This is a genomic window from Mycobacterium sp. 1465703.0 (assembly GCF_001672975.1).
Lineage (GTDB): Bacteria > Actinomycetota > Actinomycetes > Mycobacteriales > Mycobacteriaceae > Mycobacterium.
Window position 1 is genome coordinate 1 of sequence record NZ_LZKU01000207.1, and the last position, 56,707, is coordinate 56,707.

A 56,707-nucleotide genomic window follows, 5' to 3' on the forward strand; every position below is an offset into this window, starting at 1 on the left:
AAGCGGGCGATGCAAGAGCTCCCGCAGGCGCTGAAGTCAACGCCCAAGATCATCAACCAGACCATCGACGCGGCGGGGGCAAAGCATCCGGCGGGGGCGGCGGGCCACCATCTTCCAGTGCCATAGGCAGGAACATGTGATGCGTGAAGCCAGCCTGGTAGGCGCCCGCGCCGCCGACGTGTACGCCGCCGCGCTCGCCGCTGGAAACCGGTGTCCCGTCCGGCAGCGTCACCGCGGTGTGGCCACCGTTCCAGCCGATGACCAAGGCGTTGGGGGCGGTTCCATACTGAAAGCCGCGCGCCAGCAATGCACCCTCTTCATTTCCGGTGTTGAATCGATCTCCGAAAACGGGCCGTTCGGTCGCCGCATTCGCAATCCACGAGGCAAGTCCCGAACAATCCGTCCCCGCGGGTGAATCCCCACCCGGAATATAGGGCGTGCCGGAGACCTGACTGATCAACGACATCAATGTTGCAATAACGACCATGGCCAGCGAGGCTAGCAATAAGATTTAACGCGAACCAAAATTTGTGGCGCAGGTCATTCGCTGATCAGACAATGACGTACGCCGCACACCGAGCAAACTTGTCGTACACCGGCATATTTTTCGGCCGCCAGTTTCGGAGCAAAGTACGCGCGCTTCAGGATGCCGGTTCTGCAGCCACCCGCGGTCGATGCTCCCACGGTTGCCGGCTAATTCCTGGCGCGGCCTCGTTCGCTTCGCGCAGTCTCACGGTCGACGTCGGCTTGCTCGCGCTTTGCCTGGGCCCGCACACGATTGGCCCGTTCGTCTAAGCGCCGCAATCGCTCCCGTTCTCGCTCGGCGGCCGTGCCCTCGCGTTCGTCCGCGCGCTGCTCTCGTTCGTCTGCCACCCGCTCGCGGTCGTCCGCGATTCGCTCGCGCTGATCGGCGACCCGATCTCTCCTGCCGGCCTGGAATTCGCGTCTGTTGAGGTCGGCCTCGCGCTGGGCGAGAGCTTCTTCGCGCTCATCGAGCCCGTGAGCCCGGCGTTCCAACTCCGCGGGCGGCACGACACCATTCTCGGCGGCCACCAACTCACCCTAACGCTGAGTGGCCCACCCTTCGACCCCCCACGCGCGACGGGCTCCCGCCACAAGGCGGTCCTTCCTCAGAGGGGAGTCCATATTCCGTTGTTCCAGAGCCCCCAATTACCGGCGCCGGTCGGGTTCCACATCAGCTGCGCGCCGGGTGCCCACGGCGGTTGCGGTGGCTGCGGCGGCGCCCATGCCGGCGGCGGACCCCAGGGCCCCCACCCCGCTGGCGCGTTCGGTCCTCCCGGACCTGGCCAGTCGTGGCAGCGATGCCAGTCCCAGTCCAAGACGCTGGGCCAGGCCGGGTTCCATGGATCGCCTGGGCACCAGTGCCCGGTGGGTGCCGGGGCGGGGGCGGCCCGGACAACGGTGCCGCCGGCCAGACCCGAAACGGACAGCGCCAGCCCACTCCCCACCAGCACACTCAGGAACCGCCGCGTCCACGGCCCCGCACGCCCTACAGTCGCCATCTCCTAAGAATTTCCCGCAGCGGGGATCCGGGCAAGTGGCAATTCGGGTTCGTCCCGGGTTCTGGAACGTCTGACGGCGGATGCGCGGAGCGCCGTCAGCAGCAATCGCGACCGCGCCAAGCTTTGACCCCTTCGGCAATGGCGAGGCCCGCGATCACCAGTCCGACCGCCGGATCCAGCCACCAGCCTCCCGGCCAGACTGCGAGCACGCTAAGCGTTGCCAACGCTGCGGCGGCCTGAGCTGCGCACAGGTAATTCTGTTTGCCCTCTCCGGCTGTTGCTGGTGATTGAAGCCGTCGCCCCAGTCTCTGCTTGGCCCAACCCAACAGCGGCATGAGCACCAGTGCCAGCGCGGTCAAGGCGATGCCGATGACCGAAGTCTCGGGGCGCGCTTCGGTGAGCAGATTGTGAACCGATTGCGCGGCGATGTACGGAGCGATGAGCCAAAACGAAACTGCGATACCGCGTTGCGCTTGCCGCTCGGCCGTCTCCGACATCATTCGCGAACCCGTAAACCGCCACACGACAACCAAACTCGCCACTCCCTCGACCGCGCTGCCGAGTGCCCAGCCGATCAAAGAGATTGAGCCCGTTGCGAATCCCTGCCAGAGGCCAAGCGCACCCTCGGCGCACATCCATAGCAGGCTGGCCCAGGCGAGCCAGCATGTCCAGGTCGCGGCGTGCACCCATTCGGTGACGTGCTCGCGGGTGTCGATCGGGCGCCACATCGACTGTGCCGCAGCAATCGCAACCCTGCGCGCACGTGCCACTCACGAAGCAAGGATAAGACGCCCGCGCTGCAGCGGCCCAGATGCAAGCAGAACCCTGCGACGTCGCCGGGGGTCACACTCCGAACTTGGCCCGCGCCTCGTCCGTCACCGGAGTGAACAGGTTGACCAGATTTCCGTCCGGATCGCGGAACAACAGCGCGCGGTTCCCCCACGGCATCGTCGTCGGCTTGGTCACCACTTCGGCTAGGTGCTCGCGCAGCCGTTCGTATTCGGAGTCGACGTCCTCAACGATGAACTCCAGGATGGCGCTTCGGTTGGCCGCGGGTTCGGCGGATCCTTCGGCGAATAGCGGGACGGTCTTGTCGCTGCCGATGGCCAACGTGCCGATCGGTGTCGGGACCTCGGCGAACAGCTCATTCCCCCAGATCGCGGAGGCTCCGGTGACCATCTCGTAGAAATCGACGAGCCGCCTGACGTCGGCGGTGATGATTCGGGTCGAGATGAATTTCATGCGATCTCCCTGCAGGCACAGCGGTGCCGTCAATGTGCGTTGTCTGAGCACGGAATGCTAAACGCCGCCACTGACAACCCCCACGCTCTCGATTATCGGGCTTTAAGGGTTCTCCTGGCCTGCCGGGCGATACCCGGCACCGTGTTCGCCAGGTCTGGCCGAGCCTTGGCGAAAGCACGGATCGCGCGGTAGAACGACCAAAGTTGGCGTGGCGTAGGGACTTTCGGTATCCATGCCACTCCCAGTGAATCCCGTTGATCGGGTCGTCGAAGAACACCGCGTAGTAGCCGGGCCAGTACTGCGGGTAATCCTGCGGCTCATCGGTAACCGGGATAGCTCGCCCGATCAAGAATTCGCGATGGAATCTATCGACCTCGGCTCTGCTGCGCGCCCATAACGCAATGTGGTTGATGCCGACCGCCTGGTCGGTGTGCGTCAGCTTTCCGCCGGTGCGGGCGGGCTGGATGCCGATGTAACTGTGCGGGTTGGCATTACGCGTCATGTAATACGTCGACTGGTACTCCATGTTGAGCGACGAGAAGCTGCTGTAGCCGAGCCAGCCGAACAACGCGTCGTAGAACTCGATCGAATCGTCGTAGTCCAACACCGCGAACTCGACATGACACACACCCCGCCACCGCATCGCGCCTCCTCAGATCTCCTTCACAATGCAGGACCTGAAGGGCGCAGAGCTAGGTCGGCTTAGGCCTTGGCGTTGAAGCGGAGTTCGACCACGTCACCGTCGAACGTCAGTGGCCCGGTGCGTCGTCTCCACGGGTGTCTCATCAGCGACGGCTTTCCGGCGCTCGAAGAGCAAGGGGTAGATCACACCACCGATAAGCCCCCCGACCAGCGGCGCCACCCAGAACACCCATAGCTGGCCGGGTGCGCCCGCCCCGTTGAAGAACGCGACGCCGGTGGACCGGGCCGGGTTGACCGAGGTGTTGCTGATCGGGATGGAGATGAGGTGAATGAGCGTGAGCGACAGACCGATGGCCAACGGGCCGAATCCCCGCGGGGCCCGAATATCGGTCGCTCCGAGCACCACCATGAGAAAGAACGCCGTCAGCAACACCTCGGCCGCGATGACGGCTCCCAGCGAATAGTGGCTGGGCGAGTGGGCGCCGTATCCGTTCGCGGCCATGTGCCCGACGGGTGAGAATCCGGGTTTTCCCTTCGCGATGAGCAGCAACGCTGCGCCTGCTAGTAGGGCACCCACCACCTGGGAGATCCAGTACACCGGGAGATCCCTCCAGGGCAGTCGGCCGCCCACCGCGGCGCCCAGACTGATCGCAGGGTTGAAATGCCCGCCCGAGATGTGGCCGACCGCATACGCCATGGTGACGACGGTGAGGCCGAAGGCCAGTGCCACTCCGAGGAAGCCGATGCCCAATTGGTAGGTGCCGTTGCCATCCTCGGCTTGGGCGATCTGTTTGGCCGCAAAGATGGCGCTGCCACAGCCACCGAACACCAACCAGAATGTGCCGAACAGCTCGGCTGCGGATTTCGAAACCAGCGACGACGATGTCATGTGCCGTCCTCCCTTAGAAGATGCCTTCGCGGGTAGTTGCCGCCTGTGGGCACCTCAAACATCTACCGATCGGCCGACTACCGCATACTTCGCGGGCCTAGACGTTGAAGCGGAACTCGACCGGATCACCGACTGTCACACCTCAACCTGAGCTACCGGGGGACGTCGAAGTAGTCGCGCCAGGCGGTGATCTGGTCGTCCGTCACCTCGAAGGCACCCATGCAGCGCGCGGCGACTTTGTTCCCGTCGTAGATGAAGTGATCGATGCGCTCGGTCAAGACCACATTGCCGTTGACTGCGATGTTCAAAAGCTCCAACTCAGCCGAGTCCATGCGCTGCACGTAGCCTTTAACAGCCTCGCGAATCTCGTCGTGCCCGCGATGCACACCCAGCGCCACGTTGTCCCAGACGCCGTCGGGATGGAAGTGGCTGACGATTTCGTCGACATCGAGGCCGTGCCACGCATTCAACTCAGCACGCACTACGTCTTCGGGGGTCACCGCACCTCCAACCACTGGCGAAGATAAACCGCAGTTCAGAGTACGTAGCGTTGTCGACTTGCGCCCGACTTTGAACGAAGTGGCGCAGGAGACTAAGCCTTCTTCTGCTGACTAGACGTTGAACCGGAACTCGACCACGTCGCCATCGGCTTGATGACCAGAAAGCGTACTCACTGAGCAGGCGTCAGACGCATGACCGGAATCTTGCGCGCGTCGCCACTTCGCTTGTCGTGCAAAGCGAACACCCGCGCCAGGCGATCGACTGCAAGACCATACAACCGGTCGCGGTCGGCGTCGTCGGTGACTTCTTTCGCCGTAAAGGAGCCCCCACGAGGTCCGATGTGCAACTCGCATGTCGGATTGGCTCGCAGGTTGTGGTACCAAGCCGGATTACGTGTGCTTCCGTAATTCGACGCGATGAGGACGACGTCGTCGCCATCAGTGAAATACCCAAGAGGAACGTCGCGGCGCTCGCCGCTTTTTGCACCCAGCGAAGTCAACACCACCATCGGTATCGCCGGGTTGAGCTTGAGGCGGCCGCCAGAAGCCTGGATCAATCGTGCTTCAAGGGGGGCCGCTACCCTTTTCCAGACCGCCAGACCCGTTTTGCTTGCGAATATGGGTCCACCCATCCACCACCAGATTCGCCGCCGCCAGGGCCCACGTGACTGCAGATCGGCGCGCCGGATTCCGTTGATGCAGTCCCGCTGACTCATCGGACGATGATAAAGCTCTCGGCCAGCCGCGGTCCGCCGATCAGGCCGTGCGCTCCTACTATTTGGTCCTTGACGCTTGCCCGTGTCGGAATTCCACCACGTCGCCATCGGCCATCACGTAGTCCTTGCCCTCCATGCGCACCTTGCCGGACGCCTTGGCCGCCGCCATGGAGCCGGCGGCGATCAGGTCGTCGTAGGAGACGATCTCGGCCTTGATGAATCCCTTTTCGAAATCGGTGTGAATCACCCCGGCGGCCTTCGGTGCGGTGTCGCCCTGGTGAATCACCCACGCGCGCGCCTCTTTTGGGCCCGCCGTCAGGTAGGTCTGCAACTTGAGCGTGTGAAAACCCGCCCGCGCCAACGCATCCAGTCCACGCTCGGTTTGGCCGATGGACTCCAGCAGCTCGGCGGCCGATTCGTCGTCCAACTCCTGCAGTTCGGCCTCGATCTTCGCGTCCAGAAACACCGCGTCGGCAGGTGCCACCATGGCGCTCAACTCGGCCTTGCGGGCATCGTCGGTCAGCACGGATTCATCGGCGTTGAACACGTACAGAAACGGCTTGGTGGTCATCAGATTCAGCTCGCGCAGCGGTGACACGTCGATACCGGCCGCGAAGAGCGTCTTGCCCGAGTCCAGCACGGCCTGCGCGGCGACGGCCGCCCCGTGCACGGGCTTGCGGTCCTTGTTGTTACGAGCTTCCTTCTCCAGCCGCGGGATGGCCTTCTCCAATGTCTGCATGTCGGCGAGGATCAGCTCGGTCTCGATCACCTCGATGTCGGAGCTCGGGTCGACCTTGCCGTCGACGTGCACGACGTCGTCGTCGGTGAACACCCGCACCACCTGGCAGATCGCGTCACACTCGCGGATGTTGGCCAGGAACTTATTGCCCAGCCCGGCACCCTCGGAGGCGCCCTTCACGATTCCGGCGATGTCGACGAATGTCACCGGCGCCGGCACGATCTTCTCGGAATCGAACATCTCGGCCAGCTTGTCCAGCCGGGGATCGGGCAGCGGGACGACGCCCTCGTTGGGCTCGATCGTCGCGAACGGATAGTTGGCCGCCACCACGTTGTTCCGGGTCAGCGCGTTGAACAAAGTCGACTTGCCGACATTGGGCAAACCCACTATTCCCAGGCTCAGGCTCACAGGGAACCAAGTCTAGGGGTCTGGGTACCGCCCGGCGCCGCCGACCGTAAGTCGGGCGAATAGCGCACCCGACAATGGCACGCCCAGGATCCCTACGAGGTATTTACGGGCCTTTCGGCCCATTCCCGGTACGGTCTACATGTGTCAGCACAGCGGGCAAGTGCGACGGTGGACAGTGCTCACCGTTCGATCCACCCAAACATCCCAGGCGTCCCGTGGTACGCGGCCCTACTTCTCGCTGTGACCGCGACCGCCATCGGCTACGGAATTGACGCAGGTCACAAGGAACTGACCCACGTCTTCGCCGGCTTCTATATCGCCGGTTGCGTGGCGGCGGTGCTGGCCGTGCGCCAGGACGGCATCTTCACCGCGATCATCCAGCCGCCACTGATTCTTTTCGCCGCGGTCCCGGGCGCCTACTGGCTGTTCCATGACGCCAAGATCGGCCGCCTCAAAGACCTGCTGATCAACTGCGGCTATCCGCTGATCGAACGCTTCCCGCTGATGCTGGGCACCGCGGGCGCCGTGCTGGCGATCGGACTGGCCCGCTGGTATTTCGGAAACGCTTACAAGCCAAGCACAACGGCGAGAACGTCGGATGACGCCGCCAACGGGGGCGACGTCAAGTCCTTCTTCAACGGCATCGTCGCCAAAGCGCAGTCGGTGCTGGGGTCCGACGCCGACGTCGACGACACCGACGACGCGTCGGTTTCCCGCCGCGCCCGCACGTCGGGCTCCTCGTCGCGCACCCGCCGCACCACGCGCACTACTCGCTCGTCCACACGCTCGAGCCGGAGCCGCTCCCGCCATTCACGCGAACCACTGGGCGATGGGTCTGAAGCGGTCGAGCGGCCCGAACGTCCCCGGCGGAGTACCCGCCGCAGCAGCGCGTTGGATCGCGATTATGACGCCGCCGAGCCGCCCCGGCGGTCGCGGCGCCGGCCGCGGCCGGAGACCGACGCCGATCTGCGCGGCCAATCGGCCCGGGAAGGGCGTCGCGAACCTCGCACCCGGCGCAATCCCTATGAGCGGCCCACACCACGGAGCAGCCGTTTCGACGCCTTCGAGTCTTACGGTGACAGGTATGACCCGGCCAGCGGCCCGGATTCGCCAGGCCGCTACGGGAGCCGCTATGAAGGCCGCGAGCCCTACGAGCCGACGTATGAACCGAGGCGCCGCCGGCCCCCGTCAAGCGGCAACAGCAGCACCCATCACCCCATCTCGCAGGTCCGCTACCGCGGCTCCGGCCCTGTGGACCCGCCGAACGAGCCGCACACCGAGCGGCGGAGCCGCTCGCGGACACCCGGGCGATCGCACGGACGGCCGCCGGTGGAATCGTGGGAGTACGACGGCTAGCGGCGATCGCGAGCGCGGCTCGGCCGGGCGCCGCGGGTCGCCGCGAGCGGCCTGAGACGCTCAGCGACTCAGCGAACTGACCGGATTTCCCGCGGCAAGGCGAACACCAGGGTCTCCTGCGCTGTGGTGACCGGTTGCACCACGTCATAACCGCATTCGGCGAGGCGCGCCAGCACGCCTTCCACCAGGACCTCGGGGACCGACGCCCCCGAGGTGACGCCCACCGTGGTGACGCCTTCCAACCACGCCGGATCGATGTCGTCGGCCCAGTCGACCAGGTGGGCGGCGGCGGCCCCGCCGCCCAATGCCACTTCCACCAGCCGTACCGAATTCGAGGAGTTACGGGAGCCGACGACAATCACCAGCTCACATTCCGGTGCCATCGCCTTGACCGCGACCTGCCGGTTCTGGGTCGCGTAGCAAATGTCGTCGCTGGGCGGATCCTGCAACTTGGGGAACCGCTGACGTAGCCGCTCGACGATTTCCATGGTCTCGTCGACTGACAGCGTGGTCTGCGAGAGCCACACCACCTTGTTCTCGTCCCGGACCGTCACGTTATCCACGGCGGCGACCCCGTCGACCAGCTGCACATGGTCGGGCGCCTCCCCTGCAGTGCCGACGACCTCCTCGTGGCCCTCGTGACCGATGAGCAGGATGTCGTAGTCGTTGCGCGCGAAGCGCCTGGCCTCGTTGTGCACCTTGGTCACCAGCGGGCACGTGGCGTCGATGGTGTGCAGGTCACGGTCGGCGGCCGCCGCGTGCACCGTTGGTGCGACGCCGTGCGCAGAGAACACCACGATGGCCCCTTCGGGGACCTCGTCGGTCTCCTCAACGAACACCGCACCGGCCTTCTCCAGAGTTGTGACGACGTGCCGGTTGTGCACGATCTCATGGCGCACGTACACCGGCGGTCCGTGCTTTTCCAGAGCGCGCTCCACGGTCTCCACGGCCCGGTCGACGCCCGCGCAGTAGCCACGCGGTTCGGCCAGGAGCACTCGCTTACGGGCTGAGTCGCTGGCTACCGATCGCGCTGGTCCTCCCACAAGGCCGGGAATCCCCATGTCGATAGTCGGCGGCATGACGTCCAGGGTACTTACTGCCGACACGGGGTTGCCAGCTCGCGCGGCTGGGCTTGGAGTTAGCCGTCGCTTAAGGCAATCTTGGACCCATGGGCACTGCACCGTATGGAGTTCGGCTGCTGGTCGGCGCGGCAACAGTCGCTGTCGAGGAGACCATCAGGCTGCCGAAAACCATCCTGATGTACCCGATGACACTGGCCAGCCAGGCGGCGCACATCGTGATGCGCTTTCAGCAGAACCTCGCCGAACTGGCGATTAAGGGCGACAGCACCCTCGAATCGATTTTCCCGCCCAAGGACGAGAAGCCGGAGTGGGCGACCTTCGACGAGGACCTGGATGACGCGATCGAGGGAGCTTACACCGCGCTGCAAGACGGCGGGGAGGGCGACCGCAGGGCAGAGGGCCGATTCGCGCTCTACTCGGTGGCCGACGCGCACGAAGACGCCAGTGCCCTGACCAAGCCCACCCGGCAGTCGACGAAGCCGACGGCCAACGCCTCGGTTCCGCAACCGGCGGTGGTCACCGATCTTGACTACTCCACGCTGACGCTGGCCCAGCTGCGGGCCCGTCTGCAGTCGCTGAGTGTGGACGACCTCGAAGCCCTGCTGGCCTACGAGCAGGCCACCAAGGGCCGGGCACCGTTCCAAACACTGCTCGCCAACAGGATCACCCGCGCGAACGCGAAGTGACCCCAGCCGTTACTTCCGAACCGAACTCCGCCGAGAACCCGTTTCCGGTGCGCGCGGTGGCCATCCGGGTCGCGGGCTGGATCGACAAGCTGGGCACCGTCTGGGTGGAGGGCCAGCTTGCCCAGATCTCGATGCGGCAGGACTCCAAAACCGTGTTCATGGTGCTGCGTGACCCGGCCGCCGACATGTCGCTGACCGTGACGTGCCCGCGCGATTTGGTGCTGAACGCGCCGGTGAAGCTGGCCGAGGGCACCCAGGTGGTGGTCCGCGGTAAGCCGTCCTTCTACACCGGTCGGGGCACATTCTCGTTGCGGCTCAGCGAAATTCGCGCAGTCGGGGTGGGCGAGCTGTTGGCCCGCATCGACCGGCTGCGCAGGCTGCTGGATGCCGAAGGGCTTTTCGACCCTCGGCTCAAGCGACCAATACCCTTCTTGCCCAATATGATCGGGTTGATCACCGGCCGGGCCAGTGCCGCTGAACGCGATGTGACCACCGTGGCGGCGGCGCGCTGGCCCGGGGTGCGCTTCGCGGTGCGCAACACCGCGGTCCAGGGCCCAACCGCGGTCGCGCAGATCGTCGAGGCGCTACGGGAGCTCGATCACGACGCCGAGGTCGACGTCATCGTGCTCGCCCGCGGCGGCGGCAGCGTGGAGGACCTGCTGCCGTTTTCCGACGAGACGCTGTGCCGCGCTATCGCGGCCTGCCGCACTCCGGTGATCAGCGCGGTCGGCCACGAACCCGACAACCCGCTGTGCGATCTGGTCGCCGATCTGCGGGCCGCCACTCCCACCGACGCCGCGAAGAAGGTGGTGCCCGACACCGCCGCCGAACAGCGGCTGATCGACGACCTGCGCCGGCGAAGCGCGCAGGCATTGCGCAACTGGGTCTCTCGCGAACAACGGGCGCTGACCCAGATACGCAGCCGACCGGTGTTGGCCGAACCGCTGGCGGCATTGACGATGCGCGCCGAGGAGGTCCACCGGGCCCGGTCGGCGATTCGCCGGGACATCACCCGGCTGGCCGCCACCGAGACCGAGCGCATTGGCCACCTGAGCGCGCGGCTGGCGACGTTGGGGCCGGCGGCCACCCTGGCCCGCGGCTATGCCATCGTGCAAACCACTGTGCAAGCCATCGGGGCGACGACAAGTCAGGTGCTCCGTTCGGTCGACGACGCCCCAGCGGGTACGCGGTTGCGGGTGCGGGTGGCCGACGGCGCCGTGGCCGCGGTGAGCGAGGGACGGACCGATGGCAGCTAAAAACGAAAGCAGCGGCGGCTCCGGTACCCCAGAAGAGGACGAATCTATTACACCTATTAGTCGTCTCGGCTATGAGGCTTGCCGCGACGAGCTGATCGAGGTCGTCCGGGTTTTAGAGCAGGGCGGTTTGGACCTCGATGACTCGCTGAAGCTATGGGAAAGAGGCGAACAACTGGCTAAACGCTGTGAAGAGCATTTAGCTGGCGCTCGCAAGAGAATCGAGGATGCACTCGCCGCGGGTGACGCTGAGGACGCCTGAATGCGGCGTGCCGGGGCGCTGGATTGATAGTTTTTTGGCGAACTGGAACACGTTTCAGTTCTTCTCGGCTATGCTGGCCGGACTATGGGTGATCCATCACTGACGGCCGAACTCGGCCGCGTCCTGGTCACCGGGGGCTCTGGTTTCGTCGGCGCCAACCTGGTCACCACCTTGCTCGACCGCGGATATCAGGTCCGCTCCTTCGACCGTGCGCCCTCGCCGCTGCCGCCACATCCGCAGTTGCAGGTGCTGCAGGGCGACATCACCGACACGGCCGTGTGCGCCCAGGCGGTCGACGGCATCGACACCGTCTTCCACACCGCAGCGATCATCGACCTGATGGGCGGAGCGTCGGCGACCGAGGAGTATCGGCGACGCAGCTTCGGTGTCAACGTCGGGGGGACCGAGAACTTGGTGCACGCCGGACAGGCGGCCGGAGTGCAGCGTTTCGTGTACACCTCGTCCAACAGTGTCGTGATGGGCGGCCAGAACATCGCCGGCGGCGACGAAACACTGCCCTATACCGACCGGTTCAACGACCTGTACACCGAGACCAAGGTGATCGCCGAGCGATTCGTCCTCGGCCAGAACGGGTCGCCAAATGGAGGGGCCGGCCTGCTGACTTGTGCGATCCGGCCCAGCGGCATCTGGGGCCGAGGCGATCAAACGATGTTCCGCAAGCTGTTCGAGAGCGTCATCGCCGGTCACGTCAAGGTGCTGATCGGCCGCAAATCAGCCCGGTTGGATAACTCCTACGTGGACAACCTGATTCACGGTTTCATCCTGGCGGCCGAGCACCTGACGCCCGGCGGTAGCGCACCGGGCCAGGCGTACTTCATCAACGACGGCGAGCCGATCAACATGTTCGAGTTCGCCAGGCCGGTGGTCGAGGCGTGCGGCGAAAAATGGCCCCGGGCAAGGGTGAACGGCCCCATCGTGCGCGCGGCGATGACCGGGTGGCAGCGGCTGCATTTCCGGTTCGGGATACCGGCGCCACTGCTCGAACCGCTCGCCGTCGAGCGGCTGTACCTGGACAACTTCTTTTCGATCGCAAAAGCCTCTCGCGACCTGGGCTACCAACCCCTGTTCACTACCGAACAGGCGTTGTCGGAATGCTTGTCGTACTACGTCGAGATGTTCAACCAGATGAAGCGACAAGCGCTGGCGGACAAGGCATCCGCTGCACCCGCCAGCGGTAGAGCGGGCTAGCGGAAACTCACCATTTCGCTGCCCCAGGCGGCGCGGATGTTGGCGTCGATATCGTGTGCGACGGTGTCATTGCGACCGATGATCAGGCACGCACGGTCGTCTTCCGCATACGGCGTCCACTCCGGCTCGCCCGCAGGCCCGGCCGGCTTGCCGTGTGCGGCGAAGTTGGTCCACCGGGCGCGCAGCCTCTTCGAGACCGTCTTGGCGGTTTTGCTGCCGCCCAGCTTCAGGGTGGGGTCCTTGGGTGCGCCGAGATTGCCCCAGACGAACGGCAATTCGGTGGCGTGCGCGGCCCCGACCATCAGCAGCTTCAGCAGCGGGGTGGCGTAATCGAACCGGTACAGATAGACCGGCGCCACCCGGCTGTGCCCCTCAGCGACCCACACCGACGGCATCCGGAAGCCGACATCGGTCGCGATGCTCAAACTCCTTGCCTTGCTTCGTAATCGCGAATACGCCGAGCCGATCTCCGCTTCGGTGGGCAACTGCAGATCGGGTTGTTCGGCGGCAATCTGGTCGAACATCGATGTGATCGCGCGCGGAGTAATCGGCATTAGCGGCGACCTCATCAGCCTGAACAGCGCCGCCTCGTGTTTGTTGGTGCCGATGATCAGCGGGACCGGATGTGAGCGGCCTTCTTGGGCCACCTTGACCGGGTAGTCGCGCAGTACGTCGCCGTCGACGATCGGGACGAACGCCAGCGTTCCCGGGTTACGCACCGGCACTTCGTCGAAAACCTGTTGCGACGCAGCCAGAATGGCCGCCATCGGCACATCGACCAGCCGCTGCGACTCCGACGCGGCGATGCCCAGCCTGTCCAGGAAGGCTTCGGCCACCCGGCCGGCCCGCTCGCGGTCGTACACCGAGGTGGCCGGCGAACTTTGTGCGATCGCCCGCGCGAACAGGCCCTCGGCCGCCGGACTGGCCAGCAGCGACGTCACCATCCCGGCCCCGGCGGACTCGCCGAACAGCGTGACCCGTTGCGGGTCGCCACCGAAGGCCGCGATGTTGTCGCGCACCCACTCAAGCGCGGCCAGCGCGTCGCGCAGCCCGACGTTCGAGTCGAAGTGCCGCCCCGCGGTGTCGAACGACGACAGGTCGAGAAACCCGAGCACGCCGAGCCGATAGTTGACGGTCACCACGACGACGTCGCCGTGGCTGACCAGTCTGTGGCCGTCATATAGCGTCTGGCTGCTCGATCCCAGCACATAGGCGCCGCCGTGCAGCCAGACCATCACCGGTTTGGCGTCACCGGGTTGGGTATCGGCCGATGCCCAGACATTGAGCCGCAGGCAGTCCTCGCCCTGCGGAGCGCCCAAATCCAATGGCATGTTGGGAAATACGGGCTGCGGGCAAGCCGGCCCGAAAGCAGTGGCGTCGGCGACCTCGGTGTACCGCGCGGGCGGTTGCGGCGCCCGGAAACGCAACTCGCCCACGGGCGCTGCCGCGTACCGAATACCTTTCCACGCCTTGACTCGGTCCTGTTCGAGGCCGCGGACCGGTCCGTAGCTGGTTTCGACCACAAGATCGTCGATTGCCATGCGCGTACAAAATCTCCTGAAACGAACTTAGAAAAGGCGTTGGGTAAGGAACTCGACTACCCGCTTGCGGGCTTCGTAAGCGGGGTGGCCGTCGACTTCGCGGACTTCGTCGGTGAGCACCGAGTGCGCCAGTTTGCCGAAGCCGTGTTCATTGCCGGGGCCCGAGTCGATGTCGATGACCTCGAAGGCGTCGCCGAGGCGCTGCTTGAGCGTCACGAACCGCTCGGCGGGCGCCGTTTTGTCCTCGCTGAACCGCAGCCCCATGGCGCACAAGCCGTCGTTGGCGCACCGATCGGCCACGGTGGCCAGTTCGGATTCGCTCAACCCGGGATCGCGGCGCCGCGCGGCGCCCAGCGGGAACGGGACCGACGGCTGCGAAAGCACCGGCGCCAGCACGCTGTCGTCGACCGCGGCGGCCAGCGCGAATCCGCCGGTGAAACACTGGCCGATCACGCCGACCCCCTTGCCCGGCGTCGATGCGTTGAGATCACGGGCCAGCGCACGCAGGAACAGCGACACCGGTCGCTGTTTGTTCAGCGCGAGCGCAGCGAATTCCCGTGCCACACACGCGCGCCCGATGCTACTGGCGATGTAACCGGCCGTCTTGGCCTTGCCCGGCTCGCCGAACAGCGACGGCATGGCGACGGTGAAGCCGTTGTCCACCAGGTGATTACCCAAGGCCAGCACGCCGGGGTGGATTCCGGGAATCTCGGGGATCAGCACCACTCCGGGGCCGCTGCCCTTGCGGTAGACGTCATGGGTGTATCCGCCACCGCTGAACGGTGCGGCCGACCATCCGGATAGATCAGCCTCTGGTGCAGTCACGTTGGGAGGATTCCTTTGCTTGCGCGGGCGAGCTAGCGGCTCGGCAAAGGCGGTTGCGTTTGCGTCGCCGACGCCAGCGTACGGAACTGATCGGTGTTTCCGGCGCCGGTTATCGCAATTTGGGTGGAGCCGCCCGCGCTGCTCAGGCGGGTCGTCCATATCGGCTCGGCGTCGGCGCCGCTCTGCCCGGAACCCTGGTAGACCACCCAACTGGTGCCGCCCACGTCGACCGTTCCGGTCGGGTAGGCCGACGGATGGATCGAACCGATGAGTTTGTCCTCGTCGGCGTTGGTCTGGGTCAGGCTCAGATACAGCCCGGTCGGACTGATGTAGCCGACGGTCGAGGTGGGCGCGTTGTGCCGTTGACCGCTCGCCGGGTCGGTGCGGCCGCCCTGGATGCCGGCGCGGTGGCCGGAGTTGGCCTGCCAACCGGCGGGGAGCTGTGGTTGGCGGATGGGAAAGCCGAGCGCGGACGCGTCCGCACGCAGCGCCGCCCCGGCGTCATAGGACGGGACGGCGCCCTGGTGGCTGCCGAGTTGAAACGAACACATACCCAGCATGCCCGCCAGCACAATGCACCCGATCACCAGCGGGATCAGGGACCAGAACATGTCCCGGCCGTCCTGCAACAACCGGGGTTTTGCGGGCGTGGGAGCCGGTCCAGCCTGGGCCGACGGGTTGCCGTCCGGCTTCCCGTCAAGCTGGGCATTCAGGGGTGGCTCCTCCGTCATCCCCCAAGTATCCCAGTTCCAGCGGACCGATCCGCTTCTGGGAGAATCACCACCATGACAGTTGAGGGCGACCGCTCGACCGCCGCCACCGGCCGGGCCCCCGCGCAGGGGCGACCGCGCGGTGAGGCACCAGATCGCAACCTGGCTTTGGAACTGGTACGCGTCACCGAGGCCGGTGCCATGGCCGCAGGTCGCTGGGTCGGCCGGGGCGACAAAGAAGGCGGCGACGGCGCGGCCGTCGATGCGATGCGTGAGCTGGTCAACACGGTGTCGATGCGTGGCGTGGTCGTCATCGGCGAAGGCGAAAAAGACCACGCGCCGATGCTCTACAACGGCGAAGAGGTCGGCAACGGCGACGGCGCGGAGTGCGACTTCGCCGTCGACCCGATCGACGGCACCACGCTGATGAGCAAGGGCATGCCCAACGCCATTTCGGTGCTGGCGGTGGCCGACCGCGGCGCGATGTTCGATCCGTCGGCGGTGTTCTACATGAACAAGATCGCCGTCGGGCCCGAGGCCGCGCATGTGCTCGACATCACCGCACCGATCGCCGAGAACATCAAGGCCGTCGCCAAGGTCAAGGCGTTGTCGGTGCGCGACATGACCGTGTGCATCCTGGACCGGCCGCGTCACGCGCAGCTGATCGAGGACGTCCGCGCAACCGGCGCCCGCATCCGGCTGATCACCGACGGCGACGTGGCCGGCGCCATCTCAGCCTGCCGGCCGCACTCGGGTACCGACATGCTGGCCGGGATCGGCGGCACGCCGGAAGGCATCATCGCCGCCGCCGCGATCCGATGTATGGGCGGCGCGATCCAGGCGCAACTGGCTCCCACGAACGATGACGAACGCCAGAAAGCCGTCGACGCCGGCTACGACCTCGATCAGATATTGACCACCGAGGACCTCGTGTCCGGTGAGAACGTCTTCTTCTGCGCCACCGGGGTCACCAACGGTGACCTGCTCAAGGGCGTGCAGTACTACCCCGGTGGCTGCACCACCCAGTCGATCGTCATGCGGTCGAAGTCGGGCACCGTCCGGATGATCGAGGCCTACCACCGGCTTTCGAAACTCAACGAATACTCCGCCATCGACTTCACCGGCGATAGCTCCGCCGCCTATCCCCTGCCCTGACCGACCGATCGAAGAACGAGGAAGCCACTCCATGGCCTTTAACAGCCCTGAAGACGCCGACACCGAGTACCGCATCGAACACGACACCATGGGCGAGGTCCGCGTACCCGCAAAAGCGTTGTGGCGCGCGCAAACTCAGCGCGCGGTCGAAAACTTCCCGATCTCGGGCCGCGGCCTGGAACGCACCCAGATCCGCGCGTTGGGCTTGCTGAAGGGCGCCTGCGCGCAGGTCAATAAGGATCTCGGATTGCTGGCGCCGGAGAAGGCCGACGCGATCATCGCCGCGGCCGCTGAGATCGCCGACGGCCAGCACGACGACCAGTTCCCCATCGACGTCTTCCAAACCGGTTCGGGAACCAGCTCGAACATGAACACCAACGAGGTGATCGCCAGCATCGCCGCCGCCAACGGTGTGACGGTGCACCCCAACGACGACGTCAACATGTCGCAGTCGTCGAACGACACCTTCCCCACCGCAACCCATATCGCGGCCACCGAAGCCGCCGTGCGCCACCTCATCCCGGCGCTCGAAGTGCTGCACGACGCCCTGGCCGGCAAGGCCCGCGAGTGGCACACCGTGGTCAAGTCGGGCCGCACCCACCTGATGGACGCCGTCCCGGTGACGCTCGGCCAGGAATTCAGCGGATACGCCCGGCAGATCGAGGCGGGCGTCGAGCGGGTGCGCGCGACGCTTCCCCGGCTCGGTGAACTGGCGATCGGCGGCACCGCGGTCGGTACCGGCTTGAACGCTCCCGACGGATTCGGCGCCAAGGTGGTCGAAACGTTGGTCGCTTCCACTGGCCTGAGCGAATTACGCACCGCGGCAAACTCGTTCGAAGCGCAGGCGGCGCGCGACGGGCTGGTGGAGGCTTCCGGTGCGCTGCGTACCATCGCGGTATCGCTGACCAAGATCGCCAATGATGTTCGCTGGATGGGGTCAGGACCGCTGACCGGCCTGGCCGAGATCCAGCTGCCCGACCTGCAGCCGGGCAGCTCGATCATGCCGGGCAAGGTGAATCCCGTTCTGCCCGAAGCCGTTACCCAAGTCGCCGCCCAGGTGATCGGTAACGATGCGGCGGTCGCGTGGGGCGGCGGCAACGGCGCCTTCGAGCTCAACGTCTACATCCCGATGATGGCCCGCAACATCCTCGAGTCGTTCAAGCTGCTGACCAATGTGTCGAGGCTGTTCGCCGAGCGCTGCATCACCGGGCTGGCGGCCAACGTCGAGCACCTGCGCGAACTGGCCGAATCGTCGCCGTCCATTGTGACGCCGCTGAACTCGGCGATCGGCTACGAGGAGGCCGCCGCGGTGGCCAAGCAGGCGCTCAAGGAGCGCAAGACAATTCGCCAGACGGTGATCGACCGCGGCCTGATCGGCGACAAATTGTCGATCGAGGAGCTCGACCGGCGTCTCGATGTGCTGGCGATGGCGAAGGTCAAGCCCGAAGACTGAGCCGCCCATCAGGGGGTGACGGCAGATGGTCGATGAGAGTAAGGGTGGTTTTCCATGACGGTTCCTCCCGGCGGTCCCTACGGCCAGGGGCCTTACGGAAGCAATCCCTATGGGCAGGACCCGAATTGGGGCGGCCAACCGCCGGCCGGCGGTCCGGGCCCGTATCCGCAGGGCGGTCCCGGCCCTTACCCGCAGGGCGGTCCCGGCCCTTACCCGCAGGGCGGTGGCGGGCCCTACCCGCCGGGCGGCCAGTACCCCTACCCGCCGCCGGGCGGCCAATACCCCTACCCGCCCGGTGCTCCTTACCCGGGCCAGCAGTATTACCAACCGGGACAGCAGTTTCCGCCCGGCGGCCCGGGCGGCCCCTACCCGCCGGGCCCGCCGCCGGGTGGATCCGGCTCGAAGCTGCCGTGGTTGATCGTCGCCGGTTTGGCCATCCTGGCGGTGATCGCGCTGGTCGCCACCCTGCTGGTGATGCGCGGCGGCCATGGCAACAAGCCGGCCACCGCACCGTCGACAACGAGCACCTCGGTCTCGCAGCCGAAAAACTCCGCGCAGAACGCGACCGATTGCACCCCGAACGTGTCCGGCGGTGAGATGCCCCGGACCGACTCGATCTCGGCCGGCAAGCTCTCGTTCCCGGCCAGCGCGGCGCCGGGTGGGTGGACGGTGTTCTCCGACGACCAGGGCCCGAACCTGATCGGCGGCCTGGGGGTCGCCCAGGACGTGCCCGGGGCCAATCAGTGGATGATGACGGCCGAGGTCGCCGTCACCAATTTCGTTCCCAGCATGGACCTTACGGCGCAAGCCACCAAGTTGATGCAGTGCATCGTGAACGGCCCCGGCTACGCGAACGCACAGCCCACGCTCGGACCGACCAAGTCGTCGTCGATCACCGTCGACGGCACTAAGGCCGCAAGGGTGGACGCCGACGTCACGATCGCCGATACTAGCCGCAACGTCAAGGGCGACTCGGTGACCATCATTGCCGTCGACACCAAGCCGGTCACCGTCTTCATCGGCAGCACGCCCATCGGTGATGCCGCTTCGGCGGGCTTGGTGGCCAAGATCATTGATGCGCTGAAGGTCTCGAAATCCTGAGCTGACCCGGGTGGGCTAACTGGGCGGCCCTGTCGGTGCCGAGACATGGGTGGCCTCGGATCGCCCGCGCAAGACCGTGGAATAGCACTCGGCCCACTGCCGGCGTTCGGCCTGACCCGCCGCACCGATGGCACCCGCCGAACACAGGATCCGCCGGTCGGATGTCTTGGCCAGGTCGGCCAACCGCGCGGCTTCGTTGACGGCGTCGCCGATCACGGTGTATTCATAGCGGTTTTCCGCACCGATGTTGCCGGCGAACACTGGACCCGCTGACACGCCGATGCCGAAATCGACTGGCAGCCGCTGTAATTGGGAGCCGAGCTGGCGAGCGGTCGCCAGCGCCGAGGATGCCGGTTCGTCGGTGGCCAACGGCACTCCGAAGATGGCCAGTGCGGCGTCACCGGCGAATTTGTTGATCAGCCCGTGGTGTTCGTCGACTGCGTTGACGACGATCCGGAAGAAGTCGTTGAGCACCTCGGCGACCTCCTGCGGAGGCCGGCTCTCCGCGAGCTGGGTGGAGCCCACCAGGTCGATGAAAAGCACCGCCGCTTCCACCACGTCTCCCGACAGCGACGCCCCCTCGCTGATGGCGCGCTGCGCCACGTCGGCCCCGACATGGCGCCCGAACAGGTCGCGCAACCGGTCGCGCTCGGCCAGTCCGGTCACCATGCTGTTGAATCCTGTTTGCAAGCGCCCGATTTGGGAGCGCTCGTAGGCGCCGACATAGGTGTCCATCCGGCCGTGTTCGACTTCGGCCATCGCATCGACGACCTCGCCGATCGGGTCCGAGATGGACCGCGAGGTCAAGATCATGGTCGGCATTCCCAGCACCAGCGCCGCCAGCGACACCACCAGAATCGGCACATCCAGCGACGCGGACTTCTCGATGAGCCAACCGTAGGAGCGCAGAACGACCAGGGTCGCGATCACGGCGATAGGGAATGCGCTGCACAGGAACCACAGCAGAACCAGTCGCGCGTAGACGCTGGGCACCGCAAGCCGCGGCTCGGCGCCCAGCGTGGCGGCCCGCATGATGGGCCGCAGAGTGCGCTGCGCGAGCAGCATCCCGGTTCCGGCGGCGGCGGATCCGCCCAGCAGCACACCGAGCACGATGGGCAGCAGAAGTTGTGGCCCGCCACTGAGATTCAGCAGGATGAAGATCCCGCCGCTGCACGCCCAGGCCGTCACCAGGATCGCCGACTGACGCCCGGCCAGCTTCATCACGGCTTCGCGCTGCGCCGGTGTGGGTTCATCACCCGCGACATACCAGCGCAATGTCGGGGCCAGGCTTACCGCGCCGGCCACCCCGACACTGACAAGGGCGACCATGACCAGCAGCACCACCGGTACGGTGTTCTGCCGTGCGAAGTCGGCGTTGGCACCGACCGAAGTGTGCCCCCGCAGCGGAATCAGGATGGCGGCCGCTTCGATCACCGCCAACACATAAGACATGCTCAGATCGAACCCGTATTGGAACATCCACCGCCGAGACGATTTCGGCTGCCGCGTGACGGGCCGCTGCGCCGTCCCGCGCCGGTGCGTCGGCAGCCGATCCCGAAGCCAGCTCACGGTGATCACCCTAGGAAGGTATCCGCGCGTGGTCCGAAATGTGTGCTACGCACCGTTGTTCGGCCCACCGGAGTTCTGCCCGGGAATGTCGGTGATCGGGAAATTGGGCATCGGTTTCGGCGACGGTGTGTTGGGCAGCGTCGGGATGTCGCCGGGCGGAATGTCGTGCAGGCCGTTGACCGGTGGGCCGTTCTCCCGGCTGCCGTAGCTGCTGCCCGGGGCCCGTGACCCCAGTAGGTCGCTGACCGTAACCAACCGGTACCCGTTGGCCTTGAGCACCGGGATGAACTGGTACACCAGATCGACGGTGCTCGAGTACGTGTTGTGGAACAACACCACCGAGCCCGGCTTGATGTAGGTCATCAGCATGTAGCGTGTCGCCGCCGTGTTCGAGTCGTTCGCCCAGTCGAAAGGGATGACGTCCCAGAGGATTTCGGCCAACCCGTATTGCCCGGCGGTCTGGCGCACCACTGGGTCGGACAAACCGCCCGCGGGGCGGTACAGGTTCGGAGTGCGTCCGGTTGCGGCGGTGATCGCGTCATTGGCTTTGGCGAACTGGGCGGCGATGTCTTCGCGCGGGATCGTGGTCATGTTGGGGTGTTCCCAGGTGTGGCTGCCTATTTCCATTCCCGCATCGGCAATGCGCTTGGCACCCGCCGGGTTGGCCGCCACCTTGTTGCCGATCAGGAAGAAGGTGGCCTTGGCGTCGTTCTCCTTCAAGATTTGCAGCAGCCGCTCGTCGAACGGTCCCGGCCCGTCGTCGAAGGTCAACGCGACGCACTTGATCACCGAGCAGCTGAGGTCGTCGGCACGTGTCACATGGCCCGTGAGTCCGCCGACCACCAGCACCGCGACCGCCGCCGCCACGCCGACCACCGTGCGCCAGTAGCGCCAGGCCTGGGTGTCGGGTCGTTTCGGCACCGTCGAAGTTTACCGAAGGCAGGCCCGCCCGGGATCGAGCGCGCTGGTCAGGCGCCCTCAGTGCGGGCCGGCGATCTCCTCCAGCATCTCGGTGACCAGGGCGGCGATCGGCGATCGCTCGCTGCGCAGCAAGGTGATGTGGGCGAACAGCGGATGACCCTTGAGCTTCTCGATCACTGCCGCGACCCCGTCGTGGCGGCCCACCCGCAGGTTGTCGCGCTGGGCGATGTCGTGCGTCAGCACCACTCGCGATCCGGCGCCCAGCCTGGACAGCACGGTCAGCAGCACGTTGCGCTCCAGCGACTGCGCTTCATCGACGATGACGAACGAGTCGTGCAGTGAGCGGCCGCGGATGTGGGTCAGGGGCAGCACTTCGAGCATGCCCCGGGAAAGCACTTCCTCCAGCACCGCCGGGCTGGCCAGACCCTCGAGCGTGTCGAACACCGCCTGCGCCCACGGGCCCATCTTTTCGCTCTCGCTGCCGGGCAGGTACCCCAGCTCCTGGCCCCCCACCGCGTAGAGCGGCCGGAAGACCACCACCTTGCGTTGGGTGCGCCGCTCCAGCACCGCCTCCAGCCCGGCGCACAACGCGAGTGCCGACTTACCGGTACCGGCCTTGCCGCCCAGCGACACGATGCCCACCGACTCGTCGAGCAGCAGGTCGAGCGCTACCCGTTGTTCGGCGGAACGCCCGCGCAGTCCGAACACCTCGCGGTCGCCGCGCACCAGTTGGACGCGCTTGTCCGCGTTGACCCGTCCCAGTGCATGAGAGCTGCCGCCAAGCAGCCGAACACCGGTGTGGCAGGGCAGATCTCGCGCTTCCACCAGATCGATCTCGCCGTCGGCGAACAGCGCGTCGATGTCCTCGGCGGCAGTCTCGATTTCGCGCATCCCCGACCAGCCGGAGGCCACCACGTCCTGCGCGTGGTACTCATCGGCGGCCAGCCCTACCGCGGCGGCCTTGACGCGCAGCGGAATGTCCTTGCTGACCAACGTAACTCGCTTGCCCTCGGCGGCGAGGTTGGCGGCACAACTCAGGATCCGGGAGTCATTGTTGTCGCTGCGGAAGCCCGCGGGCAGCACCGCGGGGTCCGTGTGGTTGAGCTCGACGTGCAGCGAACCACCCTGTGTTCCAACGGGAATGGGCTGATCCAGCCGTCCGTGTATGAGCCGAAGATCGTCGAACAGCCGCAACGCCTGGCGCGCGAACCATCCCAACTCATGGTGGTGGCGTTTGGCCTCCAGTTCGCTGATCACCACCAGCGGAACAACCACCTCGTGTTCGGCGAACCGGCTGCAGGCCCAGGGGTCGGACAGCAGCACGGAAGTGTCGATCACGTAGGTCCGGATTTCGGTCACTAGCGCTCCTCGAGCGGGATGAGCCCGCGCGGACCCGCACAGGCATGTCGACGGGAACCGCAGCACCAGGACCGGGGCCGGCCCTTCCGTTGTGGTGACGGGAGGTGCCGCCCTGGCAGCAGAGCATGACGCTGACCATCGAGAACGACGCTACTCCCGTGGCAGCGTGCCCGCTGTGCAGGCGCGCCGACGTGGCGAGCCGCGACCCCGGAAGCGGGTCACCGACGTTGTGAGCCGCGTGCCGGTCGGCCTAGCCGACGATGAATTGCCGCAGTTCAGGCTCGTCCGCGAGCCCCCATGCGGTGATGCGGTCGGAGATCGCCTGACGCAGCTGCTCCGGACCGAAAATGCCTGCCTTGTCGACGTTCTGCACCTTGTCCTGGTATGCGTCGATGTCGGCGCCGGGCACCTTCAACTCGGCCGCTCGGGCCGCGATCGCCGCGATGGTCTCGTCGCGGGTGTACTCGAGGCAGTGCGCGACGAGGTTGGAGAAGAAGACTTCGTGGCGCCGCTCGTCGCGGGCGATCCGGTCGATGAGGCCGGACAGAATCGGCTCCTCGAGCTGCGCGGCCAGGTTTTCGCAGAACACCGCGTGGGTTCGTTCGACGAAGGCCATGTGCACAAGGGTTTCGACCTGCGAGTAGGTGTCGGCGCGGTAGCCCTTCATGACGTACTGGACGCGGGCCTCTTCGTTAGCGGTCGGGTCGACCTCGCGGGTCACCACCAGATACTCACGCAACGCGATCGCGTGCAGGTGCTCCTCGGCGGTCCAACGGCCCAGCCAGCGGCCCCAGTAGTCCTCCAGGATGAAGTGCTCGACCAGCTCGCGGTGGTGCGCGGCGAGGTTGTCCTTGAGCAGCAGCATGATCTCGCACGCGTCGGTCAACGGCCTCGGCAATGTCATCGACGACGGGTCCCAGTCGCGTCCACCAAGGAAGGCGAAGTTCTCGCCTCGTTCGAACGGCACATAATCGTGCGCGAACCAGATTTCTTCGGTGGACAGGTGGCGGTCGATGTTCGCTTCGACGACCGGCTCGAGTTCCAGGGTCAGTGCGTTAGCGACGGGTCTCTCAGCCATGAGATAACTGTAACCCGCGTACACAGGTTCATGAAATCGCCGGGGTCGTGTCGGGGCAACTGGGGACTTTGGTCCTCAAACCCGCTCCGCTGCGCCAAGTTAGCGGCCGACCAGCGCCCAGTCCTCCAGGCCGTCGTACAGCGGAAACTCCTGGGCCAGACGCGTCACTCGCTGCCGCAGTCCCGCCACTTGACCTTCGGAGGCCGAGCTGCCGGCCGCCAGGGCGGTGGCGATGACGTCGGCAACCTCGGTGAACTCGGCGTCCCCGAAGCCGCGGGTGGCCAGGGCGGGCGTGCCGATCCGCAGGCCCGAGGTGACCATCGGCGGCCGCGGGTCGTTGGGCACGGCGTTGCGGTTGACGGTGATACCGACCTCGTGCAGCAGGTCCTCGGCGGCCTTACCGTCGAGCGGGGAGTTACGCAGGTCCACCAGCACCAGGTGGACGTCGGTGCCGCCGCTGACCACGGATACGCCGGCTTTGGCGACATCGGCGGCCAACAGCCGGTCGGCGAGGATTCGCGCGCCGGACAGCGTCCGCTGCTGACGCTCAACGAATTCGGGCGTGCTCGCGATCTTCAGCGCGACAGCCTTGCCCGCGATGACGTGCATCAGCGGTCCGCCCTGCTGGCCGGGGAATACCGCGGAGTTGACCGCCTTGGCGTACACCTGCTTGCCGAGGATCATGCCCGAGCGGCCGCCGCCCAGCGTCTTGTGGATGGTGGTCGACACGACGTCGGCGTGGGGCACCGGAGAGGGGTGCAAGCCGGCCGCGACCAGGCCGGCAAAGTGCGCCATGTCCACCCACAGCTTGGCGTCGACCTCGTCGGCGATGGACCGGAACGCCGCGAAGTCGAGAATCCGCGGATACGCCGACCATCCCGCGATGATCACCTTCGGGCGGAATTCGAGTGCCTGGGCGCGCACCACGTCCATGTCGACCAGATGGGTCGTCGCGTCGACGCCGTAAAAACCGTTCTCGTAGAGCTTGCCGGAGAAGTTGAGCTTCATGCCGTGGGTCAGGTGGCCACCGTTGGCCAGATCCAGACCCAGCAGCCGCTCCCCCGGTGACATCAGCGCGTGCAGCACCGCGGCGTTGGCCTGCGCACCCGAATGCGGCTGCACGTTGGCGAAGTCGGCGCCGAACAGCGCCTTGGCCCGGTCGCGGGCGATGTTCTCCACGACGTCGACGTACTCGCAACCGCCGTAGTAACGGCGCCCGGGCAACCCCTCGGCGTACTTGTTGGTCAGCACGCTGCCCTGCGCTTGCAGCACCGAGCGCGGCACGAAATTCTCCGATGCGATCATCTCGAGCGTGTCGCGTTGCCGGCCGAGCTCTTGGCCGAGCAGTTCGGCGATATCCGGGTCGACGTCGGCCAAGGGGGCCGACATGAGGGACGCCGTGGCGGGAGCGGTGGGGCGGGCGTCAGGTGCAGCAGTCACGGCCGCCAGTCTATCCAGCGTCGACTTTTGGCCAGCCCAGCCGTCGGGCTTTACGGCGCCCCTGCAACACTTGCACTATGCCGCGGCTTAGCGAGCCGAGCCCTTATGTGGAGTTCGACCGAAAGCAATGGCGTGCGCTTCGTATGTCGACGCCGCTGGCCCTCACCGAGGAGGAACTGGTCGGCCTGCGCGGTTTGGGTGAACAAATCGACTTGCTCGAGGTCGAAGAGGTTTACCTGCCGCTGGCCCGGCTCATCCACCTTCAGGTCGCGGCGCGCCAAGGATTGTTCGCCGCCACCGCCGAATTCCTCGGCGAACCGCAGCAAAACCCGGACCGGCCGGTGCCGTTCATCATCGGCGTGGCCGGCAGCGTGGCGGTCGGCAAGTCGACGACCGCCCGTGTGCTGCAGGCCCTGTTGGCCCGCTGGGATCACCACCCGCGGGTAGACCTGGTCACCACCGACGGCTTCCTGTATCCGAACGCCGAACTCGATCGGCGAAACCTGATGCACCGCAAGGGCTTTCCGGAAAGCTACAACCGCCGTGCGCTGATGCGGTTCGTGACCTCGGTCAAATCAGGGTCGGACTACGCCTGCGCGCCGGTCTATTCGCACCTGAAGTACGACATCATCCCAGGGGCAAAGCATGTGGTCCGTCATCCCGACATCTTGATTCTGGAGGGCCTCAACGTTCTGCAGACAGGTCCGACCCTGATGGTGTCGGACCTGTTCGATTTCGGCGTGTACGTTGACGCCCGCATCGAAGACATCGAGCAGTGGTACGTCTCACGGTTCCTGGCCATGCGCAGCACTGCCTTCGCTGATCCGGAGTCGCACTTCCACCACTACTCGGCGCTGAACGACACCAAGGCTGTCGCCGCCGCCCGCGAGATCTGGCGTTCGATCAACCGCCCGAACCTGGTGGAAAACATTCTTCCCACTCGGCCGCGCGCCACCCTGGTGCTGCGCAAAGACACCGACCACTCCATCAACCGGCTGCGGCTGCGCAAGCTCTGACGCCGCGTGACGAGCCCCGCGGGATCACACCTCGAGGCGACGCAGTCCCAGGTATTGCAGCCCGGCGAAGGCCGCCGTGTAGGCACCGCTGGCCAGCGTCAAGGCGACACCGGTGGCGGTCAGCGGCAGCACTTCGGCGGCCACGACCGAGGCCAGGGCGGAAACGACGTTGGCCACCACCACGCTGATGCCGGCGCGGCGCAGGTCGGGAAGCGCTCCCAGGCTGAACACCAGGAGGCCGTAGAGCACCAAGAAGACGCCCCCGACGTAGCCCTGGAACGACGTCAGTCCGGTCAATGACGAGAGCGGATCGGCGACCAAGGCGACGGCCAAACCGCACAACCCGGTCAACGTCCCGTCGACGCGTACGGCAAAGCGCAACAATGAATCGGTCGAATCGTAGAGGGGCCGGGTCGTGATGCCAGATACATCAGTAGCTGGGCTCATGTGATTACTCCTCGCGATGGCGGGTTTGGGTCGAACAGGTTTGAGCGTGCCGCCAGTGCACTGCCATATCGACTCGTGGCGCTGCCAACTACTGCCACGGATACAAAGACGAGGTGGTTCACCCGACTTATTCCCATCGGCGGGCAAACATTTGACACGCGCCAGTCAGGTCGGGCTCAGCGGCCCCACCAACCACACCAGCACGAGGCACAGCGCTGTGCTCTCCGGCGACTGCTGGCCTGTACCCGCTTTAGTCGCTGGGAACCGGGATCCGTCCGCGCAGATCGGCGGCGATCAGCCGGGCGGCGGCGTTCTGCCAATTGTGCAGCGAACGCTGGGGCACCTCGGTGACGAACCATTGCCAGGCTTGCCGCGCGGTGGGATCCAGGCCCGAGGCGGTGGCGTTCTGCGCATACGCGCGCACACCGGCGACGTACGGGAAATACAGCGAGTTGTAGTGCCGCCACTCCTCGGTGGTGCCGAACTCGCCGGCGTCGCGCGGCTTGAGCCGCGCGATGGCATCCGCCAGAACGGCCTTGAGCTCATTGGCCCGCTCCAGCGGGTGGTCCGGGGCATTTCTGGCGGCCAGCCGCTCATCGATCACCGGCAACGCGGTCAGCGGGCTGGCAACCAGTTTGGTCAGGTCACCGTAGTGACCCAGGGCGCGGCGGGTGAGCCTGACGAAGGTGACGTCGTCGACCCCGGCGAGCGGGTGCTCCTGCCGGAGCGGCAGTGCCGCCCCGGTATGGCGCAGCGCGGCCCGATCCGCCCGCAGGGCAGGCGATTTCGAAAATGCCAGCCGGTCAAGCACCCCGGCCAGCGGATCCGCGAGCACCTGCACGCTGATCGCGATCGCCAAGCTGGTGAACAGCAGCACGGTGAGGGCGGTCTGCGCGGCGGGGTCGTCGCGGGTCACCGCCAACCCGATCAGCGCCTGACCGCCGAACAGGGCCGCCACCGCCACCGAACCGGCGAACGAGCGGAGCATGTCGGCGCGCAGCGCGTGGCCCTCGTCGAATGCGTCCCAAAGGGCGACGGCAACCCCGAGTCCCAGGACGTCGCAACTCGTCGACGCCAGCGCGACCCAACTGGGCACCAGGCCCAGCGGAATGATCAGGATCGCATTGCTCAGCGCGAAGAACAGGGTCGCGGTGACTGCGAGTCCCACGGCCGGCCTGGGCCGACGGGGGCGGCGTAACGCGACGGCCATCGCGCCCAGCGTCGACACCGAGATGACCGCGAACATCAGCCAGTGGCCTGGCCGCAGTGGCCCCTCGACGCTGCCGGCCAGCGTCGCCCCGAGCAGGGTCAGCGCGGCGACCCCGGCCACCAGCAACGACTCCCGGGTGCGCGCGCGCCAGCCGTCGCTGGGTCGGGACAACTCGACGAGCACCGCGAACCACGCCACGCCGGGGACCGTCGCCAGGTAGATCTCGACCCGGCTCAACGGCTCGGCGTATGCGGGATTTGTGGTCCGAACCGCATCCAGCGCCACCACGAGAGCGAACCCGAACAGTCCGATCGCCGCCAGCGCGAGAACGGGTTTGCGCGGATCGCGGGCCGCCAGATAAAGGCCCAGCCAGGCGCTCAGCGTGAACACCACCGCCGACATCGCAGCCATTTCCTTAGTTTGGCATGCGGGCGGGCCGGCGCTTAGACCCTTTCCGCGGTTACTTGCCGTACCGGCGGTGCCGCTGGCTGTAATCGCGCAGCGCACGCAGGAAGTCGACCCGGCGGAACGCCGGCCAGTGCGCTTCGGTGAACCACATCTCGGAATATGCGCTCTGCCACAGCAGGAACCCGGACAGCCGCTGCTCACCTGAGGTGCGGATGACCAGGTCGGGGTCGGGTTGCCCGGAGGTGTAAAGGTTTTCCGAGATGGCGTCCACAGTGACGGTGTCGATGAGCTCTTCGGCGGTCGCGCCATTGGCAAGTTTCTTGCTCAGCAAGGCGCGCACCGCGTCGACGATTTCCCGGCGGCCGCCGTAGCCTACGGCGACGTTGACGTGGAACGGCGCCACGGCCGGGGTGGACTCGACGGCGCCGCGCAGCCGGCGGGCCGGTTCCTCACCGAGCAGTTCGAGGTCCCCGACCGTGCGCACGCTCCAGCGGTTGGCCGGTGCGCAGATCTCCTCGACGACGTCGGTGATGATTTCGATGAGCCCGGCCAGCTCTTCGGGATCGCGTTGCAGGTTTTCCGTGGAAAGCAAGTACACCGTCGTCATTTCGATGCCCGCTTCCTGGCACCAGCGCAGCATCTCGGCGATCTTGACGGCACCCATCCGGTAGCCGTAGCTCACGTCGTCGTATCCCGCGTCGCGTGCCCAGCGCCGGTTCCCGTCGCAGAGCACTGCGATGTGGCGCGGCAGCTCGGACTTGGTGGCGGTCAGACCCTGCCGTAGCCGCAATTCGTAGAGGCGATACAGCGGCTCTTTGAGGCGCGGCGGGATGATTTCCACGACGATCCACCCTACTGCCAGCGGTGATCGATGCACCGGTTCTAAGTTCGGCTCGGTCACCTGAGAAGTCGAGACTGTCTCGTAACCATCCCTGACTACTGTGGCTCTTGAACAGCCCCTGGCGGCTTTCCGTTGATATCCCCCGTTGCAGACAAGACACAGGAGACATGAGCAGCCAGACCAGCACCGTCCCCAACCCGGAGTCCGAACCCGACTCGATCGTTCCGAGCAACACCGTCGAGCAGGTCGTCGAAGGTGCCGCGCAGTTTCTGGGCAAGCCGAGGATGCGCGGCTGGATCCACTTCGTCTCGGCGTGGCTGGCGGTCATCACCGGCGCAACGCTGGTGTCGGTGTCGTGGGCGGTCGCCTCGCCCCGCGCCGGGCACTCGACGCTGGTCTACGCCGCGTCGACGGTGGCGATGTTCGCGGTCAGCGCCACCTATCACCGGGTGAAGTGGAAGTCCGCCATCGCCCGGACCCGGATGAAGCGGCTCGACCATTCGATGATCTTCGTGTTCATCGCCGGCAGCTACACCCCGTTCGCCCGGCTGGTGATGCCGCAGAACACCGGCGTACTGGTGCAGTGCATCGTGTGGGGCGGCGCGGTGGCGGGCATCGCGCTGAAAATGTGCTGGCCGACGGCGCCGCGCTGGGTCGGCGTGCCGCTCTATCTGCTGCTGGGCTGGGTGGCCGTGTGGTTCGCGCCGACGATCCTGCACCAGGCCGGCGTGGCCGCGATGGTGCTGCTGGCGGTCGGCGGCGTGTTCTACAGCGTCGGCGGCATCTTCTATGGGCTGCGCTGGCCGGACCCATGGCCGCGGACATTCGGCTATCACGAGTTCTTCCACGCCTTCACCGCGATCGCGGCCATCCTGCACTACATCGCCATGTGGTTCGCGGTCTTCTACACCGAAGACCACGCCTGGCTGGCGGCATCTTTCGGCGGCTAGACCCGATCCTCGGCTAGACCGGGGTGACGTCGTCCTCGGGCGACCAGTAGGCCTTCATCGAGGCGATCTTGCCGTGGCTGTCGAACACCATCACGTCGATCGGCTCGATCACCATCCGGTGCTCGCCCGCAGTCACCGTCAGCCGAAATTGGAAAGCCGCCTCGTTGCCGGCCACCCGCAGCGTCACCAGTTCGCATTCGCGCTGCACGTCGTTGATCGCCGAGTAGAAACCGTGGATCGCTTCCCGTCCGATGTGCACCTCGCCGCCAACCGGATCCTCGACGGTGGCGTCATCGGCGTACAACTCGACGAAGTCATCGGCGCTGCCCTTGGCGACCAATTCGATGTAGCGGTTGACCGTGCTTCTGATCGCTTCGGTCTCTGCGGCATTCGGCATGGGACGCAGGGTAACCCCGAGCTAGTGGCCGGGATCACCCAGGGCGGCGGCCAGTTCGGCCGTGGTGGTCACCGGCAGGTCGCAGACTTGGCCGCGGCACACGTAGGCAGCATCGGCGCCGGCCACTCGGGGCCGGCCGACCAGCAGCGCTGACGAATCCACCTCACCGCCGACCACGATCGCCCCGCCGGGCGCCAGCTTTCGCGCGTCGTCCAGCAACGCCGAGGCCGACGGGTCGCAGGCAACCGCGATCTGCAGCGGTCCGCGCACCGCGGCTTCGGCGACGGCCAGCCAATGTCCGGCCGACCGCGCCGCGCGCTCCAGCAACACCGAGTGCGCGCCGAGTGATTCGGCCGCCGCCCGCAGATACCGCTGCGCGCGATCGCCGTCGACCAGATGCGCCGCGGTCAGCAGCGCCTCGGTGATCGACGACGCTCCCGACGGGGTGGCCCCATCCAACGGGTCGGCCGGCCGGAGCACCAACTGCTCGGCATCGTCGGCGGTGTCGAACCAGCGGCCCGGTTGCTCCGGATCGGCGAAGTGCGCCAGCGCGGTGTCCAGCAGATTGGTTGCCGTTGTCAACCACATCGCCTCGGCGGTCAGCTGATACAGCGCAAGCAGTCCGGTGGCCAGCATCGCGTAGTCCTCGAGGATCCCAACGCTGTCTGCGACCACGCCGCCCAGGCTGGCGCGTCGCAACCGGCCGTCGACGACGTGCAAATCCAGCAGCGCCCGCGCGCAACGGCCCGCGGCGTGGCCGAATTCGGGCTCGCCCAAAGCCACACCGGCTTCGGCCAACGCGGTGATCGCCAATCCATTCCACGACGTGACGACCTTGTCGTCGCGTCCGGGCTGGATGCGGGTGAGCCGGGCGGCCAGCAGCGCGGCCCGCACCCGGTCCAACCGCTGCGGATCCTCGACATCGGCGGGCAACTGCAGCACCGACGTGCCGTGCTCGAACGTGCCGTCCCGGGTGACCGCGAAAACGGTTGCGGCCCAACGGCCGTCCTCGGCCCCGAGCACCTCGTTGAGCTGCGCCGGTGTCCACACGTAGGTCGACCCCTCGCGGCCGTCGGCGTCGGCGTCCAGGGACGAGGTGAACATGGCCCCGTCGGCCAGATCGTCGAGCAAGAACCGGGCGGTCTGGGCGGTGACCCGGCGCGCCAGCGGGTCGTCGGTCCGCCGGGCCCAGTGCGCGTAGGCGCGCAGCAACAGCGCGTTGTCGTACAGCATCTTTTCGAAATGCGGTACCACCCAAGCATTGTCGACGCTGTAGCGGGCGAAGCCGCCGCCGAGTTGGTCGTAGATGCCGCCACGGGCCATCGCGTTGCCGGTGTGCGATACCGCCTCGAGTGCCGCCTGCGACGCGGTGCGCTCGAAGTTGCGCAGCAGCGCTTCGAGCAGCGCCGACGGCGGAAACTTGGGCGCACCGCCGAAGCCGCCGTGAACAGTGTCGCGGTCGCTCAGTACCGCGGCGACCGCGTGGTCACACAGTTCCGGCGCCACCGGCGGCCCGCCCGGCAGACCGGATGCCATAGTGCGCAACTCGCCGGCGATGTGGTCGGAGGCCTGCTCCACCTCGCCACGGCGCTCGCGCCACGTGGTTGAGACAGCTGAAAGAAGTTGCAGGAAGCCTTCTTTGGGATAGTAGGTACCGCAGAAAAAGGGGCGTCCATCCGGTGTCAGAAAACACGTCATCGGCCAACCGCCATGACCGTTGAGCGCGACGGTGGCGTTCATGTACACCGCGTCGATGTCCGGCCGTTCCTCACGGTCGACCTTGATGCAGACGAATCCCGCGTTCATCGCGGCGGCCACCTGGTCGTCCTCGAACGATTCGTGGGCCATCACGTGACACCAGTGGCAGGCGGCATAGCCGATAGAGAGCAGGATCGGCACGTCGCGGGCAGCGGCGACGGCCAGCGCCTCGGGGGTCCACTGCTGCCAATGCACCGGATTGTCGGCGTGCTGACGCAAATACGGGCTGGTCGCCAGCCCAAGGGAGTTGGTTGAAGCGGAGTCAGCCCGGCTCATCGCCGGATCCCGGGGCTCGTGGCGGCCCGTCCGTCTGGTCCGGGGGGCTGCCCCGGTCGACCGAGTCGGTGCCCTCGTCGGCGGCCTGGTCCGGTTCGGGATGCTTGGGGTCGAACGACTCCGGCACCTTCTTCAGCTGCCGGTTCATCGACCGCAGCAGAAACAGCGTGCTGATCAACAGCAACACGACGATCAGCAGCCCGACCGGGCTGGCCTTGCCGAAATCGGGGCCGGTATGCCGCGGCGGTCCGTCGGCCTGCCAGCCGGCCGCGGTCAAGGCGAGAAAGAGCTGGTTCACGCGTCGTTCTCGATTCCGGCGAACAGGTCATCCTCGGGCAGCCGCACCGGAACCCGCGAGCGGGCCAGCTCGAATTCCTCTGTGGGCCAAAGCCGCTGCTGCCATGCGATGGGGGCGGCGAAGAAGTCGTGGTCGGGGTCGATCTGAGTGGTGTGCGCCCGCAGCGCGTCATCGCGCTGGCCGAAATACGCCGAGCACTCGACCCGGGTGGTGACCCGGGACTCGAACGGGTCGTGTGCGGCATCCCAGTGCTCGAGCCACTTCTTGAACGGGGGTTCTTGGCCGTGCTTGATGGCTTCGTCGTGCAGCAGCTGCATCCGGGCCCGCAGGAACCCGTGAATGTAGTAGAGCTTGGACACCGTCCAGGGCTCGCCGGCGTCGGCGAAGCGCCGGTAATCGCCGGCCGCCTCGAAGGCGCCGACCGAAACCTGATGGCAGCGAATGTGGTCGGGATGCGGGTAGCCGCCGTTTTCGTCGTAGGTGGTCATGACGTGCGGCCGGAACTCGCGCACCACGCGGACCAGCGCCTCGACCGACTCCTCCAGCGGCACCAGGGCGAAGCATCCCTCGGGTAGCGGCGGCGGCGGGTCACCCTTGGGTAATCCGGAGTCGACGAAACCCAGCCAGGTGTGCTCCACACCCAGTATCTCGGCGGCCTTGGCCATCTCGTCACGGCGGATCTCGGCGATGTGTCCATGCACCTCGGGCAGGTCCATCGCCGGGTTGAGAATGTCGCCGCGCTCGCCGCCGGTCAACGTCACCACCAGCACTCGGTGGCCCTCGTCGGCATAGCGGGCCAGCGTGGCCGCGCCCTTGCTGGACTCGTCGTCGGGGTGGGCGTGCACCGCCATCAACCGCAATTCGCTCACGTGCTCCCTTGTCACCTCTGGTGGTCGCCCGGTCTGACCCTATAATTCCAGTTCCGAGTTCGTGCGTGCCGTCGGCCGGTGTCCGACAGCCCATAGCCAGGCAGAACAAGCCATGACCGAAACCCCCATCGAGCGTCCGGAGGCCCGCTACGGGCGCTCCCGGCTGTCGGGTATTCCCCGGCGGTGGGTAATCGTCGCGCTGGGTGCGCTGGTGATCGTGGCCGGACTTGTCATCGCGGTCATCGGTTACCACCGGTTCGGCACCAGCGACGTCAAGGGGACGATGGCCGGGTATCGGGTGATCGACGACCAGACGGCAGAGATAACGATCAGCGTGACGCGATCGGATCCCTCGCGGCCGGTGGACTGCATCGTGCGGGTCCGATCGAAGGGCGGCGGCGAGACGGGCCGGCGAGAGCTGCTGGTCCCGCCGTCGGACGCGGCCACCGTGCAGGTCACCACGACAGTGAAATCGTTCGAACCGCCGGTGGTGGCCGACGTCTATGGCTGCGGCACCGATGTGCCCGCCTACCTGCGCCCGGCGTGACCGCCCAATCCACAGCGAACTGCGAATATGGAGTCATCGACTGTTTGCGCGGTGGTAACATGGATGAATGCACGGTTCCGGTTGGGGCCGTGTTGCTGCATTAGCGACCGTGAGCAAAACGGCGCGCCAGCACACGGGGAGGAACCCGCGCACTCCGGGCGGCGGAGCTGAAACGACTTACGCGGAATCGCGAAACAACACACGAGGAGCACGACGAGATGACGGACACTTCCGTGACCTGGCTTACCCAGGAGTCACATGACCGACTGAAGGCCGAGCTCGATCAGCTGATCGCTAACCGCCCAGTGATCGCCGCGGAAATCAACGATCGCCGAGAAGAGGGCGATCTGCGCGAGAACGGCGGCTACCACGCCGCCCGCGAGGAGCAGGGCCAGCAGGAGGCCCGCATTCGTCAGCTGCAGGATCTGCTGAACAACGCCAAGGTCGGCGAGGCGCCCAAACAGTCCGGTGTCGCGCTGCCCGGTTCGGTGGTCAAGGTCTACTACAACGGCGACAAGTCCGACACCGAGACCTTCCTGATCGCCACCCGCCAGGAGGGCGTCAACGACGGCAAGCTCGAGGTGTACTCGCCCAATTCACCGCTGGGCGGCGCACTGATCGACGCAAAGGAAGGCGAGACCCGCAGCTACGTGGTGCCCAACGGCAACACCGTCGAGGTCACGCTGGTCAGCGCGGAGCCCTACCACTCCTGATCGAGCGGGCTGTTCAGCCCAGCGCTTGATCGAGATCGGCCAGCAGGTCGCCGATGTCTTCGATGCCGACCGACAGCCGCACCAGGTCGTCGGGTACTTCCAGTTGCGACCCGGCCGTCGACGCATGCGTCATGGCGCTGGGGTGTTCGATCAGCGACTCGACCCCGCCCAGTGATTCCGCCAGGATGAACACCTTGGTGTTGGCGCACAGATCGCGGGCGGCCTGGCGGCCGCCGCGCATGCGTATCGAGACCATGCCACCGAAGCCCGTCATCTGGCGGGCGGCGATCTCATGCCCCGGATGGGTGGGCAGGCCCGGATAGAGCACCGTGCTCACCGCGGCATGCTCGGCCAGGAATTCCGCTACGGCCGAAGCGTTTTCGCTGTGCCGCTGCATTCGCAGCACCAGGGTCTTCAGGCCGCGCATGGTCAGGTAGGCGTCGAACGGGCCGGGCACCGCGCCCGCGCCGTTCTGCAGGAAGGCGAACGCGTCGTCCAGCTCTTGGTCATTGGTGATCAGCGCGCCGCCGACCACGTCGGAATGTCCGCCGATGTATTTGGTGGTGGAGTGCAGCACGATGTCGGCGCCCAGCGTCAACGGCTGCTGCAGTGCGGGCGAGGCAAAAGTATTGTCCACCAACACCTTTGCTGAACTCTGCTTGCCCAGCTCGGCGAGGGCGGCGATATCGGCGATGGACAGCAACGGATTGGTCGGGGTTTCGGCCCAGATCAGCCGGGTTCGCGGCGTGATCGCGGCGGCGACGGCGTCCAGGTCATGCAGCGCCACCGGGGTGTACTCGACGTTCCACAGCGTGAAGACCTTGTCGATCAGCCGGAAGGTGCCGCCGTAGGCGTCGTTCGGGATGACCACGTGATCGCCGGGCCGCAGCACCGCCCGCAGGACGCAGTCGGTGGCGGCCATTCCCGAACCGAAAGCCCGTCCGTAGCCGCCCTCTTCGACAGCGGCCAGCCCAGCTTCCAACGCGGTCCGGGTCGGGTTGCCGGTGCGGGCGTATTCGAACCCACCACGCAGCGTCCCGACGCCGTCCTGGGCGAAGGTGCTGCTGGCGTAGATCGGGGCGTTCACCGCTCCGGTCGCCGGGTCCGGCCGATAGCCGGCGTGAATCGCTTTGGTGGCCAGTCCGGTGAATTCGTGGTGTCCGTTGCGGTCGTCGCTCATCGACGATCAGCCTAGGTGACGGCCGGCCTTTCTTCGCCGTCGATCGGCAAGCACACCGTCGTCATGATCTTGTCCGCCAGTGTCTGACGCTTCGAATCCCACAGCGGGAAAAGGAAACCGATGAAGCAGATGATCGCGTCGACGAAGTGCGCCAGCGAGCGCACGACCGACAGTCCGAAGCCGATGGGGTGGCCGGTGACCTCGCTGACCACTTTGAACTTCATCACCGATTTGCCGAGGCTCGACCCGGTAGTGCCCTGCCGGTAGCCGTAATTCCAGATCAGATAGAACAGCCCGATACCCGACGCCAGCCATTGCGCCACCATGCCGATGGTCGAGTTCTGCGTCGCGCAGTACTGGTTGACGGCGTACTGCGTGACGTCGGTGATACAGGCGGTCTGTTGAGTGGCGACCAGGATGGCGGTGCCGATGCCGTGCACGACGGCGTACGGGAGGATGTCGATGATGAAGGCCAGCGCGCGGGTGAGCCACGGCGTGTAGTGCTCCGTCGGCAGGGTGCGGATCGCCGGCCCAGGGGGCGGCGGCGCGTATCCCCCGGCCGACGGCGGGGGCGGCGGATACGACCCGCCGGGCGGCGGTGGCGGAGGGGGCGGATACGACCCGCCCGGCGGCGGGGACGAAGGCGGAAAGGACCCGCCGTGCGGTGGAGGCGGCGGGAATTGCTGTCCACCTGAGGGCGGCTGAGGCCCACCGGACGGCCCGGGCGGCGAAGGAGGCGGCGGATAACTGCCGCCGGGCGGCGGTTGGTCGGTCATGGGCAACCTTTCCACTCGGGTCCAGCTGAACTAGGCCGAAACAGTACCTGAGCGCGTCGCGGCCGGGCGAGATTCGCGGCGCTCACCGGTGGCCGCGCGCGACACCGAGAACTACCGGCGCCCGGACAGGCCCCGAGGCCCCTCCGAGAGGAAGCCCAGCAGGTCGTAGCGGGTGATCACCCCAACCGGTTTGCCCTGCTCGACCACCATCAGCGCGTCCCAGTCGCGCAGCGCCTTACCGGCCGCGCTGACCAACTCGCCGGCGCCGATCATCGGCAGCGGCGGGCTCATGTGCAGCGACACCGCGTCGGCAAGATTCGCCCGGCCCTCGAAGACGGCCGAGAGCAGTTCGCGTTCGGAGACGCTGCCGGCCACCTCCCCCGCCATCACCGGCGGCTCGGCGCCCACCACCGGCATCTGGGACACCCCGTATTCACGCAGGATGCCGATGGCGTCGCGCACCGTCTCGGACGGGTGGGTGTGCACCAGATCGGGCAGCGCACCGGATTTGCGGCGCAGCACGTCGCCGACCCTGGACTGTTCGGTCGACCCGTCGAGGCGGCTGCGCAGGAATCCGTACGACGACATCCACGCGTCGTTGAAGATCTTCGCCATGTAGCCCCGCCCGCCGTCGGGCAGCAGCACCACCACGATCGCGTCGGGGCCGGCCTTCTCGGCCACGCGCAGCGCGGCGACCACCGCCATGCCGCAGGACCCGCCGACCAGCATCGCCTCCTCGCGGGCCAGCCGCCGGGTCATGTTGAACGAGTCGGAGTCCGAAACCGCGATGATCTCGTCGGGAATGGTGGGGTCATATGCCTGCGGCCAGAAGTCCTCGCCGACGCCCTCCACCAGATAGGGCCGGCCGCTGCCACCGGAATACACCGACCCCTCGGGGTCGGCGCCGATGATGCGGACCGCGCCATTGGAGACCTCTTTGAGGTAGCGGCCCGCGCCGGTGATCGTTCCGCCGGTGCCGATGCCGGCGACGAAATGGGTGACTTTGCCGTCGGTGTCGGCCCAGATCTCCGGGCCGGTCGTTGCATAGTGGCTGGCCGGGCCTTCCGGATTGGCGTACTGGTCGGGCTTCCAGGCGCCGTCGATTTCGGTGACCAGCCGGTCGGAGACGCTGTAGTAGCTGCCCGGGTGCTCGGGCGGCACTGCGGTCGGGCACACCACCACCTCGGCGCCATAGGCCAACAGCACGTTGCGCTTGTCCTCCCCCACCTTGTCGGGGCAGACGAATACACACTTGTACCCGCGCTGCTGGGCGACGAGGGCCAGCCCGACGCCGGTGTTGCCCGAGGTGGGTTCGACGATGGTGCCGCCGGGGTGCAGCTGTCCGCTGGCTTCGGCGGCGTCGATCATCTTCACCGCGATCCGGTCTTTCGAGCTGCCACCGGGGTTGAGGTATTCGACCTTGGCCGCCACGATGCCGGCACCGTCGGGGACGACGGAGTTCAGACGCACCAGCGGTGTGCCGCCGATGAGGTCACTGATGTGCTGCGCGATCCGCATGCTTCTCATCGTCTCAGGCGGTTTCGGCCCGCGCACAACCACTCTCCATGGAGTTTGCGCGCCGAACCGGCGTTACTCGCCGGTGGCCTCGCGGATGTAGTCGCCGATCTGCCGCAGCGAGCGGATGGCCTCGGGCACCATCGGGGCGGCCAGCTGAAAGTCGTGAACCTGGCCGGGCCATACCCGTACCTCGGCGGGCACACCCACTGCGGCCAGCCTGCTCGCCGCCAACCGCGCATCGTGCAGCAGCACCTCAGAGCCCGACACGTGGATCAGCGTGCGGGGCAGACCCGGCTTGATGTGCTCGAGCGGCTCGTAAATCTCTTCGGGCTTCCCGTCCACCTTGTTCTTCTTGGCCGCGCCCGCCACCAGCACGGCGAGAGCGTCGAACGCCCCGGCGGAAAACATCGCATCCGTCTCGATGTTGGGGTGGGCCTGCTTGGCTTCCTTCGCCAGCTGCAGCAGCGGCGAGATCGCCACCAGCGCGGCCGGATCCTCACCTTCCTCGTGCAGGCGCTGCGCCAGGGTGAGCGCCAGGTAGCCGCCGGCGGAGTCACCGGCCAGCACGATCTGGTCGGGTTGATACCCGCGCTGCCGCAGCCACTGGTACGCGTCGTGGCAGTCGTCGAGTGCCATGCCGACCGAATTCTTCGGCAGCAGACGGTAATTGACCACGAAGACGGGCGAGTCCGCGAACTTGGAGAGGGCCTCGACGAGCCTGCCGTGGGAGTTCGCCCCACAGGTCAAGAACGCACCGCCGTGCAGGTAGACGACCACCCGGCGGGTTCCGTCGGCGGGCAGCACCCCGGGCGCGCGAACCAGTTGCGCCGACGCGTGCGGCAGCTTCACGGTCTCGCGGACGGTGGCCGATGCCGGGATCAGCACCCGGGCCGTGAGGTCGATCAGACCCCAGGGCCACGGCAGGTTGGGCACGTGGCTGCCGACGGACAGAATCGGTCGGATAGTCAGCCGCGAGGTGAGGTTCGCGAGCCGCGCAGCAACGCTGGGGCCGGATTCCAGGACCTCGACCGGTGCGCCGTCGCTGATAGCAAACCTGCGGGTCTGCGCTCGACGGGCCTTGAGGACGTCATGGGCCCGAACGGTATTTGCCGAGAACCCCGATTCCTTGCTAGGTGCGGTCATGCTCAACACTTCCTACGCCGTTGTAGTGCGATACAGCATGTGACGAGGGGACCGAGCATCTGGTTCAGCCGTTTGCCATACCGCTCAGCCAGGCCCCTCGATTTCAGCTTTACATCCATTGCTTAGTGCAACGTATGAAACCGCTGATTTGATGCCAGTTTTGCTTCGCACCGTGATCACTTCGTTTTCCAGCCGCCCGCGCAAACCTCGAAGCCGCTCTAAACTTGTGTGCGTGACCATGCGGGTGCCGCGTCGTTCCGCGACCATCGCCCTGGCCACAGCGGGCGCGCTGGCCTCAACAGGAACCGCCTACCTGGGGGCACGCAGTCTGTTGGTCGGCCAGGCCACCCACGCGCGCACGATCATTCCCAAGGCTTGGGACATCCCGCCCCGCGCGGACGGCGTCTACGTGCGCGGCGGCGGCCCGGTGGAGCGGTGGCACCGCGGCATGGCCGTCGACCTGCACCTGATGATCTTCGGGGACTCGACCGCCGCCGGATATGGCTGCATGAGCGCCGACGAGGTGCCCGGCGTGCGGATCGCCCGGGGTCTGGCCGAGCAGACCGGCAAACGAATCCGGCTGAGCACCAAGTCCATCGTGGGCGCCACCTCCAAGGGGGTGTGCGGCCAGGTCGACGCGATGTTCGTGGCCGGCCCGCCGCCGGACGTCGCGGTGATCATGGTCGGCGCCAACGACGTGACCGCCCTCAACGGCATCAGCCAGTCGGCGCAGCGGCTGGCGCTGAGTGTGCGCAAGTTGCGCGCCCGCGGTGCAGTGGTGGTCGTCGGTACCTGCCCGGATCTCGGGTTCATCAGTGCCATCCCGCAGCCGCTGCGGCAGCTGGCGCACGAGCGTTGCCTGCAGCTCGCCCGCGCCCAAACCGCGGCGGTCAGGTCGGCCGGTGGTGTGCCGGTGCCGTTGGCGCAGCTGATGGCTCCGCAGTTCCGTGCCACTCCCGACGCCATGTTCTCCGCCGATGGCTATCACCCCTCGGCACCCGCCTATGCACTCGCGGCAGACGCCCTGCTGCTCGCCTTGTGCGACGCACTGGGCGAGGAGGTGGATCGACCACCGGTGAGCCTGCCGGCGACGTCGGCGACACCGGTGCTCGGTCAGCGGCATACCCGCAGCAGTGTGATGTCCCGGTTGTGGCGGCGTCCGGCACCCGGAGCTGCCCCTTCTTCGTGCCCTGAGGTCGGCAGCGACTAGATTTGTTGTCGCCCGTCGCGATGTAGCGCTCGACGGTGAAGCGAGCCAGCCCCGTTGTGTGGGATTTGCAGGGATCTGAAGGGAAAAACCATGCCTGAAGCCGTCATTGTCTCAACTGCTCGCTCGCCGATCGGCCGCGCGATGAAGGGGTCGCTGGTCAAGATGCGCCCCGACGACCTCACCGTCCAGATCGTGCGCGCCGCGCTGGACAAAGTGCCCGCCCTGAACCCGCATCAGATTGACGACCTGATCCTGGGCTGCGGCCAGCCCGGCGGTGAATCCGGATACAACCTGGCCCGGGTGGTTGCCGTCGAACTCGGCTTCGACTTCCTGCCGGGCACCACCGTCAACCGGTACTGCTCGTCGTCGCTGCAGACCTCGCGGATGGCCTTCCACGCGATCAAGGCCGGCGAGGGCGATGCGTTCATCTCCGCGGGTGTGGAAACCGTGTCCCGGTTCGCCAAGGGCAGCGCCGACTCGTGGCCGGACACCAAGAACCCATTGTTCGACGAGGCGCAGGAGCGGTCGGCTGCCGCGACCGAAGGCGCCGACGAGTGGCACGATCCCCGCGCGGACGGCAACCTGCCCGACGTGTACATCGCGATGGGGCAGACGGCCGAAAACGTCGCATTGTTGACCGGCATCAGCCGCGAAGACCAGGACCACTGGGGAGTACGCAGCCAGAACCGCGCCGAAGAAGCGATCAAGAGCGGCTTCTTCGAGCGCGAGATCATCCCGGTGACCCTGCCCGACGGCACCACGGTGAGTACCGACGACGGTCCCCGCCCCGGCACCACTTACGAGAAGATCAGCCAGCTCAAGCCGGTGTTCCGGCCTAACGGCACGGTGACCGCCGGCAACGCCTGTCCGCTCAACGACGGCGCCGCCGCAGTGGTGATCACCAGCGACACCAAGGCCAAGGAACTCGGCCTGACCCCGCTGGCGCGCATCGTCTCCACCGGGGTCAGCGGCCTGTCCCCGGAGATCATGGGCCTGGGCCCGATCGAGGCGACCAAGAAAGCGCTGGCGCGGGCCAAGATGTCGGTCAGCGACATCGACCTGTTCGAGATCAACGAGGCGTTCGCCGTCCAGGTGCTGGGTTCGGCCCGCGAACTGGGTATCGACGAGGACAAGCTGAACGTGTCCGGCGGAGCGATCGCGCTGGGTCACCCGTTCGGCATGACCGGCGCACGCATCGCCACCACGCTGCTCAACAACCTGCAGACGCACGACAAGACGTTCGGTGTGGAGACCATGTGCGTCGGCGGCGGCCAGGGCATGGCGATGGTGTTCGAGCGGCTGAGCTAGGCCGTTTCGGCGGTGGGGCGCCGGCCGCGGCCGCTCCGGCCGCTTCGGCCGCTTCGTCGTCGACTGTGAAACCTGGGCGACGCGAGTGAAACCTGGGCGACGACACGCCGGCAAACCCCGCCACACCTTCACACCCAACGCCGTCAGCGCACAGTCAAGGCCAGCACAGCAGACCGGCAGTCACGCACGAAAAAACCGGCACGCCAACAGGCATGCCGGTTATTTCTGTGGCAGAGCTAGTCGTTCTGCAGATAACTGAGCAGACGCAGGATCTCGATGTACAGCCAGACCAGCGTCACGGTCAGGCCCAGTGCGATACCCCAGGCCGCCTTGTCCGGCGCGCCCGCACGAACCATCTGGTCGGCCGCATCGAAGTCGATCAGGAAGCTGAACGCCGCGATCCCGATGCAGACCAGCGAGAAGATGATCGCTATCGTTCCGCCGCTGCGCAGACCCAGGCCGGTGCCGCCGTTGACGTGGAACATCGCCAACACGAAGTTGCCCAGCATCAGGGCCAGCACACCGAACATCGCGGCGACCAGCATGCGGGTGAACTTGGGCGTCACCCGGATGGCCCCGGTCTTGTAGACCACGAGCATGCCGAAGAACACCCCGAAGGTGCCCAGCACCGCCTCACCGATCAGCGCGCCGGCGTTGGCGTTGGACACCGAGAAGTTGGCGAAGACGAACGAGATGGCGCCCAGGACCATGCCCTCGAGCACCGCGTAGCCCAGCACGATGCCGGGGTTGTCCTGCTTGCGGCCGAAGGTGGCCACCAGCACCAGCGCCAGGCCGCCCAATCCGCCGATCAGGGCCAGCGGCATGGCCAGCGCCACATCGCGGACCACCAGGAAGTAGGAGACCACGGCGGAGATCGCCAGCACGGCCAGCGTGATGCCGGTCTTGGTGACGACGTCGTCGATGGTCAGCGGACGCGACGCCCTGGCCTCCTGGTACGGGGCCTGGTAAGGAGCCGAGTAAGGGTCGGCGCCGTAGCCCTGCATCGGGGGCGCGCCCGTGCCGAATTGCGCGTATCCGCCCCTCTGCTTAGGCAGCGAACGAAATACCGGGTTGCTTGTCTCCCGCACCGTCGGATCCTCTCTAATTGGCTTCGAGCTGTGCGAACACCATCTCAACGATCGGCCGTCCGCCCTGGTTCCCAGCGGACCTGGGCGTTTTCCGGGTAATGAAGCCGGCGCCGTTGTCGCCGCGTTAAAGATAACCCTTACCCGCGGATACCGCGCCGGTCGTGACGATCTAGATTTCTTCCTCGAGGCTGAACCCGGTTGAACCGGCTTGAGGGAGGCGAGGGCGTGACCGACGAATCCGATGAGGTTCTGACCGAAGTCGACGGAAGCGTCGGCTTGATCACGCTCAACCGCCCCAAGGCGATCAACTCGCTGAATCAGCCGATGGTTGACGCGCTGACCGCCATCCTCACCGACTGGGCGCACGACGACGCGGTGCGCGCGGTGGTGCTGTCCGGCGCCGGTGAACGCGGCCTGTGCGCCGGCGGCGACGTGGTCTCGATCTACCACAGTGCGCGCAAGGACGGGGTCGAGGCGCGACGGTTCTGGCGTGACGAGTATCTGCTCAACGCCCAGATCGCGGACTTCGCCAAGCCGTACGTGGCGTTGATGGACGGCATCGTGATGGGTGGGGGTGTCGGCGTCAGCGCGCACGCGAACACCCGGGTGGTGACGGACACCTCCAAGATCGCCATGCCCGAGGTCGGCATCGGCTTCATCCCCGACGTCGGCGGTGCTTATCTGCTGTCCCGCGCACCCGGCGGCCTGGGTCTGCACGCCGCACTGACCGGGGCGCCGTTCTCCGGAGCCGACGCCATCGCCATGAGCTTTGCCGACCACTACGTGCCGCACGGCGACGTCGAGGCGTTTCGTCGTGCGGTGGTCACCGACGGCGTCGAGAACGCACTCGCTAAGTACACCATCGAACCACCAGCCAGTCAGCTTGCCGCACAACGCGACTGGATCGACGAATGCTTCGCCGGCGACACCGTTGCCGACATCGTCGCCAGTTTGCGCGGTCACCAAAAAGAGGGGGCCGGGCCGGCCAATGAGGCGGCCGACCTGATCGCCACCCGATCCCCAATCGCGTTGTCGGTGACGCTGGAAGCGGTACGGCGGGCAGCAAAACTCGACACACTGAAAGATGTTCTGGTTCAGGACTATCGGGTGTCGTCGGCGTCGCTGCGCTCACACGATCTGGTGGAGGGCATCCGAGCACAGCTGATCGACAAAGATCGCAATCCTGTGTGGTCGCCGGCCCAGCTGTCCGCTGTCACCGCGGCCGACGTCGAGGCGTATTTCGCCCCGGTCGATGACGACTTGAGTTTTTAGAAAGGCGGTTTGGTGAGCGAGACAACGTACGAAACGATCCTTGTCGAGCGCGACGAGCGCGTCGGCACCATCACCCTGAACCGGCCGAAGGCTCTCAACGCGCTGAACACACAGGTGATGAACGAAGTTACCAGTGCGGCAGCCGATTTCGATGACGATCCCGGTATCGGGGCGATTATCATCACCGGCTCGGCCAAGGCGTTCGCCGCGGGTGCCGACATCAAGGAGATGGCCGGGCTGACGTTCGCCGACGCTTTCGGCGCCGACTTCTTCGCCCCCTGGAGCAGGCTGGCCGCGGTTCGCACCCCGACGATCGCCGCGGTGGCCGGGCACGCCTTGGGCGGCGGCTGCGAGCTGGCGATGATGTGCGACGTGCTGATCGCCGCCGACACAGCGAAATTCGGCCAGCCCGAGATCAAACTCGGTGTGCTGCCCGGCATGGGCGGCTCACAGCGACTGACCCGTGCCATCGGCAAGGCCAAGGCCATGGACCTCATCCTGACCGGCCGCACCATCGGCGCCGAAGAAGCCGAGCGGAGCGGCCTGGTGTCGCGAGTGGTGCCGGCCGACGATCTGCTGACCGAGGCCAAGGCCGTCGCGACCACCATTTCGCAGATGTCGCGTTCGGCGGCCAGGATGGCCAAAGAGGCCGTCAACCGCGCGTTCGAATCAACCCTTGCCGAGGGACTTCTCTACGAGCGCAGGCTGTTTCACTCCACTTTCGCCACCGAGGACCAGTCCGAAGGGATGGCGGCCTTCATCGAGAAGCGCCCGCCGAACTTCACCCACCGCTAGGACCCTGCATGAGCGAACGGGTTTCCGCGACAAACACCGAGGCGGGTCGCGCCCCGGCGGTCGACGTCGAGGGGCCCGCGGCAGCGGCGCCGGCGCCGCGGGCCGGGCGCGCGGCACCGACCCTGCCATGGACTGAAAAGCCTTGGTGGGTACGGCATTACACGTTCACCGGCACCACGGTCGGACTGGTGTTCATCTGGCTTTCGCTGACCCCGTCGCTGCTGCCACGCGGCCCGTTGTTCCAAGGGCTGGTCAGCGGGCTCTCCGGTGCCATCGGCTACGGGCTGGGCGTCTTTTCGGTGTGGCTGGTGCGCTTCATGCGCGAAAAGGATCACAGCTCGCCGCCGCCGGGCTGGGCATGGAAGGTGCTGATCCCGATCGGCGTGGTGGGCCAGGTGCTGATGGCGATCTGGTTCCACGTCTGGCAGGACGACGTGCGCGATCTGATGGGCGTGGAGCACCTCAAGTGGTACGACTACCCGCTGGCCGGGGTGCTGTCGGTGGTGGTGTTGTTCACCGTGGTCGAGTTGGGCCAGTTCACCCGCTGGCTGGTCAAATTCCTGGTCGGACAAGTCGACCGCTTCGCACCGTTTCGGTTGTCGGCGACCATCGTGGTGGTGGTGCTGGTGGCCCTGACCGTCACCTTGCTCAACGGCGTGGTGCTCAAGTTCGCGATGCGCACCATGAACAACACCTTCGCCACGGCCAACAACGAGTTGAATCCCGACACCGCTCCTCCGAGAACCCCGCTGCGGTCCGGGGGTCCGCAGTCGCTGGTGTCGTGGGAGTCGCTGGGCCGCGAGGGCCGCGTCTTCGTCGAGGGCGGTCCCCGGGTTGACCAACTGACCGCGTTCAACGGCGCCCCGGCCACCGAGCCGATCCGCGCCTACGCCGGATTGGACTCGTCGAAAGGCATCACGGCGGCCGCGGAGTTGGCGGCACAAGAGTTGCAACGCGCCGGCGGATTGCGGCGCGCCGTCGTCGCGGTGGGCACCACCACCGGCACCGGCTGGATCAACGAGGCGGAAGCCTCAGCGCTGGAATACATGTACAACGGCAACACCGCGATCGTCAGCATGCAGTATTCGTTTCTGCCGAGCTGGCTGTCGTTCCTGGTGGACAAGGAGAACGCCCGGCACGCCGGACAGGCGCTCTTCGAGGCTGTCGACAAGCTGATCCGCCAGATGCCCGAAGGTCAGCGGCCCAAGCTCGTGGTGTTCGGCGAGAGCCTGGGGTCATTCGGGGGTGAGGCGCCGTTCCTGAGCCTGAACAACGTGCTGGCCCGCACCGACGGGGCGTTGTTCAGCGGACCGACCTTCAAAAACACCATCTGGACCGATTTGACGTCGACGCGCGATGCCGGATCACCGCAGTGGTTACCCATTTACCAGAACGGCCGGTATGTCCGATTCGCTGCTCGCGGAAGCGATTTGGACCGCCCCAACGCGCCGTGGGACCACCCGCGGGTGGTGTATCTGCAGCACGCGTCGGATCCGATCGCCTGGTGGACTCCAGACTTGTTGTTCAGTAAGCCAGACTGGCTGCGCGAGCGGCGAGGCTATGACGTGCTAGCCCAGACGCGCTGGATTCCGGTGGTCACCTTCCTTCAGGTTTCGGCGGACATGGCCGTGGCGGTGGATGTACCCGACGGGCATGGCCACCGCTACGTCGCCAACGTCGCCGACGGCTGGGCGGCCGTGCTGCCACCGCCCGGCTGGACGGCGGACAAGACGGCGAAACTGCGTCCGCTGCTGCACTCCAACGACACGGCTTAGAGCCAGCGGCGAGCGGCCACGCTGGTGTCCTCGAACACCGGATCGACTCGGCCCCCGGCCAGCTCGCTCAGCACTCCGGCGCCGGCCAGCGCGTGAAAGCCGCCGATGACATCGGTGGACCGGTGCAGACCGATGTCCAGCAGCGCGGCCGCCGCCAGGCTGGACGTGTAGCCCTCCGAACACAGGATCACCCATTCGACGTCGTCGCCGACCGCCTCGGGCAGCTTGGCCTCGCTGGTGGGATCGCAGCGCCACTCCAAAACGTTGCGTTCGATCACCAGCGCCCCGGGCACCTCGCCCTCCCGAAAGCGCTGGGCCTGCGGCCGGATGTCGACCAGCACCGCGCCACGGCGCACCGCGTCGGGCACTTCGACGGCCGGCAACCGGCGATATCGGCGCCGGGCGGATCTCAAGACGACGTCGATGCGGCTCATCGCGATCCTTCCGGCTGGTCGGTCAGTTCGGTGCGTGCACGGCGCAACGTCTTGCGGTCGGTGATCTGGTAGTAGGACATCGCGGTCAGGGGCGGCGAGTAGGCATGCACGCTCAGCGTCGGCTGCACCGGCCGAGCACCGGCGCTCGGTGCGACCGGACGTGCGGCAGGCACCGTGACCGGCCGGGGTGCCCAGACCACGTCGTGCACCCAGCCCAGCGGGAAGCCGGCCTGGTCGCCGGCGTCAAGCCGGCGGCGTCGCAAAGCTCTACCGTCCCAACGGAATTCATTCAGCGATCCGGAGATGACGGTCAACGCGCCCAGCGACCCGCCGTGGTCGTGCAGTTCGGTCGGCTGGCCGGGCACCCAGCTGATCAGCCAGACGTCGAGTTCCTCGTCGCCGTGGATGCGGGTGAACCAGCGCCGCGACTCCGGAATGCCGCCCTCGGGCACCAGGTGCTCGCAGCGCCCGCTGAGCACGTCATCGGCGGCCTGATCGGTGGCGTGCAGCAGATCAGGCACGCGCAGCCGGGTCGGGCCGGCCGACGGCGAGGAGAGGGTTCGCGGACGCAGGACAGCCGCGGTGGCGAGGGGCAGAGACATCAGAGGAGCTCCAGGGCGAAAACGGATGGGGCAAGCAGCGGCGTGTTAGGGCCGACAACACTCGCAAAATCCGAAGCGCTCCATCACGGCCGCCAGTGTTGCATAGATTGAGACCGTGCGCTGGTGCGGTAGTCGGTCCCGGCGATGGGACGCGGTTGTTGTCGCGGCCGCTGTGCTGGCGGTCGCGGGGTGCTCGCACGGCGCACATCACGGCGGCCCCGGCGCCCCCTCGGCGCGGCAATCCGGCCAGAACTCGCCGCCCGCCGGCTCGGTCGGGCTCTCCCCGGCCGGCGTGACGACCAGGGTCGACGTTCCGGCGAACTCGACCGAAGAGGAGTACTACCAGGCCTGTCACGCCGCAAAAGAGTGGATGGACGCCCAGCCGAAGAGCGGTGCGTCGCTGTTCGAGCCCTATTTGTCGATGGTCCAGCGGTCGCCGTCGGGCACCGCGGGCAGCTGGAACACGCCGTGGTCGACGTTGACCCTGGCCCGGCAGGCGGCCGTGATCGTGGCCGCGCGGGCGGCCGCGGACAACGAATGCGGGTAGGCGCCGCGCCCGGTGATCTGTAATTGGGATCATGGCTCAAAAAAGTGCCCGGGCCGCCCATAGAGAAGCCCCGTCGGCCCCCTCCGCGCAAAATGGAGGAGTGCCTGACGAACGTCGATCAGCGCCGACTCGGGTGGCGCTCGCACTCGGCAGCGGGGGGGCCCGCGGCTACGCCCACATCGGGGTGATCGAGGCCCTGGCGGCGCGCGGCTATCAGGTGGTCGGTGTCGCCGGCTCGTCGATGGGGGCGCTGGTCGGAGGCCTACAAGCGGCCGGAAAGCTCGACGAGTTCGCCGATTGGGCGAAGTCGCTGACTCAGCGCACCATCTTGCGGCTGCTGGACCCGTCGATCAGCGCGGCCGGGGTGATGCGGGCCGGCAAGATCTTGGACGCGGTGCGCGACATCCTGGGCCCGGTCGCCATCGAAGAACTGCCCATCCCCTACACCGCGGTGGCGACCGACCTGCTGGCGGGCAAGTCGGTGTGGTTTCAGCGCGGCCCGCTGGACGAGGCGATCCGGGCGTCCATCGCGATTCCCGGTGTGATCGCTCCGCACGCGGTCGACGGGCGGCTGCTCGCCGACGGCGGCATCCTCGATCCGCTGCCGATGGCCCCGCTCGCGGCGGTCAACGCCGACCTGACCATCGCGGTGAGCCTGTCCGGCAGCGAGGCGATCACCAGCCGGGAACCGGAGCCGGGTGCCACCGTCGAGTGGCTGACCCGCATGATGCGCAGCACTTCCGCGCTACTCGACACGGCGGCCGCCCGCTCGCTGCTCGACCGGCCGACCGCGCGGGCGGTGCTGAGCAGATTGGGCGGGCCGGCCGGCGAGCCGGACGGCTGGGAAGACAGCCCGGACGACGAGCAACCGGCGGCCGGCGATGACGCCGACGAACTGGTCGGTGCCGGATCCGACGTGCCGAAATTGGGCAGCTTCGAGGTGATGAACCGGACGATCGACATCGCTCAGGCCGCGCTGGCACGCCACACTCTGGCGGTCTACCCGCCCGACCTGCTCATCGAAGTACCACGCTCGACCTGCCGGGCGCTGGAGTTCCATCGGGCGGTGGAGGTGATCGCCGCCGGCCGTGCGCTGGCGAACGAGGCGCTGGACGGACTGGAAGTCGAGGATGACCGGGAGCCGCGCCGGCGATTGAGCGCTGAGTAGATCTCAAATTGGTTGGCGCCAAACGTTTTCAGATACCCAGGAAGCGGGCGATGGCTGCGGCTTCGTGACGGCCCTGCTCGCGTCCGGCCAGCGCCGACGGGATACGACAGCCCGGATCCAGCGCATTGGGCCCGAATGCGGCCAGCGAATCGCCGTCGGCGAAGACGGCGAACGCCGCGCCGGCGAACGACGACACTTCGGCGGCCGGTCCGGCACCGAACGGCGATGGCGCATCGACGCCCGAGGGCACCAGCACCACCGCCGTATCGCAGTCCGCGGCCACCACCAGGTTGACCGAGCTGGCGACCCCGCCGTCCATGTAGTGACGGCCGCCGATCGTCACCGGTGGCCACGCCCCGGGCACCGCGCAGCTGGCCGCCACGGCGTCGACGAGGTCGACGCCGGAGCCGCGGTCGAAAACCGTCAATTCGCCGGTGGCGACGTCGATTGCGGTGAGCCGCAAGTCCCGGTTCGGCCAGAGGTGCGACGGCAGGCGCTGGGCGATCACGTCTCGGCGCACCGGGGCGGGAACCGTTTCGGTGGCCAGCGCCACAGCACCGATCCGCTGCATTTGTTGACGGGTCCGGTCCAGCGATTCCTGGTATGGCTCAGCCAAAGCCGTCAGGAACAGCTCGGTGATGGCCTCGACGTCGACTCCGGAATCGATTTCGGCCGACGCATCAGCGACTTGCCGATCGAACAGCTCGTCCAGTGTCTGGCCGCTGCCGAGCTGCGCGGCGACCGCCGACCCCGCCGACGTGCCGACCAGCACGTCCGACTCAACCAACAGACGCGCCGCCGCCGGCGATTCGTCGGCGATGCCACGCAGAACACCTGTCTCCCAGGCGATTCCCGCTATCCCTCCACCAGCCAGCACCAGGGCGCGTTTGTTTGTCACGTCGTTCAGCTTGCCAGCACCGATCAGGCCAGCTGCCGGGTGTTCGGCAGGGCGTGCTGCGACTCCTCCACCGGCGAGCTCAGGTCCTCGCGACGCAGCAGATGTTTGGGCGGGTCTGGCAGGATCATGCTGCGGTGGATTTGCAGGCCTGCATCGACATGGAAGAGTTCGCCCGCCGGCAGCAGCCGCCAGCGTGGCTCGTCGTCCATCACCTCGGTGGCGAACACCACCGACGGCCGCTCACACAAATGCTCCGACCTAGCGTGAATCCGCTTGGTGCACAAGTCGAATTCGGGATCGCGCGAAGCCGCATCGCCGGATCGATCCAAAATATAGAGCTGATGCGTTTCCGGGTAGCGCAGCGCCCACATGTCGGTGGCCGTGCTCAGCAGCACGTTGACCGCGTAAATATGAGCATGCTCGGCAAGCCATTGCATGGCGTCGACGAGGCCTGCCGTGATGTCGCCGTCGGCCGCGCGGATCGAGGCGGTGACCAACGCGAACACCCGCTCGGAGTCGGTGTCGCCCAATACCAAGTCGTCGGTGCCGAGCTCACGCAGTCGCTCGTCGAGGATCTCCAGTTCTTCGAGAACGCCGTTGTGCGCGAAGATCCGGCCGTCCTGCATGAATGGGTGGGTGTTGTGGATGTCGAGCGATCCGGTGGTCGCGTAGCGGACATGGGCGATGACGGTCGTGCCGGTCATTTGATGCGCCTCGGTCGCGAATTTGGCATCCTGCCAGGCCGCTATCGGCTCCTTGTAGAGGTGTGGTTGGCCGTGCTCGTCGAAGACACCAAGGCCGGTGCCGTCCGGATTCCTTCTGCTCTGTTCGGACAGGCTGTCCGGCGCGTCGAGCAGCCAGAAGGTCGCGGTGCACGCGTGCGTCCCGGCATGGAGGCCAAAGAGTCGGCACATGCCTTCCCACGCTAGCTGTCGCGGGTCAAGCCGACGGGCCTTTTCACATGCATCGTTCAGTCGCGCGCTTCGATCACCCGGTAGCCGTCTTCGGCGTAGCGCGACCGAATGGTCTTCTTGTCGTACTTGCCGACGCTGGTGCGTGGGATCTCGTCGATGAACGTCCACCGCTCGGGCAGCCACCATCGAACGACCTTGTCGGCGAGGAAGGTTCGCAGCTGTTCAGCAGTCACCGATGCGCCGTCTTTGGCCACGATCACGGCGAGCGGCCGCTCCTCCCAACGCTCGTCGGGAACGCCGACCACCGCGGCCTCGACCACCTCCGGGTGGCCGATCAAGAGGTTCTCCAACTCGACCGAAGAGATCCATTCGCCACCGGATTTGATGACGTCTTTGGCGCGGTCGGTCAGGGTGACGAATCCCCGCTCGTCGATGCGGCCCACGTCGCCGGTGCGCAGCCAGCCGGAATCGAATTTCGATTCGTCACGGCCCAGGTAGTAGGAGCCGGCGATCCACGGTCCGCGCACCTCGACCTCGCCGACGGCATTGCCGTCATTGGGCAGCACCTGACCGTCGTCGTCAACGATCCGCATCTCCACCCCGCAGACCGGCTGTCCCTGTGTGCCGCGGTACGCCCAGTGCTGGTCCTCCGGGGTTCCGGGCGGCGGCCACGCCATGGTCGCCAGCGGCGACGTCTCCGTCATGCCCCACAACTGCCGGATCTGGACGTCGTGTTTCTCCTCAAAGGTGCGCATCAGCGACACCGGAACGGCCGAGCCACCGCAGACCACCAGCCGCAGCGACGACATGTCGTGGTCGGGATCGTCCTCGAGGTGGTGCAGGACGCCGTTCCAGATGGTCGGCACCGCGCCCGTCACGGTGGGCCGCAGGTCTTCGACCATCCGGACCAGTGACCGAGGGTCGAGGTGGCAGTCGGGCAGCACCAAGTCGGCGCCGGCCATCAGCGCCGCGTAGGGCAATCCCCAGGCGTTGGCGTGGAACATCGGCACGATGGGCAGCACGCTGTCGGTGGCACCGACGCCGATGCCGTTGGTCGTACACGCTCCCATGGTGTGCAGAAAACTCGAACGGTGGCTGTAGACCACGCCTTTCGGGTTGCCGGTGGTGCCGCTGGTGTAGCACATCGCGGCCGCGGATTTCTCGTCGATGTCGGGCCAGTCGAACTCGGTCGACTCGTTCTCGATGACGTCGGCGTAGCGCAACACCGTCTTACCCAACCCTTGCAGCGCCTCGGTGTCGTCGTCCTGGCCGACCACGATCACCGTGTGCACGGTGTCCAGGTTGGGCAGCACCGGTGCGAGCAGTTTCACCAGTGACGCGTCGACCAGCACCACCTGGTCTTCGGCTTCGTTGGCGACGAAGGCGATCTGCTCGGGGAACAGCCGGATGTTGAGGGTATGCAGGACGGCACCCATCGACGGCAGTGCCAGGTAGGCGACGAGGTGTTCGGTGTTGTTCCACATGAACGTGCCCACCCGCTGATCACCGGTGACGCCGAGCCGGCGCAGTCCGTTCGCCAGTTGGGCGGCCTGCTGGCCGAGTTCCCGATAGGTCGTGCGCCGGTACCCGTCGCCGGTCGCGGTCGTGACGGTGCGTTCCCCGTGAATGGTGCAGCCGTGCCGCATGATCGCGGTGATCGTCAACGGAAAGTCCTGCATCGTGCCGTCCACTGATGTACCGCCTCATTCTCAGCACAGCACCGCCGGTGCCAATCCGCGAAATGCGGCACCCGCATTCCGGGCCGATGGCGTCTACGCCGTCGGCCGCTTCCCACCCTAAGCCCGAATTCGGTGAGAGTGGCAGCAGCCGACCGGCCTGACCATCGACGGCGTGGATTCTGTTCGGCCGGCGTCGCTTTGGGCTAGGTCAGCGCCGGCTCCCAGTGCGGCAACTCGGGCAGCCAGCCGGCGACCAACAGGTCGGTGTCGGCGTCGTCGCTGCAGGACTGGGCAGCCGCCGGCGGGGCGATTCGCGCCGCGGTGACGATGCCGGAGAAGTCGGCGACGTAGAGGTGACACCCGTCCGGGCTCTCCACCACGCACGACGGGTGCTTGGACACCTTGACTTCACCGACGACTTCCTGCTTGTGGGTGCTCAGCACCGTGATGTGGTCGTCGCTCACCGCATAGGCGCGCGCGCCGTCGCGGCTGAGCGTCATCCGGGTGAGCGGGCCGGTGATCTCGGTGATTTTGTGCGTGCCGATGATTCTGTTGGCCCGGGTGTCGACCATGTCGAGCACTGCGCCCGCAACCGGGTCACAGCTCGCCACATAAGCCGTGCCGCCGTCGTTGCTCAGCGCCACATCGCGGAGGGGCAGGCCGACGTCGATCACGCCGACGAGGCGTGACCGGCCGCCGACCCGGCGAGCGTCGGAACGTGTTCGGGTCTCGACCACGGCGACGCTGCCGCTGGCCGGCCCGTTCATGCCGACGTACAGGCGACGTCCGTCCGGGCTGCTGCGCACGCATTCGGTGGTGGTGTCCGGCGCGGCCGCCAGGTCGATGACCTCGAGTTCACCGGTGGTGGTGTCCAGCACGGTCACGTCGGCACCGCGAACCGCATTTCGGCTGGCGTAAACGTATCTACCGTTGGGGCTCACCGTCAGATCGCTCACGCTGTGCGCCAGCCGATGTGTGGCGATACGCCAGTTCGTGACGATGTCGATGACTTCGATGGCGTCGTAGGCGGCGGTCGCAGTGCTGACGTAGGCATAGTTGGCGTCCGCACTGCTCATGGCGACCGCGAAGGGTTCGGGCAGCCCGGCGATGGTGCTCGAGACACGACAGCTGTGGGCATCGATGATCGAAACCATGTTGCGGCCGTAGTTCGTTGCGATCAGCCGCCGCCCATCGGGGCTGATGTCGATATCGCTGATCGGACCGTTGTTCACCGGGACTCGAACCACCGACGTCGTGTCAAGCTCGAAGTCTCGGCCGTCTCCATCATCGCGCGCGGCCTTAGGGCCGTTCACATCGTTCACGCTGGCACCGCCTTTGCTGTGTATGTCGGCTCTGGTGGGCACAGTGGCGAAGCCGTCGGGTCTTACACGACGAGTTGGCCTCCCGGATCCACCGGCTTTCAGCACCGAAAGGCACTGACGAGACTGGTTTTCGGTAGTCTACTGGCCAAAAAACGCCCCAAAGCAGTTCACAATGCTCGACGTTAGCTTCGTCACTTCGCGCACTCAGGTTCTGCTCAGACTTCCAATCACGTTGTATCGCAGTCGCCTACCCGTAGCGAAAATCATGCAAACCCTCTTCCGGCGGATTTCACCTACGCCGCTAACAGCTCGCCTGAAGTGCTCTGTAAGTTGCTTAAATAAGGAACTCTCAGGCTTTTGCGGCCAACGAGGTAAACATCACACATCGGGACGGCGCCAATGTATTGCGCCGGAATTCTTGCGCTTCGCGGGCGCAATGCCATCGATTTCACAGCGCGTTGTGGTCACGTTCCCCGGTCCGGATGCGGACAAGGGCTTCCACCGGTGACACCCACACCTTGCCGTCGCCGATCTTTCCGGTGTGAGCCGCGCTGATGATAGCTCCTGTGACCCGGTCGACAAACTCCTCGTCGATCAGTACCTCGACCCGAACCTTCGGTACGAAGTCGACCGCATACTCGGCTCCGCGGTAGACCTCGGTATGCCCCCGCTGTCTGCCATACCCCTGGACTTCGGTGATGGTCAAACCCAGCACACCGGCGGATTCCACGGCATGCCTGACGTCGTCGAGGGTGAAGGGCTGGACGATCGCGGTAATCAGCTTCATGGCGTCTTCGCGTTCTCAATCACCCACCGACTGAGCGGGTTTAGAGGTTACCGCCCCACTCGGCGTCACCGAGGGCGGCTCGATCCGCCGGCCCGTGACGAGTGTGTCGTCGGGGTAAGCCTCTTCGTCGTGGACACCGAGGTCACCGGTTTCCAAGACCTCGTCGGGCAACCGCAGTTTCATAAAGAGCCCAAGGACTTTCAGGATGACGAACGTGACGAGCGCATCCCAGACAATGACCGTGCCCGCGGCCCCGGCCTGGATCAATATCTGTTTGGGATGGTGACCGTACAGCCAACCGGCAAAGGTCACGTCCTGTCCCGTGCTGCCGCCCAGATATTCGACAATGTGCGGGTCGGCGAGCACTCCAACCAGCAACCCACCGGCCAAACCCGCCACACCGTGCGTGTGAAACACACCCAGCGTGTCGTCTACTTTCTTGAAAAGCCTTGTCGTACCGAGCCAATTCCACGACATCCATACCAGGGACGAGGCGACGGCACCGATGATCATCGCACCGAAGCTGTTGACAAACCCGGCCGCCGGCGTGATGGCGACCAGACCGCTGATCATCCCGTTCACCGCGCCGAGGAACGTCGGTTTGCGCTGCTTGCTTGCGAAGATGTCCCAGATCACCCAGGTAAGCAATGCGACCGCGGTGGCCAGATTGGTGTTGATCACCGCCAGTGACGCGTCGGCACCCGAAAAGTACGGGTCACCCCCATTGAAGCCGTTCCAGCCCAACCACAGAACGCCGGCACCGACCGCGGCCAAAGGCAGGTTGTTCGGCACCGCGCGTTCCCGGTCGCGTGCCAGCCTCGGCCCTATCACCGCGGCGGCGACGAACCCGGATGTCCCCGCGGCGAGGTGGATCACGTAACCGCCGCTGTAGTCCAACGCGC

The 56,707-nt window shown here is 66.5% G+C and carries 56 protein-coding genes and 2 pseudogenes (1 of these 58 cut by a window edge); 19 read left to right on the plus strand and 39 right to left on the minus strand.

The features are described from left to right. Positions 1–85: 85 nt before the first annotated feature. From A5625_RS19170 to ychF, 10 genes and pseudogenes are all read right to left on the minus strand, one after another. Positions 86–487, minus strand: a pseudogene (locus A5625_RS19170) (peptidoglycan endopeptidase); the annotation flags it as partial. A gap of 206 nt (positions 488–693) precedes the next feature. Further along, positions 694–1,053 (minus strand): hypothetical protein, encoded by a 360-nt coding sequence (locus A5625_RS19175; protein WP_066997423.1) that lies wholly within the window; start codon positions 1,051–1,053, stop codon positions 694–696. A gap of 77 nt (positions 1,054–1,130) precedes the next feature. Further along, positions 1,131–1,523: a hypothetical protein gene (locus A5625_RS28540; protein WP_232003760.1), complete on the minus strand. Its 393-nt coding sequence runs from the start codon at positions 1,521–1,523 to the stop codon at positions 1,131–1,133. 95 nt (positions 1,524–1,618) lie between these two features. Next, positions 1,619–2,251 (minus strand): cation transporter, encoded by a 633-nt coding sequence (locus A5625_RS19185; protein ID WP_082984475.1) that lies wholly within the window; start codon positions 2,249–2,251, stop codon positions 1,619–1,621. Between the two features lie 115 nt (positions 2,252–2,366). Continuing rightward, positions 2,367–2,765, minus strand: coding sequence for a VOC family protein (locus tag A5625_RS19190; protein WP_066997428.1), 399 nt, complete (start codon positions 2,763–2,765; stop codon positions 2,367–2,369). A gap of 92 nt (positions 2,766–2,857) precedes the next feature. Further along, positions 2,858–3,408: pseudogene (locus tag A5625_RS28545) on the minus strand (VOC family protein). Between the two features lie 93 nt (positions 3,409–3,501). Next, positions 3,502–4,296, minus strand: coding sequence for an aquaporin Z (gene aqpZ / locus A5625_RS19195; RefSeq protein WP_066997432.1), 795 nt, complete (start codon positions 4,294–4,296; stop codon positions 3,502–3,504). A gap of 152 nt (positions 4,297–4,448) precedes the next feature. After that, entirely contained in the window at positions 4,449–4,796 is a 348-nt protein-coding gene (locus tag A5625_RS19200) for a limonene-1,2-epoxide hydrolase family protein (protein ID WP_066997435.1), read from the minus strand. Positions 4,797–4,966: 170 nt separating this feature from the next. After that, positions 4,967–5,428 (minus strand): nitroreductase/quinone reductase family protein, encoded by a 462-nt coding sequence (locus A5625_RS19205; protein WP_156748382.1) that lies wholly within the window; start codon positions 5,426–5,428, stop codon positions 4,967–4,969. A gap of 142 nt (positions 5,429–5,570) precedes the next feature. Then, positions 5,571–6,659, minus strand: a complete 1,089-nt coding sequence (gene ychF / locus A5625_RS19210; RefSeq protein WP_066997442.1) for a redox-regulated ATPase YchF — start codon at positions 6,657–6,659, stop codon at positions 5,571–5,573. A gap of 141 nt (positions 6,660–6,800) precedes the next feature. On the opposite strand from ychF, the gene A5625_RS19215 reads away from it, so the two are divergent. Next, positions 6,801–8,015, plus strand: a complete 1,215-nt coding sequence (locus A5625_RS19215; protein WP_197516156.1) for a DUF6542 domain-containing protein — start codon at positions 6,801–6,803, stop codon at positions 8,013–8,015. A gap of 68 nt (positions 8,016–8,083) precedes the next feature. Here A5625_RS19215 and A5625_RS19220 read toward each other — a convergent pair whose 3' ends face one another. Then, positions 8,084–9,094, minus strand: coding sequence for a 4-hydroxy-3-methylbut-2-enyl diphosphate reductase (locus A5625_RS19220; RefSeq protein WP_066997445.1), 1,011 nt, complete (start codon positions 9,092–9,094; stop codon positions 8,084–8,086). An 89-nt stretch (positions 9,095–9,183) separates the two neighbouring features. On the opposite strand from A5625_RS19220, the gene A5625_RS19225 reads away from it, so the two are divergent. From A5625_RS19225 to A5625_RS19240, 4 genes are all read left to right on the plus strand, one after another. After that, positions 9,184–9,783 carry a lipid droplet-associated protein gene (locus A5625_RS19225; RefSeq protein WP_066997448.1) on the plus strand — a complete coding sequence of 200 codons (600 nt, stop codon included), beginning with the start codon at positions 9,184–9,186 and terminating at the stop codon, positions 9,781–9,783. Continuing rightward, positions 9,780–11,039: an exodeoxyribonuclease VII large subunit gene (xseA, locus tag A5625_RS19230; protein WP_066997451.1), complete on the plus strand. Its 1,260-nt coding sequence runs from the start codon at positions 9,780–9,782 to the stop codon at positions 11,037–11,039. The genes A5625_RS19225 and xseA overlap by 4 nt, the downstream gene beginning before the upstream one ends. Beyond that, complete coding sequence (locus A5625_RS19235) at positions 11,029–11,298, plus strand: exodeoxyribonuclease VII small subunit (protein ID WP_066997454.1); 270 nt, start codon at positions 11,029–11,031, stop codon at positions 11,296–11,298. The genes xseA and A5625_RS19235 overlap by 11 nt, the downstream gene beginning before the upstream one ends. An 84-nt stretch (positions 11,299–11,382) precedes the next feature. After that, positions 11,383–12,507 carry an NAD-dependent epimerase/dehydratase family protein gene (locus A5625_RS19240; RefSeq protein ID WP_066997457.1) on the plus strand — a complete coding sequence of 375 codons (1,125 nt, stop codon included), beginning with the start codon at positions 11,383–11,385 and terminating at the stop codon, positions 12,505–12,507. Here the strand turns inward: A5625_RS19240 and A5625_RS19245 are convergent. From A5625_RS19245 to A5625_RS19255, 3 genes are read right to left on the minus strand one after another with little or no spacing between them, the layout of a single operon-like run. Continuing rightward, positions 12,504–14,048: a carboxylesterase/lipase family protein gene (locus A5625_RS19245; RefSeq protein ID WP_066997460.1), complete on the minus strand. Its 1,545-nt coding sequence runs from the start codon at positions 14,046–14,048 to the stop codon at positions 12,504–12,506. The genes A5625_RS19240 and A5625_RS19245 overlap by 4 nt on opposite strands. A gap of 27 nt (positions 14,049–14,075) precedes the next feature. Further along, positions 14,076–14,873 (minus strand): dienelactone hydrolase family protein, encoded by a 798-nt coding sequence (locus tag A5625_RS19250; RefSeq protein WP_066997463.1) that lies wholly within the window; start codon positions 14,871–14,873, stop codon positions 14,076–14,078. Positions 14,874–14,905: 32 nt separating this feature from the next. Then, the gene (locus tag A5625_RS19255; protein WP_066997466.1) at positions 14,906–15,604 is read right to left on the minus strand and encodes a DUF4245 domain-containing protein; all 699 of its coding nucleotides are present in this window, start codon (positions 15,602–15,604) and stop codon (positions 14,906–14,908) included. A 54-nt stretch (positions 15,605–15,658) separates the two neighbouring features. Here A5625_RS19255 and glpX point away from each other — a divergent pair, with 54 nt between their 5' ends. From glpX to A5625_RS19270, 3 genes are read left to right on the plus strand one after another with little or no spacing between them, the layout of a single operon-like run. Further along, a complete protein-coding gene (gene glpX, locus A5625_RS19260) occupies positions 15,659–16,738 on the plus strand; it encodes a class II fructose-bisphosphatase (protein ID WP_197516157.1) in 1,080 nt (359 codons plus the stop codon). Between the two features lie 31 nt (positions 16,739–16,769). Continuing rightward, complete coding sequence (locus A5625_RS19265) at positions 16,770–18,191, plus strand: class II fumarate hydratase (RefSeq protein ID WP_066997468.1); 1,422 nt, start codon at positions 16,770–16,772, stop codon at positions 18,189–18,191. A gap of 54 nt (positions 18,192–18,245) precedes the next feature. Next, positions 18,246–19,292 carry a hypothetical protein gene (locus tag A5625_RS19270; RefSeq protein ID WP_066997470.1) on the plus strand — a complete coding sequence of 349 codons (1,047 nt, stop codon included), beginning with the start codon at positions 18,246–18,248 and terminating at the stop codon, positions 19,290–19,292. A gap of 15 nt (positions 19,293–19,307) precedes the next feature. Here the strand turns inward: A5625_RS19270 and A5625_RS19275 are convergent, their stop codons facing one another. From A5625_RS19275 to glyA, 5 genes are all read right to left on the minus strand, one after another. Then, the gene (locus tag A5625_RS19275) at positions 19,308–20,771 is read right to left on the minus strand and encodes an adenylate/guanylate cyclase domain-containing protein (RefSeq protein WP_066997472.1); all 1,464 of its coding nucleotides are present in this window, start codon (positions 20,769–20,771) and stop codon (positions 19,308–19,310) included. Between the two features lie 135 nt (positions 20,772–20,906). Beyond that, complete coding sequence (locus A5625_RS19280; RefSeq protein ID WP_066997474.1) at positions 20,907–21,782, minus strand: polysaccharide deacetylase family protein; 876 nt, start codon at positions 21,780–21,782, stop codon at positions 20,907–20,909. A 57-nt stretch (positions 21,783–21,839) separates the two neighbouring features. Next, positions 21,840–23,141, minus strand: a complete 1,302-nt coding sequence (locus A5625_RS19285; RefSeq protein WP_066997476.1) for a PhoH family protein — start codon at positions 23,139–23,141, stop codon at positions 21,840–21,842. A 250-nt stretch (positions 23,142–23,391) separates the two neighbouring features. After that, entirely contained in the window at positions 23,392–24,219 is an 828-nt protein-coding gene (locus tag A5625_RS19290; protein ID WP_066997627.1) for an acyl-ACP desaturase, read from the minus strand. Between the two features lie 99 nt (positions 24,220–24,318). Further along, a complete protein-coding gene (gene glyA, locus A5625_RS19295) occupies positions 24,319–25,608 on the minus strand; it encodes a serine hydroxymethyltransferase (protein WP_066997478.1) in 1,290 nt (429 codons plus the stop codon). Between the two features lie 128 nt (positions 25,609–25,736). On the opposite strand from glyA, the gene coaA reads away from it, so the two are divergent. After that, a complete protein-coding gene (gene coaA / locus A5625_RS19300; protein ID WP_066997480.1) occupies positions 25,737–26,675 on the plus strand; it encodes a type I pantothenate kinase in 939 nt (312 codons plus the stop codon). A gap of 24 nt (positions 26,676–26,699) precedes the next feature. Here coaA and A5625_RS19305 read toward each other — a convergent pair whose 3' ends face one another. The 3 genes from A5625_RS19305 to A5625_RS19315 all read right to left on the minus strand — a co-directional run bounded on the left by A5625_RS19305 (position 26,700) and on the right by A5625_RS19315 (position 29,581). Beyond that, the gene (locus tag A5625_RS19305; RefSeq protein ID WP_066997483.1) at positions 26,700–27,122 is read right to left on the minus strand and encodes a hypothetical protein; all 423 of its coding nucleotides are present in this window, start codon (positions 27,120–27,122) and stop codon (positions 26,700–26,702) included. Positions 27,123–27,372: 250 nt separating this feature from the next. Continuing rightward, positions 27,373–28,743 (minus strand): hypothetical protein, encoded by a 1,371-nt coding sequence (locus A5625_RS19310; RefSeq protein ID WP_066997487.1) that lies wholly within the window; start codon positions 28,741–28,743, stop codon positions 27,373–27,375. A 49-nt stretch (positions 28,744–28,792) separates the two neighbouring features. Further along, positions 28,793–29,581 (minus strand): (2Z,6E)-farnesyl diphosphate synthase, encoded by a 789-nt coding sequence (locus A5625_RS19315; RefSeq protein ID WP_066997490.1) that lies wholly within the window; start codon positions 29,579–29,581, stop codon positions 28,793–28,795. A 167-nt stretch (positions 29,582–29,748) separates the two neighbouring features. Here A5625_RS19315 and A5625_RS19320 point away from each other — a divergent pair, with 167 nt between their 5' ends. After that, on the plus strand, positions 29,749–30,531 hold the full coding sequence (locus tag A5625_RS19320) for a hemolysin III family protein (protein WP_066997493.1): 783 nt from the start codon (positions 29,749–29,751) through the stop codon (positions 30,529–30,531). Between the two features lie 13 nt (positions 30,532–30,544). Here A5625_RS19320 and A5625_RS19325 read toward each other — a convergent pair whose 3' ends face one another. Genes A5625_RS19325 through mca form a run of 4 tightly spaced genes read right to left on the minus strand, consistent with a single transcriptional unit; the run spans position 30,545 to position 34,129 of the window. After that, positions 30,545–30,928 carry a nuclear transport factor 2 family protein gene (locus A5625_RS19325; RefSeq protein ID WP_066997496.1) on the minus strand — a complete coding sequence of 128 codons (384 nt, stop codon included), beginning with the start codon at positions 30,926–30,928 and terminating at the stop codon, positions 30,545–30,547. 21 nt (positions 30,929–30,949) lie between these two features. Further along, entirely contained in the window at positions 30,950–32,962 is a 2,013-nt protein-coding gene (locus tag A5625_RS19330; RefSeq protein ID WP_066997499.1) for a thioredoxin domain-containing protein, read from the minus strand. Beyond that, positions 32,949–33,260: a hypothetical protein gene (locus tag A5625_RS19335; RefSeq protein WP_066997502.1), complete on the minus strand. Its 312-nt coding sequence runs from the start codon at positions 33,258–33,260 to the stop codon at positions 32,949–32,951. Before A5625_RS19335 ends, A5625_RS19330 begins: the two co-directional genes overlap by 14 nt. After that, positions 33,257–34,129 (minus strand): mycothiol conjugate amidase Mca, encoded by an 873-nt coding sequence (mca, locus tag A5625_RS19340; protein WP_066997505.1) that lies wholly within the window; start codon positions 34,127–34,129, stop codon positions 33,257–33,259. The genes A5625_RS19335 and mca overlap by 4 nt, the downstream gene beginning before the upstream one ends. A gap of 112 nt (positions 34,130–34,241) precedes the next feature. Between mca and A5625_RS19345 the strand changes: the two genes are divergently transcribed. Further along, positions 34,242–34,676: a DUF4307 domain-containing protein gene (locus A5625_RS19345; protein WP_066997508.1), complete on the plus strand. Its 435-nt coding sequence runs from the start codon at positions 34,242–34,244 to the stop codon at positions 34,674–34,676. A 218-nt stretch (positions 34,677–34,894) separates the two neighbouring features. After that, positions 34,895–35,389: a transcription elongation factor GreA gene (gene greA / locus A5625_RS19350; protein ID WP_066997513.1), complete on the plus strand. Its 495-nt coding sequence runs from the start codon at positions 34,895–34,897 to the stop codon at positions 35,387–35,389. A 13-nt stretch (positions 35,390–35,402) separates the two neighbouring features. Here the strand turns inward: greA and A5625_RS19355 are convergent, their stop codons facing one another. The 4 genes from A5625_RS19355 to A5625_RS19370 form a co-directional block, all read right to left on the minus strand. Continuing rightward, positions 35,403–36,569 carry a cystathionine gamma-synthase gene (locus A5625_RS19355; protein WP_066997515.1) on the minus strand — a complete coding sequence of 389 codons (1,167 nt, stop codon included), beginning with the start codon at positions 36,567–36,569 and terminating at the stop codon, positions 35,403–35,405. Between the two features lie 11 nt (positions 36,570–36,580). Next, a complete protein-coding gene (locus tag A5625_RS19360; RefSeq protein ID WP_066997518.1) occupies positions 36,581–37,345 on the minus strand; it encodes an RDD family protein in 765 nt (254 codons plus the stop codon). 111 nt (positions 37,346–37,456) lie between these two features. Further along, a complete protein-coding gene (locus A5625_RS19365; protein WP_066997521.1) occupies positions 37,457–38,863 on the minus strand; it encodes a cystathionine beta-synthase in 1,407 nt (468 codons plus the stop codon). Positions 38,864–38,935: 72 nt separating this feature from the next. Beyond that, entirely contained in the window at positions 38,936–40,006 is a 1,071-nt protein-coding gene (locus tag A5625_RS19370; RefSeq protein ID WP_066997525.1) for an alpha/beta hydrolase, read from the minus strand. A gap of 244 nt (positions 40,007–40,250) precedes the next feature. On the opposite strand from A5625_RS19370, the gene A5625_RS19375 reads away from it, so the two are divergent. Together A5625_RS19375 and A5625_RS19380 are read left to right on the plus strand one after the other, a co-directional pair. Further along, a complete protein-coding gene (locus A5625_RS19375; RefSeq protein ID WP_156748384.1) occupies positions 40,251–41,216 on the plus strand; it encodes an SGNH/GDSL hydrolase family protein in 966 nt (321 codons plus the stop codon). Between the two features lie 90 nt (positions 41,217–41,306). Next, entirely contained in the window at positions 41,307–42,524 is a 1,218-nt protein-coding gene (locus A5625_RS19380) for an acetyl-CoA C-acetyltransferase (protein WP_066997531.1), read from the plus strand. Between the two features lie 236 nt (positions 42,525–42,760). Here A5625_RS19380 and A5625_RS19385 read toward each other — a convergent pair whose 3' ends face one another. Continuing rightward, the gene (locus A5625_RS19385; protein WP_066997533.1) at positions 42,761–43,612 is read right to left on the minus strand and encodes a Bax inhibitor-1/YccA family protein; all 852 of its coding nucleotides are present in this window, start codon (positions 43,610–43,612) and stop codon (positions 42,761–42,763) included. Between the two features lie 225 nt (positions 43,613–43,837). Here A5625_RS19385 and A5625_RS19390 point away from each other — a divergent pair, with 225 nt between their 5' ends. Genes A5625_RS19390 through A5625_RS19400 form a run of 3 tightly spaced genes read left to right on the plus strand, consistent with a single transcriptional unit; the run spans position 43,838 to position 47,454 of the window. Continuing rightward, positions 43,838–44,884, plus strand: a complete 1,047-nt coding sequence (locus tag A5625_RS19390; RefSeq protein ID WP_066997536.1) for an enoyl-CoA hydratase/isomerase family protein — start codon at positions 43,838–43,840, stop codon at positions 44,882–44,884. 12 nt (positions 44,885–44,896) lie between these two features. Beyond that, positions 44,897–45,679 (plus strand): enoyl-CoA hydratase, encoded by a 783-nt coding sequence (locus A5625_RS19395; protein ID WP_066997537.1) that lies wholly within the window; start codon positions 44,897–44,899, stop codon positions 45,677–45,679. A gap of 8 nt (positions 45,680–45,687) precedes the next feature. Beyond that, positions 45,688–47,454, plus strand: coding sequence for an alpha/beta-hydrolase family protein (locus A5625_RS19400; protein WP_066997540.1), 1,767 nt, complete (start codon positions 45,688–45,690; stop codon positions 47,452–47,454). Here the strand turns inward: A5625_RS19400 and A5625_RS19405 are convergent. Together A5625_RS19405 and A5625_RS19410 are read right to left on the minus strand one after the other, a co-directional pair. Then, positions 47,451–47,888, minus strand: a complete 438-nt coding sequence (locus A5625_RS19405) for a rhodanese-like domain-containing protein (protein ID WP_066997544.1) — start codon at positions 47,886–47,888, stop codon at positions 47,451–47,453. The two genes, A5625_RS19400 and A5625_RS19405, sit on opposite strands and share 4 nt — an antisense overlap. After that, positions 47,885–48,490, minus strand: a complete 606-nt coding sequence (locus tag A5625_RS19410; RefSeq protein WP_066997547.1) for a cysteine dioxygenase — start codon at positions 48,488–48,490, stop codon at positions 47,885–47,887. Before A5625_RS19410 ends, A5625_RS19405 begins: the two co-directional genes overlap by 4 nt. Before the next feature lie 115 nt (positions 48,491–48,605). On the opposite strand from A5625_RS19410, the gene A5625_RS19415 reads away from it, so the two are divergent. After that, the gene (locus A5625_RS19415) at positions 48,606–49,037 is read left to right on the plus strand and encodes a lipoprotein LpqV (RefSeq protein ID WP_066997550.1); all 432 of its coding nucleotides are present in this window, start codon (positions 48,606–48,608) and stop codon (positions 49,035–49,037) included. A gap of 100 nt (positions 49,038–49,137) precedes the next feature. Further along, the gene (locus A5625_RS19420) at positions 49,138–50,205 is read left to right on the plus strand and encodes a patatin-like phospholipase family protein (protein WP_197516158.1); all 1,068 of its coding nucleotides are present in this window, start codon (positions 49,138–49,140) and stop codon (positions 50,203–50,205) included. 28 nt (positions 50,206–50,233) lie between these two features. Here the strand turns inward: A5625_RS19420 and A5625_RS19425 are convergent, their stop codons facing one another. The 6 genes from A5625_RS19425 to A5625_RS19450 form a co-directional block, all read right to left on the minus strand. Then, complete coding sequence (locus A5625_RS19425; RefSeq protein ID WP_066997556.1) at positions 50,234–51,103, minus strand: patatin-like phospholipase family protein; 870 nt, start codon at positions 51,101–51,103, stop codon at positions 50,234–50,236. Positions 51,104–51,126: 23 nt separating this feature from the next. Next, a complete protein-coding gene (locus A5625_RS19430; RefSeq protein WP_066997559.1) occupies positions 51,127–52,017 on the minus strand; it encodes a class II glutamine amidotransferase in 891 nt (296 codons plus the stop codon). Between the two features lie 56 nt (positions 52,018–52,073). Next, positions 52,074–53,708, minus strand: coding sequence for a long-chain fatty acid--CoA ligase (locus A5625_RS19435; RefSeq protein ID WP_066997563.1), 1,635 nt, complete (start codon positions 53,706–53,708; stop codon positions 52,074–52,076). Positions 53,709–53,899: 191 nt separating this feature from the next. After that, on the minus strand, positions 53,900–55,018 hold the full coding sequence (locus A5625_RS19440) for a WD40 repeat domain-containing protein (RefSeq protein WP_197516159.1): 1,119 nt from the start codon (positions 55,016–55,018) through the stop codon (positions 53,900–53,902). Positions 55,019–55,466: 448 nt separating this feature from the next. Further along, positions 55,467–55,805: a P-II family nitrogen regulator gene (locus A5625_RS19445; protein ID WP_066997569.1), complete on the minus strand. Its 339-nt coding sequence runs from the start codon at positions 55,803–55,805 to the stop codon at positions 55,467–55,469. A 15-nt stretch (positions 55,806–55,820) separates the two neighbouring features. Further along, positions 55,821–56,707 carry the 3' portion of an ammonium transporter gene (locus A5625_RS19450; RefSeq protein ID WP_066997572.1) on the minus strand. Its footprint extends 529 nt past the window's final position, so the window shows 887 of its 1,416 coding nt (coding positions 530–1,416); its start codon lies beyond the right edge, outside the window; its stop codon occupies positions 55,821–55,823.

What these genes read in the sequence shown, in the direction of transcription:
- A5625_RS19190 (WP_066997428.1), bottom strand. Translation starts at nt 2,765, where the DNA reads ATGAAATTCATCTCGACCCGAATCATCACCGCCGACGTCAGGCGGCTC.
- A5625_RS19310 (WP_066997487.1), bottom strand. Translation starts at nt 28,743, where the DNA reads ATGGCTGCGATGTCGGCGGTGGTGTTCACGCTGAGCGCCTGGCTGGGC.
- A5625_RS19325 (WP_066997496.1), bottom strand. Translation starts at nt 30,928, where the DNA reads ATGCCGAATGCCGCAGAGACCGAAGCGATCAGAAGCACGGTCAACCGC.
- A5625_RS19365 (WP_066997521.1), bottom strand. Translation starts at nt 38,863, where the DNA reads ATGCGGATCGCGCAGCACATCAGTGACCTCATCGGCGGCACACCGCTG.
- A5625_RS19330 (WP_066997499.1), bottom strand. Translation starts at nt 32,962, where the DNA reads ATGAGCCGGGCTGACTCCGCTTCAACCAACTCCCTTGGGCTGGCGACC.
- glpX (WP_197516157.1), top strand. Translation starts at nt 15,659, where the DNA reads ATGACAGTTGAGGGCGACCGCTCGACCGCCGCCACCGGCCGGGCCCCC.
- aqpZ (WP_066997432.1), bottom strand. Translation starts at nt 4,296, where the DNA reads ATGACATCGTCGTCGCTGGTTTCGAAATCCGCAGCCGAGCTGTTCGGC.
- A5625_RS19205 (WP_156748382.1), bottom strand. Translation starts at nt 5,428, where the DNA reads ATGGGTGGACCCATATTCGCAAGCAAAACGGGTCTGGCGGTCTGGAAA.
- A5625_RS19220 (WP_066997445.1), bottom strand. Translation starts at nt 9,094, where the DNA reads ATGCCGCCGACTATCGACATGGGGATTCCCGGCCTTGTGGGAGGACCA.
- glyA (WP_066997478.1), bottom strand. Translation starts at nt 25,608, where the DNA reads ATGTCGGCCCCCTTGGCCGACGTCGACCCGGATATCGCCGAACTGCTC.
- A5625_RS19245 (WP_066997460.1), bottom strand. Translation starts at nt 14,048, where the DNA reads ATGGCAATCGACGATCTTGTGGTCGAAACCAGCTACGGACCGGTCCGC.
- coaA (WP_066997480.1), top strand. Translation starts at nt 25,737, where the DNA reads ATGCCGCGGCTTAGCGAGCCGAGCCCTTATGTGGAGTTCGACCGAAAG.
- A5625_RS28540 (WP_232003760.1), bottom strand. Translation starts at nt 1,523, where the DNA reads ATGGCGACTGTAGGGCGTGCGGGGCCGTGGACGCGGCGGTTCCTGAGT.
- A5625_RS19305 (WP_066997483.1), bottom strand. Translation starts at nt 27,122, where the DNA reads ATGAGCCCAGCTACTGATGTATCTGGCATCACGACCCGGCCCCTCTAC.
- A5625_RS19410 (WP_066997547.1), bottom strand. Translation starts at nt 48,490, where the DNA reads ATGTCTCTGCCCCTCGCCACCGCGGCTGTCCTGCGTCCGCGAACCCTC.
- A5625_RS19355 (WP_066997515.1), bottom strand. Translation starts at nt 36,569, where the DNA reads ATGAGCGACGACCGCAACGGACACCACGAATTCACCGGACTGGCCACC.
- A5625_RS19275 (WP_066997472.1), bottom strand. Translation starts at nt 20,771, where the DNA reads ATGTTCCAATACGGGTTCGATCTGAGCATGTCTTATGTGTTGGCGGTG.
- A5625_RS19360 (WP_066997518.1), bottom strand. Translation starts at nt 37,345, where the DNA reads ATGACCGACCAACCGCCGCCCGGCGGCAGTTATCCGCCGCCTCCTTCG.
- A5625_RS19255 (WP_066997466.1), bottom strand. Translation starts at nt 15,604, where the DNA reads ATGACGGAGGAGCCACCCCTGAATGCCCAGCTTGACGGGAAGCCGGAC.
- A5625_RS19400 (WP_066997540.1), top strand. Translation starts at nt 45,688, where the DNA reads ATGAGCGAACGGGTTTCCGCGACAAACACCGAGGCGGGTCGCGCCCCG.
- A5625_RS19265 (WP_066997468.1), top strand. Translation starts at nt 16,770, where the DNA reads ATGGCCTTTAACAGCCCTGAAGACGCCGACACCGAGTACCGCATCGAA.
- A5625_RS19430 (WP_066997559.1), bottom strand. Translation starts at nt 52,017, where the DNA reads ATGTGCCGACTCTTTGGCCTCCATGCCGGGACGCACGCGTGCACCGCG.
- A5625_RS19270 (WP_066997470.1), top strand. Translation starts at nt 18,246, where the DNA reads ATGACGGTTCCTCCCGGCGGTCCCTACGGCCAGGGGCCTTACGGAAGC.
- A5625_RS19320 (WP_066997493.1), top strand. Translation starts at nt 29,749, where the DNA reads ATGAGCAGCCAGACCAGCACCGTCCCCAACCCGGAGTCCGAACCCGAC.
- A5625_RS19225 (WP_066997448.1), top strand. Translation starts at nt 9,184, where the DNA reads ATGGGCACTGCACCGTATGGAGTTCGGCTGCTGGTCGGCGCGGCAACA.
- A5625_RS19240 (WP_066997457.1), top strand. Translation starts at nt 11,383, where the DNA reads ATGGGTGATCCATCACTGACGGCCGAACTCGGCCGCGTCCTGGTCACC.
- A5625_RS19370 (WP_066997525.1), bottom strand. Translation starts at nt 40,006, where the DNA reads ATGACCGCACCTAGCAAGGAATCGGGGTTCTCGGCAAATACCGTTCGG.
- A5625_RS19290 (WP_066997627.1), bottom strand. Translation starts at nt 24,219, where the DNA reads ATGGCTGAGAGACCCGTCGCTAACGCACTGACCCTGGAACTCGAGCCG.
- A5625_RS19380 (WP_066997531.1), top strand. Translation starts at nt 41,307, where the DNA reads ATGCCTGAAGCCGTCATTGTCTCAACTGCTCGCTCGCCGATCGGCCGC.
- A5625_RS19345 (WP_066997508.1), top strand. Translation starts at nt 34,242, where the DNA reads ATGACCGAAACCCCCATCGAGCGTCCGGAGGCCCGCTACGGGCGCTCC.
- A5625_RS19445 (WP_066997569.1), bottom strand. Translation starts at nt 55,805, where the DNA reads ATGAAGCTGATTACCGCGATCGTCCAGCCCTTCACCCTCGACGACGTC.
- A5625_RS19235 (WP_066997454.1), top strand. Translation starts at nt 11,029, where the DNA reads ATGGCAGCTAAAAACGAAAGCAGCGGCGGCTCCGGTACCCCAGAAGAG.
- A5625_RS19185 (WP_082984475.1), bottom strand. Translation starts at nt 2,251, where the DNA reads ATGTGGCGCCCGATCGACACCCGCGAGCACGTCACCGAATGGGTGCAC.
- A5625_RS19405 (WP_066997544.1), bottom strand. Translation starts at nt 47,888, where the DNA reads ATGAGCCGCATCGACGTCGTCTTGAGATCCGCCCGGCGCCGATATCGC.
- greA (WP_066997513.1), top strand. Translation starts at nt 34,895, where the DNA reads ATGACGGACACTTCCGTGACCTGGCTTACCCAGGAGTCACATGACCGA.